We start from the raw sequence: 57671 nt of genomic DNA on the forward strand, positions 1-57671 counted from the left end.
ATGGATACCAACAACAATATTGAAAAAGAAATCTTGGCGCTAATCAAACAAGAAGTTAGCCTCATAGAGTATGAAAATTGCTTGAGCCAACTCAAATACAACCCTAACGCGAGCAAGAGCGATATCGCCTTTTTTTATGCCCCTAACATGCTCTTATGCAATTGGATTACGGCCAAACACGGCGCGTTGCTTAAAAAAATTTTAAGCCAGAATAAAGTCGGCATGCATTTAGCCCATAGCGTGGATGTGCGTATTGAAGTAGCGCCTAAAATCCAAATTAGCACCCAAGCTAATATCAATTACAAAGCCATAAAAACGAGCGTCAAAGACTCTTACACTTTTGAAAATTTTGTCGTAGGCTCATGCAATAACACCGTTTATGAAATCGCTAAAAAAGTCGCCCAAAGCGATACCCCCCCTTATAACCCGGTGCTTTTTTATGGCGGCACAGGGTTAGGCAAAACGCACATCTTAAACGCTATCGGCAACCATGCTCTAGAAAAGCGTAAAAAAGTCGTGTTAGTCACTTCAGAAGATTTTTTGACAGACTTCCTGAAACATTTAGACAACAAAGCCATGGACTCTTTTAAAAAAAAATACCGCCATTGCGACTTTTTCTTGTTAGATGACGCTCAATTTTTGCAAGGAAAACCCAAGCTAGAAGAAGAATTTTTCCACACTTTTAACGATTTGCACGCCAACAGCAAACAAATCGTATTGATTTCAGACCGATCGCCTAAAAATATCGCCGGCTTAGAAGATCGCTTAAAATCGCGCTTTGAATGGGGGATAACCGCTAAAGTCATGCCCCCTGATTTAGAAACCAAACTTTCCATTGTCAAACAAAAATGCCAACTCAATAAAATCACTTTGCCTGAAGAAGTGATGGAATACATCGCCCAACACATCAGCGACAACATCCGCCAAATGGAAGGCGCGATCATTAAAATCAGCGTGAACGCGAACTTAATGAACACTACCATTGATTTGAACCTCGCTAAAACCGTTTTAGAAGATTTGCAAAAAGATCATGCTGAAGGCTCAAGCTTGGAAAATATCTTGCTCGCTGTCGCACAAAGCTTAAATCTCAAATCCAGTGAAATCAAGGTCTCTTCGCGCCAAAAAAATGTCGCTCTAGCGAGAAAATTAGTCGTGTATTTCGCCAGGCTTTATACCCCTAACCCCACGCTCTCGCTCGCTCAATTTTTGGATTTAAAGGATCATTCAAGCATTTCTAAAATGTATTCTAGCGTTAAAAAAATGCTTGAAGAAGAAAAAAGCCCTTTTATCCTAAGCCTTAGAGAAGAAATCAAAAACCGCTTAACCGAATTGAACGACAAAAAAACCGCTTTCAATTCAAGTGAATGAAAAAAGGCTCATCAAAAAGCGTTTCATTCACTTTTTTTCAAATCCCACAACCCCCTTAAAAACGCGCGCCTCTAAAGCTTTTTAATTTTTCATTCCATCCATTCACGCCCCTACTACTGTTACTAATTATTATTAATCAAAGTGTTACCTATTTATAACTTATTGATAACTTTTACTAAACCTTTTTTTAAGATATAATCCAAAAATCCAAAATAAAAAGGAACAAGCATGAAAAAAACCCTTTGTCTGTCTTTCTTTCTGACTTTCTCTAACCCTCTTCAAGCCCTTGTGATCGAGCTTTTAGAAGAGATCAAAACTTCGCCGCATAAAGGCACTTTTAAGGCTAAAGTCCTTGATTCTAAAGAACCAAGACAAGTTTTAGGCGTTTATAATATCTCCCCACACAAAAAACTCACGCTCACTATCACCCACATGTCCACTGCAATTGTCTATCAACCCCTTGATGAAAAACTTTCTTTAGAAACGACCTTAAACCCTAACCGCCCTACTATCCCTAGAAACACCCAGATTGTTTTTTCTTCAAAAGAATTGAAAGAGTCACACCCGCACCAAATGCCTTCTTTAAACGCACCCATGCAAAAACCACAAAACAAACCCCATTCATCGCAACAACCTCCTCAAAACTTTTCTTACCCAGAGCCCAAACTAGGCTCTAAAAACTCTAAAAACAGCCTTTTACAGCCTTTAGCAACTCCTAGCAAAACAAGCCCCACTAATGAAGTTAAAACGCCAACAAACGACACTAAACCCCCTTTAAAGCATTCTTCAGAAGATCAAGAAAACAACCTCTTCATAGCACCACCCACTGAAAAAACGCTCCCTAACAACGCTCCTAACGCTAATATTAATGAACACAATGAAAGCAATAAGAATAGGGATAATGTGGAAAAACAAGCCGTTAGAGATCCTAATATCAAAGAATTTGCATGTGGGAAGTGGGTCTATGATGATGAAAATTTACAAGCCTACCGCCCAAGCATTTTAAAACGCGTTGATGAAGACAAACAGACTGCGACAGACATTACCCCTTGCGACTACAGCAACGCTGAAAATAAAAGCGGTAAAATCACTACCCCCTATTCTAAAATCTCTGTTCATAAAACAGAGCCTTTAGAAGAGCCACAAACTTTTGAAGCTAAAAACAATTTTACCATTCTCCAAGCCAGAAGCTCTACAGAAAAATGCAAAAGGGCTAGAGCAAGAAAAGACGGCACGATTAGGCAATGCTATCTGATAGAAGAGCCTTTAAAACAAGCGTGGGAGAGTGAGTATGAAATCACCACGCAATTAGTAAAAGCCATTTATGAGCGCCCCAAACAAGACAATCAAACAGAGCCAACTTTCTATGAAACCAGCGAATTGGCTTATTCTTCCACACGAAAAAGCGAAATAACGCATAATGAATTGAATTTGAATGAAAAGTTCATGGAATTTGTGGAAGTGTATGAGGGGCATTATTTAAACGATATAGTCAAAGAAAGCAGTGAATACAAAGAATGGGTTAAAAACCATGTGCGCTTTAAAGAAGGGGTGTGCATGGCTTTAGAAATAGAAGAACAACCACGAGCTAAAAGCACGCCTTTGAGTATTGAAAACTCTCGTGTTGTGTGTGTCAAAAAGGGGAATTATTTATTCAACGAAGTTTAAGATGGTGGCTTGAGGCGGAATCGAACCACCGACACGAAGATTTTCAGTCTTCTGCTCTACCGACTGAGCTATCAAGCCAAGCAAAAGACAATTATTACATAAAAAAGGTAAAATAAAGCTTAATTTTTAAAAAAATGACTAAAAAGATATAATTCACTCAAAAGGGAACAAGGATTAAAATGAAATTGATTTCATGGAATGTGAACGGGTTAAGAGCTTGCATGACTAAGGGCTTTATGGATTTTTTCAATAGCGTAAATGCGGATGTTTTTTGCATTCAAGAATCTAAAATGCAGCAAGAACAAAACACCTTTGAATTTAAGGGGTATTTTGATTTTTGGAATTGCGCGATTAAAAAGGGCTATTCTGGGGTGGTAACTTTCACTAAAAAAGAGCCTTTGAGCGTGAGCTATGGTATCAATATGGAAGAGCATGACAAAGAAGGGCGCGTAGTAACTTGCGAATTTGAGTCGTTTTATTTAGTGAATGTTTATACCCCTAATTCCCAACAAGCCCTATCCAGGCTTAGTTATCGCATGAGTTGGGAAGTGGAATTTAAGAAATTTTTAAAAACTTTAGAGTTAAAAAAACCGGTCATTGTATGCGGGGATTTGAATGTGGCTCACAATGAAATTGATTTAGAAAACCCCAAAACCAACCGAAAAAACGCGGGCTTTAGCGATGAAGAGAGAGGGAAATTCAGCGAGCTTTTGAACGCTGGCTTTATTGACACTTTCCGTTATTTTTACCCCAACAAAGAAAAGGCTTACACCTGGTGGAGTTACATGCAACAAGCAAGGGATAAAAACATTGGTTGGCGCATTGATTATTTTTTATGCTCTAACCCTTTAAAAACGCGCTTAAAAGACGCTTTAATCTATAAAGATATTTTAGGGAGCGATCATTGCCCGGTGGGGTTGGAATTAGTTTAAAGATAGAAAGTGTGCGAGATAAAGACAGAAAAAAGCCTTACAAAGGGTGAGTCGTATTCAAAAGCAAAGGGCCATTTGACTCCCACCTCAATACTAGCGTCATGGTGGAATAGCACGGTTTGGAATTTAAACCCCACTAAACCCAACATCCTGAAATTGGAAGTTTTGAGCGAAAACCCTTGAATGCTGCGCCAATCGTCAATGATAAAATTCGCGCTGTGCTTAGAAATCGTCCATGTGTTTTCAGCAACTTGCATGCCATAAAAAAGGGAAAAAACATACAAGGGGTTTTTATTGTATTCCACGATCAAATCCCCCCCAAAGCCATAAGTGAACATGTTCGCTTGAGCGCCCGTTCTTTTATTGAGTATGACATTCCCATAATCCATAAAAAAGTAATAGCGGGAATAAAACCAATAATTAGTGGGGTTAATCTCCCAGCCTAAAGAAAAGCTCGCCCCTTCAATCGTGCGTTTAAGATCGTTGTATTTTTTCATGATCATTTTCCCTACCTGATATTGAGAAGCCACATAAAAACGGCTTTTGGCTTGCATAATGGTGGGGTTTAAAAAATAAACGCTTAAAAATAAGGGGATTACTTTTTTAAATAAATCCTTTGAAAAAAATTTCACACTTTAATACTTCCTGTTGAGTGGGGAGCTGAGATTGTCTTGGTGGTTAGTGGCTCGTTGCAAAACATTGTTCGTTCTTTTTTGCGAAGGATCAGCGTTTTCTTCATTATTGATTTCATCAATTTTATTTTCGTTATTGATCAAATCATTCACTTCTTTGGTGGCTTTTTCATCTTCTTCTTCATGCTCAATTTTTCTTATATCATTATTCGCTTGATTGATTGGATTGTTTTTAGTGGTTTTGGTGTTGTTTTGGTGCGATTGAGACGATTTTTTAGGCTCGTCCTTGCATGCGCTAAACAGGCTTAAAACAAAAGAGATAGCGATAAAATGAGTGATTTTAGATTTCATCAATTAAATTTCCTTAAGTCAATGTATAATTTGACTATCTTATCATAAAAATGATTAAGGATTGGCTAGGGTAAGAACAAATTGCAAGAAACAGAGAACTTATTAAAAACATTGGATGTGAAATCGCTTTTAGAAGCCTTGCTTGTTTATACGCCCAAAGGCTATAAAGATTTGAATTTATTAGAACATTTTGAACTGGGCTTGAGCGGCGTTTTAGAAGTGGGTATTTTAGATAAAAGAAACTACGCCAAAGTTTTAAAGATTTTTGCCTATTCCAAACGATTTTACAAAAATTTAGAGCTTGTTTTTTTCAATTACAGCGCGTTCCATCACAGCCAGTTTAAAACCGGCGAGAGTTTGTTCATTTATGGTAAATTAGAGCAAAGTTCTTTTAATCAAGCTTATATCATTAACACGCCTAAAATCCTTACCGAATTTGGCAAGATTTCTTTAATTTTTAAAAAAGTTAAAAATCATAAAAAAATACAAGAAAATTTACAAAAACTCATTTCACTAGAAAATTTAAAAAAGGAAGGCGTTAAAGAGAATATCGCGCATTTATTGTTAGAAATCTTTTTCCCCACGCCGCATTTTGTCAAGGATTTTGAAACGAATAAAAATTTCCCTTCGCAACATTTAAATGCATTAAAATACATTGAAATGCTTTTTTATATGAAAAATTTAGATCGCAAGAAATTGCAATTTGGCGCTAAAATCGCATGCCCCAATAACAGCGAACGCTTGAAAGCGTTTATCGCTTCTTTACCCTTTAAACTCACGCGCGATCAACAAAACGCCATTAAAGAAATCCAAAACGATCTCACTAGCCCCATAGCGTGCAAGCGTTTGATTATAGGCGATGTGGGGTGCGGGAAAACAATGGTGATTTTAGCGAGCATGGTATTAGCTTACCCTAATAAAACCCTTTTAATGGCACCCACTTCCATTCTCGCTAAACAGCTTTATAACGAAGCCTTAAAATTTTTACCCCCTTATTTTGAAGTGGAATTGCTGCTCGGCGGAAGCCACAAGAAGCGATCCAATCATTTGTTTGAAACAATCACGCATGTTATCATCGGCACGCAAGCGTTGTTGTTTGATAAGCGCGATTTAGATGAATTCGCACTAGTAATCACTGATGAACAGCATAGATTTGGCACCAAGCAGCGCTACCAATTAGAAAAAATGGCAAGCAGTAAGGGTAATAAACCCCATTCCTTGCAATTTTCCGCTACCCCCATTCCTCGCACTCTGGCTTTAGCCAAAAGCACGTTTGTGAAAACGACCATGATTAGAGAAATCCCTTACCCTAAAGAAATTGAAACTCTAGTCTTGCATAAAAGAGATTTTAAAATAGTGATGGAAAAAATCAGCGAAGAAATCGCTAAAAACCATCAAGTCATTGTCGTTTATCCGCTAGTGAATGAAAGCGAAAAAATCCCGTATTTATCGCTCAGTGAGGGGGCGAGTTTTTGGCAAAAACGCTTTAAAAAGGTTTATACCACTTCAGGGCAAGATAAAAATAAAGAGGAAGTGATTGAAGAATTCAGAGAGTCCGGGAGCATTCTTTTAGCGACTACGCTCATTGAGGTGGGCATTTCTTTACCACGATTGAGCGTGATGGTGATCTTAGCGCCCGAAAGGTTAGGCTTAGCGACTTTACACCAGTTAAGGGGGCGCGTGTCTCGTAACGGCTTGAAAGGCTATTGTTTTTTATGCACGATCCAAGAAGAAAACGAACGATTGGAAAAATTTGCTGATGAATTGGACGGCTTTAAAATCGCTGAATTGGATTTAGAATACAGAAAAAGCGGGGATTTACTTCAGGGTGGGGAGCAGAGCGGGAATAGTTTTGAATACATTGATTTAGCCAAAGATGAAAGCATTATCGCTGAAGTGAAACAGGATTTTTTAAAGGCCGCTAGCGTTTCACATGGAACATTTGAAAATTGAAAATTAAGGTGGAATTGGGTAATTTAAATCATTTAAAATAAAGGATAGCAATGCAAAATAAAGAAGTTTGTGAAGAAAAAAGCGTTAATGAAAAAAATTTAGAAATTTTTAATCGTTATTTTCCCGGTTGCTTGAGTGTGGAAAATGATAACAAGCTCACGCTGGATGTGGGAAGATTGAAAGCGTTACTAGGGGATTTTAGCGAGATAAAAGAAGAGGGCTATGGGTTGGATTTTGTGGGTAAGAAAATCGCCTTAAATCAAGCTTTTAAGAAAAACAATAAGATTTTAAAGCCCTTAAACGAATCCACTAGCAAGCACATTCTCATCAAGGGCGATAATTTAGACGCTCTCAAAATCTTAAAACAAAGTTATAGCGAAAAAATCAAAATGATTTACATTGATCCGCCTTACAACACGAAAAACGATAACTTTATCTATAGCGATGATTTCTCGCAATCCAATGAAGAGACTTTAAAACAATTGGATTATTCTAAAGAAAAGCTGGATTATATCAAGAATCTTTTTGGGTCAAAATGCCATAGCGGGTGGCTTAGTTTCATGTATCCTAGATTGCTACTCGCTAAAGATTTGCTCAAACAAGACGGCGTGATTTTTATCAGCATTGACGATAACGAATGCGCGAATTTAAAAATCTTGTGCGATGAAATTTTTGGGGAGGATAATTTTGTTGGAGATTTTATCCGTAAAACAAAATCCACAACCAATGATGCAAAAATCGGATTAAATTACCAGCATGAGTTTTTACTTTGCTATGCTAAAGATAAAGAATTTGTCAATCTCTTGGGCGGAGAAAAGAATTTAGAAAATTACAAAAACCCTGATAACGACCCTAATGGAGCGTGGGTTGGTGCTGATCCTAGTGCAAAAAGCGGGAATGTAAAAACAGGATATTTTGGGGTTACTAACCCTTATACAAATAAAGTGGATTATCCGCCTAAAGGAATGTTTTGGCGTTTTTCTCAAAATACTTTACAAAAACACATTAACGAAGGGCGGATTTGTTTTAAAAAAGAATATAAGGAAAATGAAAGAGGCTTCATTTACAAACGCTATTTAAAGGATTTAAAAACCACAAAAAAGACTTTTGATAGTTTAATTTTTAGCGATAATTGTTACATGAACCAAACCGCAACGAAAGAGCTTTTAAGTTTGGGGATGGGAGAATATTTCACTTATCCAAAGGGTGTGGATTTTATGGTTAAGATTGTAGAACATGCTACCGAAAAAGGCGACATCATCTTAGATTTTTTTGCCGGGAGCGGGACAACCGCGCATGCCGTGCTAGAGAGTAATAAGAGCGATTATCAAAAATTAAGTGAGGGGGGGGGGGTTATTTAATGGCTTGAACGCCACATTTAAAGAAAGGCGCTTCATTCTCGTCCAGTTAGATGAAAAAATTGACCCCAAGAAAAACAAAAGCGCGCATGATTTTTGTTTAAACACCTTAAAATCACCCTCTCCAAGCATTTTTGACATTACCGAAGAAAGGATTAAAAGAGCGGGGGCTAAAATCAAAGAAGCTTGTCCGTATTTAGATGTGGGGTTTAGAGCGTTTGAAATCATTGATGATGAAACGAGCGATAAAAATCTTGGTGGAGCCACTCAAAAGGATTTATTCGCTTATTCTAACCCCAAAAAAAAAGAAACTCAAACGATTTTAATCAAGCTTTTAGGCTGCGAGGGTTTGGAACTCACTACCCCTATAACTTGCTTGGTTGAAAACGCCTTGTATCTGGCTTTAAATACGGCTTTCATTGTGGGGGATATAGAAATGAGCGGAATTTTAGAAAACTTGAAAGATAAAGGGGTGGAAAAAATTAGCATGTATATGCCAGCTATCAGTAACGATAGGCTGTGTTTGGAATTGGGCAGTAATTTGTTTGATTTGAAATTAGAGAGCGGCGATTTAAAGATTAGGGGGTAGAGGTGAAAATCAAATTCAAACGATTGGATTATCAAGAAAAATGCTTGAATCAAATTTTAGGGGTGTTTAAAGGGATTTATTTGAGAGAGCCAGAAAATGACGCTCAAAGGATTTTTAACCCTGTTTTTGAAATAGGGGAACTCAAAGATCTTTTATTAGAAAATATCCAAAACTTGCGATCGAAACAAAAAATAACCCAGGGAAGCGTGGGGATTGACAAGTCGTTAAACTGCGATATTTTAATGGAAACAGGCACAGGGAAGACCTTTTGCTTTTTGGAATGCGTTTATGCCTTGCACAAAAACTACCATTTGTCAAAATTCATCGTTTTAGTGCCAAGCAACGCTATTAAATTAGGGGTTTTAAAGAGTATTGAAATCACCAGAGAATTTTTTAAAAGCGAGTATTCTAACACGCATTTAGAAAGCTATGAAGATGTAGAAAGATTCATTCTAGCGAGCAACCATAAATGCTGCGTGTTGGTGATGACTTTTTCTGCCTTTAATAAAGAGAAAAACACTATCAATCAATCATGCTTAGAGAACACGAATCTGTTCAATGGCGCAAAAAGTTACATGCAAGCTTTAGCGAGTATGCGCCCGGTAGTGATCATGGACGAACCGCACCGATTTTTAGGCGATAAAACAAAAAAATATTTGGAACAATTAAACGCTTTAATCACGCTCAGGTTTGGAGCGACTTTTAAAGACGATTATAATAATTTGATTTACGCGCTAGACAGCAAAAAAGCGTTTGATTGCGCCCTAGTGAAAAGCATTAGCGTGGCGTCTGTGGGGGAGAGTCAAGAGTATTTTTTAGAGCTTAAAGAGGTTAGCAAAAAACAAAATGAATATGAGGCTACGATTAGCTACACGAATTTAGAAAATAAAACTAAAAGCGTCAAAGTCAAAAAGCACGATAATTTAGGTGCACTAACTCAAATTGGCGCTTTAGAAGATTATATTGTAGAAAATATCACTAAAACTGAGGTTCGTTTTCTCAATGGCTTTAATTTGTTACTGGATCAAAAAGAGCCTTTTTCTCATCTTTTAGAGGGCGAGCAAGAAATGATGCTGAAAGAAGCGATAAAAAGCCATTTTGAAAGAGAAGAAGGGCTTTTTAAAAAGGGGATTAAAGCCTTGTTCATGGTGTTTATTAGCGGGGTGAATAGCTATTTAAGCGAGAATGAAAAGCCGGCCAAATTAGCCCTTTTATTTGAAAAACTCTACCAGCAAAAGCTTGAAGAAGTCTTAAAAAAAGAAAATTTAGACGACAATTACAGAGCGTATTTAGAGCGCACCAAAGACGCTATTTACAAAGTGCATGGAGGGTATTTTGCTAAAAGCAAGAAAGAGAGCGATGAAGCCCAAGTGATCGCGCTCATTTTAAAAGAAAAAGAAAAATTGCTGAGTTTTGAATCCGATCTCAGGTTTATTTTTTCGCAATGGGCGTTGCAAGAGGGGTGGGATAACCCTAATGTGATGACGATTTGCAAATTAGCCCCTAGCCATTCCAATATCACTAAATTGCAACAAATCGGTAGGGGGTTAAGGCTCGCTGTGAATGATAAGGGCGAACGCATCACTAAAGAGCATGCCGATTTTGATTTTGTCAATGAATTGGTGGTGATCGTGCCGCAAGTTGAGGGGGATTTTGTGGGAGCGATCCAGCAAGAGATAAGCGAACATAGCTTGATTAAACAAGTATTTAGCGGTGAAGAGTTAGAAAAAAGCGGCATTGTTAAAAAAGGGTATTACGGGGCTTTATTGGAAACATTAGAGGGTTTTGGTTTTGGAGAAAAAACAGATGATGAAAACTTTAAACTCACTCTCAATCAAAACGAATTTTTAGAAAAAGAGCCAGAACTGGAAAAATTAAAAGATGAAAAATACCTGGATCTTGAAAAATTAAAAGATTTTTTAAAAAATCGTTTAGTGGGCCATTTTAGAGTGAGGAGCAAAAACGAGCGAAAGAGTGAAAAAATCAAAATCAATAAAGAAAATTTTAAGAAATTTGAAACCTTATGGGAGGGTTTGAATCATCAAGCCCGGATCGCTTATGCCATTGATAGCGAGAGCTTGATTGATGAGATTGTCAAAAAAATCGATTCTTCTTTTAATGTCAAGTCAAAAATCGTTTCGGTTACGACTCATAAAAAAGTAGAAACTATGGGAAATAACGCTAAAACAGAGATTTTTGAGCAAAAAAGCGCATGCGTGTGGAGTCTGCATGAATTTATCAGCGCCTTGTCCAATAAGGTGAAATTGAGTTTTAAAAGCGTGGCTAAAGTGTTAGAAAAAATTGATGAAAACAAGTTTGAGCTCATCAAAAAAAACGAACAAGAGAGCTTAAAGCGATTAGAAGAGCTGTTTTTGGAAATTATTTATCAAAATATTAAAGATAAAATTTCCTATCAAATGCGCGAAACGACGATTAAAAACAGAAAAAACGATGCGTTTTATGATGAAAAAGGAGAAATCAGAGAGTTTTTAGACGGGGGATTGGTGGGGGATAAATACGAGATTAAAAATTCAAGCGCTCAAGAAAAATGCCTGTATGAAAATTTCATGCAAGTGGAAAGCGAGATTGAAAAAGACACGATTGAAGAATCTAACGACACTAAAATCATTGTTTTTGGCAAGCTCCCTAGGGTTAAGATCCCGATAGGGTTCAATCAAACTTATAGCCCTGATTTTGGGTATGTGGTTGAAAACAACGATAAAAAAGTGTTGTTAGTGGTAGAAACTAAGGGGGTTGAAAATGAAAGCGAATTGCGCGAAGAAGAGTGGCGGAAAATTTCAACCGCTAAGAAATTTTTTGAAGCTTTAAAAAAGCAAGGCGTGAACATTGAATACAAAACCAAGTTGAATAAAGATCAATTAAGCACGTTGATCAATGAGGTTTTAAATCGTAAAGATTAGAGTTATTTTAATGTTTCACATGGAACAATTTTAAAGAAAAGCGTTTTATTTAAAATTCATGCCGCTTTTGTTATAATCGTCTTTATCCCATTTCAAAGCATTGAAAAGCATTACACTTATAAAAGCGTGGCATTTAAAAACGCTTTTATAAACAACGATAAACTTTTAAAGCATGTGTTTTTAAGCGATGTAAGGAATTAACATGGATTATAAAAAATTAGATTTACCCAACACAAACTACCCAAATAAAGAGCAACTGAAAGCTTTTGAAACCGCTTTTGACGCCTTTTTAGAAACCAACCCACAAGAAAATGAAAATCACCAAAACGACGCTTTTAATGATTTATTGAAAGGTGTTTTTAAATACAAGGTTAAGCCCACCAAAAGAATAGACAGCGCTATTCTTAATGAAAATAACGAAGTGGAAGTGATCATTGAATTTAAAGCCCTTAAAAACCCCAACGAATTTATTAAAAAGGGTGATTTGAATGTTAAAGCCTTGCATGAAAGCCTTTTCTATTATCTCATAGAAAGAAAAAATGGTAATAATAACCTTAAGCATCTTATCTTAGCCACTATTAAAGAGCTTTATATCATTGATGCGAACGAATTTGAGGTTTTTAATAGAGATAAAGAAATTGAAAACGCCTTTAAAGATTGCTACGATAGAAAGGGTAATGATACAAGCACAAAAGCGTTTTATGATGTTTGCCAAAAGCGCCTTAATGAACTTGATCATTCTTTGAAATACCACTATATCCCTCTCAAAAAAGAAAATTTAGCCCTAATCTATCAAGTCCTAAGCCCTAATTTTTTGCTCAAAATTCCAAAATATTCTGACGCTAACACGCTTAACAAAGATTTTTATGAAGAATTGCTTTACATTTTAGGGTTAGAAGAGCAAAATGACAAAGGGAAAATTTTAATCAAGCCTAGCCGCACCAAAAATTCCCTAAGCGATGCTTTAAGAGAGAAATACAAAAATTTAGACGATGAAGAAGTCATGGCGTTACTCATCGCTTGGAATAACCGCATCTTGTTTTTACGGCTTTTAGAAAGCCTTTTAATTTCTTTCAAGCATTTTGAAAAACCTTTCTTAACCACAGAACACTTTAACGATTTCAACGACCTAAACACCCTCTTTTTTGAAGTCCTAGCCAAGAAAAATAACGAGCGTTTCAAAGAAATTAAAGAAGACAAGATTTTAGAAAAAATCCCTTATTTGAATTCCAGTTTGTTTGATGAAACGCCTTTGGAATTAAAGGTGTATGAAATCAAACTTTTAGACAATAAAAAGCTAGAAATCTATAAAAATTCCGTTCTCAAAAAACATGAAGATTATCAAAAAGAAAAAGATTTGCCCTTGCTGGAATACCTTTTTGCATTTTTGCGCGTTTATGATTTCACCACCACCCCTAAAGACATTAAAGATAATACAAATACCAGCGAAAGCCGTTTGATCAACCCTGCCGTTTTAGGGCTTGTTTTTGAAAAACTCAACGGCTATAAAGAGGGAGCTTTTTATACCCCAAGCTTCATTACAAGCTACATGTGCAAAGAGAGTATCAGCCAAATTGTGTTGGATAAATTCAATCAAAAATACAATATAGAGTGTGAAAAATTAGAAGAATTAAAAAATTATCTCAAAAATGATAGCTATAAAGAGGATAAACGCAAAGAATATCTGCAATTCCTTCTCACTTTACGCATTTGCGATCCGGCGGTGGGGAGCGGGCATTTCTTGGTTTCTGCGCTCAATGAAATGGTGTGGATTGCTTACAAGCTAGGGCTTATTGCTTCCTTGCATCGCTACGATCTTAAATTAGAAAACGATGAAATCATCATTCACTACACGCCAACGGGTGAAATCTTTAACTACACCAAACCGCATAGCGAAAACGACCCCCACCACCAAATCCAAAAAGAACTTTTTGAGCTTAAAAAAGACATCATTGAAAACTGCCTTTTTGGCGTGGATATTAACCCCAATTCTTGCGAAATCACCAAGCTCAGGCTATGGATAGAGCTTTTAAAATACAGCTATTACATTTTTAAAGAGGGTAAGAACACTAATGCGCTTGAAACCCTCCCCAACATTGATATTAACATCAAGTGCGCTAACAGCTTGATCTCACGCTTTAATTTGAATGATGATCTCAAAAAGATCCCCAATATCAAGAAAAAAATCCAAGAATATAAAGATCTAGTCGCCCAATACAAAGACCCAAACCCTTTCTATCCCTTAAATAAGCAAGATCTTATCAACAAAATCCAAGACTTAAAAAACACTTTTTCCCTCACACTCAAAGACCCTAAAACCAAAGCAGAGCTTGAAAAGGCTATTGAAAAACACATCAAAAAATACAATTTCTTTGCCCTAGACGATAAGAGTTTGCTAGATGGGTTAAATTACTTTATCCTAAGCCTTTTTGGCACGCTTAAACTAAGCCACAAAGAAGAGGAAGAGGCTTTTGCTTCTTATGGGCGTATTAGAGCTTTAAGAAAAAAGCTTGATGATGCCTTAAGTGGTGGAGAGTATCAAAATGCGTTTGAATGGCGCTTTGAATTCCCTGAAGTTTTAAATGATGAGGGGGATTTTTTAGGCTTTGATTGCATCATTGGCAACCCGCCTTATATCCGCCAAGAACACATCAAAGACATAAAGCCTTTATTAGAAAAGCAATACCAAGATTTCTACAACAGCACCGCTGACCTTTACACCTACTTTTTTGCCCTATCTTACAATCTTTTAAAAGAAAAGGGGTTTAACGCTTTCATCACTTCCAACAAATACGCGCGCGCCAAATACGGCGCTAAATTAAGAGAATTGCTACTCAAAAAAAACCACTATTGTCAGTTACATGGAATTGAACGCCTTAAAAGTCTTTGAGAGTGCCACCGTGGATACCAGTATTGTGAGTTTCATCAAACAGCCACCCCCCAAAGAGAGCGTTTTTAAATATTACGAACCCACCCCAAACGATGGAAACGATTTGAAAAGCGCCCATTCTCTACCCATGAGACAAAACGCGCTTTCAACAGAAAGCTTTATTTTTGCCAACCCCACGCTTTTAGATTTGAGGGACAAAATAGAGAGTATCGGCACCCCGCTTAAAGACTGGGACATTCAAATCTATCGTGGCATTTTAACCGGTTGTAACGAAGCCTTTATCATTCCCACTGAAAAAAGAGACGCCATTTTGAACGCTTGCAAGACGCAAGAAGAAAGGGAGCGCACAGAAGTGCTTATTAAGCCCATTTTGAGAGGGAAAGACATTAAAAGGTATTCTTATGAGTGGGCGGATTTGTGGGTTATCAACACCCATAACGGCTACACTTCTGCCCTCAAATCTAAAATCCCTCCCATTGATATAGAAAAAACCCCCGCAACAAAAGCGCATTTAGACTCTTATTATGATATTATTGCCACACGATGCGATCAAGGAGACACCCCCTATCACTTAAGGAATTGCGCGTATTTAGAGGATTTTGAAAAAGAGAAAATTGTGTATCCAGAGACTTCACAGGGGGCGTATTTTAAATATGAAAACAGTGGAATATTTTTAGAAAAAACTGCATTTATGATTGTTAGTGATGCTCATAATCTTAAGCTTTTGACTGCTTTACTCAATTCTAAACTGATTACATTCTATTTTAAAAATTTTTGCGGAGGTTGTATTTTAGGCAAAAGTGGTTATCAATACAATAAGCATGCTTTAGAAAAAATACCCATTCCTAAAATCACGCCGCAAAACCAAGAATTAGCCCGTAAAATCACCGATGGCGCAGAGCAAATCCTAGCGCTAAAAGAAAAAGACCCTAAAGCCAACACCTTAGAATCAGAAAAAGAAATTGACGCCTTAGTCTATCAGCTCTATAATCTCACCGATGAAGAAATTAAGATCATTGAAGACGGGCAGTGAATAAAAAGCGCTTTACCTTAAAGGAAACCCCTTAAATAGGGGAAACCTTTGGCTTAATGGGTTTTTTTAACAACGATTTTAACCCTATACTTAAAAAAAGGTATTTTTAAGTATAATACAACCAAAGGCTTTTTACCATGTTTTTTGGACATAGTAATCCTTTGAAGGTAATTTACCCCCTAATCTCTAGCAAAAAAACTAGGGGGTGAGCATGATTTTATCCTAATCTTACAAAAACGATTTTGATAAAAGCTACAAACCGCTGATTTAAAATTGCATCAAAAAACTTTCTTCCAAATTTTTGAAATTTAGTTAAAAGCTTTTTAGAGATTGGATTTTAGACACCCTTAACTCTTAAACAAAGACTCTAAAGCTTCTACCCCCACTTTTGGCGTTTCTTTTTCGCTTTCATTTTCTGCGTTTTCTTTGACGCTAGGAATGGTTTCAAACTCTATGTGATAGCCTGTAAGCATGGACGCTAAACACACATTCACCCCGCCTTTACCGATAGCCTTAGATTTTTCAATGTCTAACAAGCGCACTTTAGCCTTTTGCAAATGGTTATTGACAATAAAACGCTCTTGAATGGACTCTTTTTCTTCAGTGCTCAATTCTTCTATAGGGATTTTTTTAATTTCAACGCTTAAAATTTTGGCTGGAGCGAGCGCGAGGGTGATGTAAATTTCAGGCACATTAGAATACTCTATGCAATCAATGTTTTCTTTATTCAATTCGTTACTGATCGCATTGATGCGCACGCCCTTAACCCCCACAGCCGCGCCTATGGGGTCAATCCTAGCGTTATGGGAAAAAAAGCTCACTTTCGCTCTGTTGCCTGGGATTCGCACGCAATGGATGATTTCAATTTCTTTATCTTTAATTTCAGGGACTTCTAATTCCAACAAGGCTTCAAGCATTTTAGGGGTGGTGCGGCTCAGCTCTAATAGTAAGCCTTTTTTCGTGCGTTTGACTTGCGTTAAAACCGCTTTAATGCTATCGCCCACTTTAAAACTCTCGCCCTTGATGCGATGGCGCATGGAAAGAACGCCCTGAAATTGCTGCTCAATCTCAATAAAGGTGTTTTGATTGTGATCCACTAAAATCACTTGCCCCATTAAAACGCTGTTAAGACGCTTTTGAAACGCTTCAAAGTGGCTGTCTTCTAACGCTTTTTCTAACTGGTATTGCAAATCTTTAAAAAGGCGGTTGATCGCTCCTTGCTTCATGCTCTCCAAACTCAAGCTGTAAGACAATTCGTCTTTAATCTTAACGCTTGGATCCATTTCTTTGGCTTTAGACAAGCTGATGTATTTAGAAGGGTCGTTAATCAATCTTTCATCATCATCTTCTAAAACTTCTACCAACTGGATAAGCTGGAACTGCTTGTTCTCTTCAACCACCAAGTAGCGTGCTAGGGGGTCTAACTCGTTTTGCGCCATTTTTAACAAACAGCCTTGAATCACTTTTGAAATCATCTCTTTAGGCAAATTTTTTTCATACGCAATGCATTCTATAAGATCGCTGATTTTTTCCATTCTTAAGTTCCTTTAAATTGATGTTCTATCGTTCTCTATCATTCTCTATCGTTTTGTGGGGGATATGGTGCGTTTAAAAGAAATTTTATTATAGCGAATTTTTAAGCTTTATTAAGGATTTCTTCTAAAACCAGAGCGATTTTTTCAAAATCTTTCTCATTCAAGCTAAAGACTTCAAAGCACACAAATTCGCATGAAATTCTTGTAATAACGCCTTTTTGGAAAAGCTTTAAATAAAGTTTCTCACCATTTAAAGCGTGGGTGTTTTTAGGCTGGATTTTCACGCAAAAGGATTCTAATTCCCTACCAAACAAATTCCCTATTTTAGAAAAGCTAGAGGCTATGCTCACGTTCAATTCTAAAGGCTTTAAAAGGGCGTAGAGTTTCAAGGCTTTTTGTAATAATGCGTCTTTAGTTTGGTTTAATAACGCGCAAATTGTGATTTCTTCTTGATGATTCACCCATGCTTTTAGGCTGCAAAAAAGCAAGGTGAGCGTGATCTTATCCGCTCTCAAGGCTCTATAAAGGGGGTGGTTTTTTAACATTTCAACCCGTTCTTTTTGCCCCATAATAATGCCGGCTTGAACGCTGTTAAAGCATTTATCCGTGCTAAAGCTTAAAAGCGATGGTTTTAGAGCTAAAATTTCTTCTAAAGCCGTTCTATTTAATAAATCCACATCCCCTAAATTGTAATAATCAATCAAACCATGCTCTTTAGCCAGGGCTTGCAAATCTTTAAAAGGCGTGTCTTTTTGAAAAGCGGGGTTGTGGGTTTTAAAGAGCATTTTGCTGTTTTCATTCAAGGCTAAGCGGTAATCCCTTAAATAAGCGCGATTAATATTCCCCACTAAATGCAACCTAGCCCCACTACTTAATAAAATATCTTTAAGGTTAAAATTCCCCCCCACTAATTCGCCATACGAAACAATGATTTCTTTTTCTTGCGCTAAAGTGTTGGCGATGAGGAATATCGCGCTGGTGTTGTTATTCACAATCAAAATTTCTTCAGTGTTAAAACACGCTTTAAAAAGCTTTTTTAAAGGGGTTAAGCGGTTCTTTTTTTTAGCGGTGTTTAAATCGCATTCTAAATCAATGGGATGGGTTAAAACTTCTTTTAAATAAGGTTCAATTCTTTCATAAAATGGCGCACTAAAAAATGATCGCCCATGGTTTTCATCAAAAACGCTCGCACTCGCATTGATGATTTTTTGATAAGGATTTTTCAAAAGATCCGGGGTTATTGGGAGCGTTTCTTCAGCCATAATGAGCGCGTTTGATTCCTTTTTTAAGTTAAAATAAAGCGTTATCTTAAACTAAACTCGCTAAATTTTGGATAAAACTACTTTTTTAAAATCCTTAAGAGCGTCTTAACGAGTTTATTGAGCGAGCGGAACTTTTTCCATAGAGTTTGGCGGTTTCTATAGGGCTTTTTCATGTTTGTTTCCATGTTTTAAATTCAAAAAGAAACCCTAGGATTTCTTTCATTTTAGAACTGATAGGATACCTCAAAACGCGCGTTAAATCCAGGAGCAGGGAGCGCCATGCGTTTATCTTTAGGGATCATATCGCTCGCTGGAGCGTCCGCACTCGCTTGCCACACCGAAGCTTGGCTGATATATTGCTTGTTTAAGATGTTGTTAAACACGGCTGAAATCCTTAAACCCTGCCACCTTTTAGAAGGCGGAGTCCAGTTGATAAAGACATTATGCACGCCATACCCGGGTTTATGGATTCTCATCAAGCCGTATTGCGGGTAATAGATAGAATAGCCCTCATAGAACATGTTGGTTACAAAGCGTGAGAGCCAGGTTAAAGTAAGCCCCCATCTGTGGATATTGTAATCGGCTTTTAGGATAAACACATTCCCAGTCGTTGCAGCTAAAGCGTAAGTGTCCGCTAATAAATGCCCTCTAGCCGTTGGCCAAGAGCGAGCCACTGAGAAAGTCCCTACGAAATTTTTATATTGCACATTCCCTGAAACTTCATAACCATAGATATTAATGGTTTCGGGTAAATTCCCTGACATGTTTTTTGCGGTCGCATTACCCCCTCCATTTTTAGAAGTGTCTTGCCCGTAGCTGTTGATGAAGTTATTGATGACTTGATAGAACGCTGCCCCGCGCACATTGAAATACTTGCTGTTGTAATCCACATTGAATTCCACATTTTGACCGATCGCAGGGCGCAAGTTCCTTTGATAAATCACCGTAGGATCGCGCATCAAAACGCCATCGCCAGGCAAAGCCCCTTTAGTTACATACGCATAACTCACTTTCAAGCCAATGCTTTCAATGGGGTTATAAAGCACGGTCGCAGAAGGCGAGAAACCAGAAGTTACATGCGTGCGGCCGTTTTTGTCTAGCAAGGTGTAAATATCATAACGAGTCCCCGCACCCACGATCACATTGCTTAAAATATTGTAGTTCGCTTGCATAAACCCTCCGATGATATTCCCGATCGCATGCGAATTTTGGGGCATGTTACGATAGAGCGGGTTAGGCGCGTTCAGGTTTTGAGGGTATTGAGAGCTTTGATCGGTGTAGTAATGGCGGTAAGGCAAGCCCGGCCCATTAGGGTCATTAGGGTCAATATTGTTTTTATAATAGCCGTTTTTGCCTTTATCCAATCCAGAGAAAACGCTCAGGTTTTGATAAATCATGCCGTATTCAAACACATTCCCATAATCTTCGCTAATGGGGTGGGTTACTTTAAAATTAACGCCCGAGTTGATTAAGAAAATCCTTCTGGCTAAAGTCCCCTCAGCGTCCGCATTCCCCAAAGTCCAATCGTTTGCGCTAGGGTTTTGAGCGTTAGGGGGGGTCATGTCATAATCAGGGTTTTTAGGGACAAGCCCATGATAAACATTCGCGCTTGTAGAAATAGCGTTAAGCTGCCCATACCCTGCTTGCGCCCCCCCACTAGAATCGCTAGTCCCTTGCCAATTAATAGAGTTGGGCGCGCCATAGCCTATTTGATAGCCTCCATTAGAAGGTCTGATAGCCCCTTGCGTGCACTGGCTGATATTGTCCGGGTTATTACACCACTCTCTCACTTCAGGGATATAATCCGGGTTGGCTGGCTCGTTAGAATTGTAAGCGAAAGGATTCACCACAGGGTTATAATTGCCCCCCCTTACCCCTAAAAAGGCGGTGGATTCAACGCGCGGCTGGTTAAAATTAGGGCCGCCTTCATGCTTGTATTTCAAGCTCAAATTGTGGTTGAAGTTGATCGTATGGGCTAATTCTTTCCCAAAGTCAATCACAAAGGGGGCTGGCTGGCTTCCTGGGTCATTGGCTTTGGAGAGGGCTGAAGTGGTGTTAGGGCGTAAAAGCCTTGTAGAATTATCTCGTGTGAGGTTGTAGCTCACGCTAATGCTATCGGTTTCGTTGATATAGCCATTAATTTTAGCTAAAACGCTATTGACTTCACTGGGAGTCCCTACGCTCATTTCGCTATTGCTTGGATCTTGTACATCGTAGTTAGGGTGGAAGAGATCCCTAAAAGCGTTGTTCCCGTCTCTATAGTAAAAAATATTTTGATGGTTGTAATAAGCGAGTATGTCCCAGTTTTTACCACGATAGGCTGCAGTAGCGTTCATGCGATACCCGAAGTTGGTATAAAAGGCTGCTTCCGCTTTAGCGCCATAAGTTTGATTCTTTCTTAAGAAGTCGTTAGCGTCAATCGTGGTGAAAGACAATTTACCCGCCACCGCGCCCGGACCCGCTGAAGCGTTCGCTGCCCCTTTGATCACTTCCACTTCCTTAATCATGTTAGGATCGATCACGGTGTTAGCGTCATGGTGGAAAATGTTACCATTTTGAGCGACGCCATCTATCGTTACCCTTAAGAGGCGACTTTCAATCCCCCTAACATAGATCTTTTGCGCCATTAAGCCCCCACTGGCCACATTCACATCCGCTCTAGTCCTAAAAATATCACGGATCTGGTTGCTTTGGCGTTGTTGGAGCTCTTTCCTTTCAATATACATTTTGTTGTTGTATTCAAAAGTCCTTTCACCCTTAGTGGTTACCTTACCCAAAGTGTGGGTTTTTTCTTGAGCTTGCAAACTGCTAGCGACAACACAAGAGACAAACACAATACGAAATTTATTTCTAAGCATTTCTTTTAGCCTTTCTATTTACTTTTTTCTAAAAATTTAGTCAAGTTTTAAACCTAAGGTTATTATTACATTATTCTATTTAATAATACCTTAAATTTGTTTTAGGATTAAGAAAATATCAAGAAAAATATGATTAAAAGTTTTAGCATTTTACTGAACGGCTGATTACTGAACGGCTGAATCGATCACTATCCGTGAAAAATTACTGCTCATGCCTCTTAAAAAAGTTTGAGAAGACACATTGATTTCAGCGTTTTGGCGGAAAATATCGCTTGGCTGGTTGCTTTGGCGTTCTTCTAAGTCATGGCGTTTAATGATAATGGTATTCCCCCATTGAAAGGGTCTATAAGCGCGCTTTTTTTTAACGATAAAATGAGGTTCTAAATTTAAAAATTGCGCGTAACTCGGGAAATATAACGGCTCTAATAAAGGGTTTATGGGGTGTGCTTTTAAAATAATAAGGAGGAAAAAGAGGCTAAAGATCGTTTTCATAGCGGATTTTCACGCTCGCTCCCACTTGAGAATTTGGAGAAATTTCTAACTTGCTGATTTTTAAATAAAGCTCAGTGATCTCCTTGTAGCGCGTTTTTAAAACATGGCTCAAATCTTTCAGGGCGTCTTCAATGAGAAGATATTGTTTTTCTTGCATCATCTTTTGAATAAGCTCTTGGATTTCCATATAGTCTAAATAAGCCCTATGGGGTAATTCCGTGTAGAAAAGATCCAAATCCACGCTTATTTTTTGGGGTTTTAAGCGTTCAAATTCTAAAATCCCCAAAATCGTTTCAAACACAAAGTTATGGACATGAACGCCTTGTTTAGTTTTCATAAGACTTTCTTTTCCTTGCCGGCTAATAAATTGAAAATATTGCCCAAATGCTTGATAAGGGTAAAAATAAAAATAAGCACCATAGGCGTTTGCGTGCCGACTTCTTTAAGGATATTGACGCTGTCTGGGATAGGCATATAAGGCACAAAAAAGATAAGAACAGTCGCTGTGCCTACCCCTAGAATGCTAGCGAGTGAAGAGATTTTAAGCACCTTACCCACAAAAAACCACACCACTAAACCGATCAGGCTTTCAATAGGGATGAGCAACACCACAGAGCCCATGATCGTAGAAACGCCCTTACCTCCATTGAAATTCAAAAAAGGCGAATAGCAATGCCCTAAAATGCTAGCGATAGCGACCATCCATTGCAAACTATAATCCAACCCAAACAATTTGCTTAAAAACACCGCAAACATGCCTTTGAATAGATCTAAGATTAAGACTAATAAGGCCATTTGTTTAGCGTTACTCACGCCCTTACTTTGTAAAGTGCGTAAGACATTCGTTGCGCCAATGCCACCTGATCCGATTTTAGTAATATCCATGCCGTAAAAGATTTTCATTAACGCATAGCCAAAAGGAATCCCCCCGATAAGATAGCCCAAAAGGGTGAAAATCACATTGATATTGGTCAGGAAATTTAAAACGCTTTCCATAAATACCCTTTCAAATAAAATAGCGATCATTATAACATGTTGCTTTTTAAGTGAAAGCGTTAAGTTGTTAGGGTATAGTGGCTTAAAAATTTTAGGATATTGGGAATGCTTGAATCTTCTAGCCATTTTTTAAAATCGTTCCGCTTGAAGCGTTATATAGGGTTTTTATTGATTTCTTTAGCGCTGTTAATCACACCATTCATTCGCATTGATGGGGCGCATTTGTTTTTGATCTCTTTTGAGCATAAGCAACTGCATTTTTTAGGCAAGATCTTTAGCGCTGAAGAATTGCAAGTCATGCCTTTTATGGTTATTTTGCTTTTTATAGGGATTTTTTTCATCACCACCAGCCTTGGGCGTGTGTGGTGCGGGTGGGCTTGCCCACAAACCTTTTTAAGGGTGCTTTATAGAGATGTGATTGAAACCAAGATTTTCAAACTCCATAAAAAGATCACTAACAAGCAAGAAAGCCCTAAAAACACCCCAAGCTATAAGATGCGTAAAGTGTTGAGCGTTTTATTGTTCGCTCCTGTTGTGGCAGGGCTAATGATGTTATTTTTCTTTTATTTCATCGCCCCAGAAGATTTTTTTATGTATCTTAAAAACCCTAGCGATCACCCTATTGCTATGGGTTTTTGGCTTTTTAGCACGGCTGTGGTGCTGTTTGATATAGTGGTGGTTGCGGAGCGTTTTTGCATTTATTTATGCCCTTACGCTAGGGTGCAATCGGTGTTGTATGACAATGACACCTTAAACCCCATTTATGATGAAAAACGCGGCGGAGCGCTTTATAATAATCAGGGCCGCCTATTCCCCTTACCCCCCAAAAAACGCAGCCCAGAAAACGAATGCGTGAATTGTTTGCATTGCGTTCAGGTTTGCCCCACGCATATTGACATCAGGAAGGGCTTGCAATTAGAATGCATCAATTGCTTAGAATGCGTGGACGCATGCACGATTATCATGGCTAAATTCAGTCGCCCTTCACTCATCCAATGGTCTTCAACTAACGCTATTAATACGCGCCAAAAAGTGCGCCTGGTGCGTTTAAAAACGATCGCTTATTTGGGGGTTATCGCTATTGTGATCGCTCTTTTAGCCATCACTTCGTTTAAAAAAGAACGCATGCTCTTAGACATTAACCGCAACAGCGATCTGTATGAATTGCGCTCTAGTGGGTATGTGGATAACGATTATGTGTTTTTATTCCACAACACGGACAATAAAGACCATGAGTTTTATTTCAAAATTTTAGGGCAAAAAGACATTCAAATCAAAAAGCCTTTAAACCCTATCGCCATTAAAGCCGGACAAAAGATTAAAGCGGTAGTGATTTTAAGAAAACCCCTAAAAAATAACGCCACAGCATACAAGAACGCTAAAGACGCTCTAATCCCTATTACAATACAAGCTTATAGTGCAGACGATAAGAACATTACGATAGAAAGGGAATCGGTGTTTATCGCGCCAAGTGAAGATTGAAGCCTAAAACTAGCGCTCAATCACTTCATAAGGCAAGTCTTGCCTAACCAATTCTTCCATAAAGGGATCGGTGTTTAATTCTTCTATGTTAAACACCCCGGCTCTAAAATGATCCGCACTCCAAGTGTCGTTGCAAATCATTTTAGCCGCGCACATCGCTGGCACGCCGGTGGTGTAGCTTATGGCTTGCGAACCCACTTCTTCATAGCACTTCTTGTGATCGCACACGTTGTAAATGTAGAGCGTTTTGTCTTGGTTGTTTTTAATGCCGGTCATATAGCACCCGATGTTGGTTTTACCGGTGGTGTCTTTAGCCAGAGTCGCTGGATCAGGAAGCAAGGTTTTTAAAAATTGTATCGGCACGATTTTTACGCCTTGATGCTCTATTTCTTTAATGCCTAGCATGCCGACATTTTCTAAGCATTTCATGTGGGTTAAATAATCTTGAGAGAAAGTCATAAAAAACCTCGCCCTCCTTAAGCCTTTAATGTTTTTGACTAACGATTCCAATTCCTCATGGTATAAAAGATACGAATCCATTTCGCCAATCTGCGGGTAAGCCCACACTTGCTTGATTTCTAAAGGCTTTGTTTCAATCCATTTGCCATTTTCATAATAACGCCCTTTAGAGCTGACTTCCCTCAAATTGATTTCAGGGTTAAAATTTGTCGCAAAAGGGCGTTTGTGATCCCCAGCGTTGCAATCTAAAATATCTAAAGTGTGGATAGTGTCAAAATGGTGTTTTTGAGCGTGAGCGACATAAGCGTTTGTCACGCCCGGATCAAACCCAGCCCCTAAAACCCCTAAAATCCTTGCTTCTTTATAGGCCTTATCAAACGCCCACTGCTCTTTGTATTCAAACTTCGCTAAATCCGGGTGTTCGTAATTGGCGGTATCAATGTAATGCGTTTTGGTTTCTAAACATGCTTGCATGATCGTTAAATCCTGATAGGGTAAAGCCACATTAACAACGACTTTAGGCTTGTATTTTTGGATTAAAGCGACTAAGGCTTGCGTATCATCTGCATCCACTTGCTCAACGCCAATTTCCCCCAAACCCTTTTTAAGCATGCTTTCTTTAATCGCATAGCACTTGTCTAAGCTTCTGCTCGCTAAAATGATATTTTTAAACACATCTCTGTTCATGCCCATTTTGTGTGCTACCACACTGCCTACGCCACCAGCTCCAATTTGTAATACTGTATGCAAGGAACACCTACTTTCTAACTGATCTCGTTCTTTTAGGGGGGTATTATATTATAATAAGATAAATTTGATTAATAAGGATGCAAGCTTGCAAGAAATTAAGTTGGATATTTATGCCACTTTGGTGTGCATGGTTTTAGTGCTGCTTTTGGGGCGTTATGTGATTTCTAAAGTCAAGTTTTTACGAGATTATGATATTCCAGAGCCTGTTGTGGGCGGGGTTTTAGTCGCTTTTTTTATCATGTTAGCGCGTCAGTTTTACAATTTTGGCTTGCAATTTGATTCTTCTTTAAAAGATCCTTTAATGCTGACTTTTTTTATCACCATTGGTTTGAGTGCGGATTTCAAATCTTTACAAAAAGGCGGGAGAATGCTTGCGGTCTTTTTGCTGGCTGTGGCGGGGTTTGTGGTGTGTCAAAATGTCGTGGGGATTTCTATCGCTAGCCTTTTAGGGGTCAATCCTTTAATGGGGCTTTTAGGGGGGTCTATCGCTTTAGTGGGAGGGCATGGCACTAGCGCGGCATGGGCTAATTTTTTCACCCAACCACCTTATAATTTTAGCTCCAGCTTAGAAGTGGGCATGGTGTGCGCGACTTTTGGCTTGGTGAGTGGGGGGATTATTGGAGGGCCTGTCGCTAAATATTTGATCTCAAAATACAAACTAGAACCTAAAGACACTAAAGAAAAAGACACTTTAGAGGGCGTGGTGTCTAAAGGCTTTGAAACCCCTAAAGAGCAGCGCCTAATCACTGCATCCAGTTTTGTAGAAACTTTAGCTTTAATTGCGATCGCTTTATTGGTGGGGACTTTTTTATCGCATTTGATGCCTAAAAGCTTCACCTTGCCGACTTTTGTGTGGTGCTTGTTTGTAGGGGTTATTTTAAGAAACGCTCTGTCGTTTTTTAAAATCCATAGCGTGTTTGACAGAGAGGTTTCAGTCATAGGGAATGTGAGTTTGAGTCTGTTTTTAGCCTACGCTTTAATGAGCGTGAATTTATTGGAATTGTTAAAACTCGCTGTGCCTCTAGCGGTTATTTTGAGCGTTCAAGTAGCGGTTATGATCCTTTATGTGGTGCTTGTAACCTTTAGGGTATGCGGGAAGGATTACGATGCGGCGGTGTTGTGCGCGGGGCATTGCGGTTTTGGGCTTGGAGCGACCCCAACGGCTATGGTGAATATGCAAACCATCACCAACCACTATGGGCCATCGCATGTAGCGTTTATCGTCGTGCCTTTAGTGGGAGCGTTTTTTGTTGATATTATTAACGCTTTAGCGATTAAAGGCTTTTTGCTCTTGCCTTTTTTCCCGTCATGAGACTTTATGAGAGTTTATTAGAAATTTGCTTGAATAAGGCGTGGGAGTGTCAAACCCTAGCCCTAGAAAACCCAAGCGTGGCTTGCATGGTGTTAGATAAAAACCATGAGATCTTGAGTTTAGAAACCCACAAAAAAGCCAAAACCCCGCATGCAGAAGTCTTAGCCGCCCAATCAGCGTTAAAGATTTTACGCCCCAGTTTAAAAAACGATTTAGAAAAATTAGAAGACCCTAAAACTTTAAGCGATTTTTTAAAAACGCACCACGATAACGCTTTTACAGACTGCGTTTTTTTAATCACCCTAGAGCCATGCAATTCTTATGGCAAAACCCCGGCATGCAGCGGATTGTTAGAAATTTTAAAACCTAAAAGAGTGGTCATTGCCGCAGAAGAAAACGAAGCTAAAAAAGGGGGTTTAGCAAGGCTACAAAAGGCTCGTATTGAAACAATAATTTGTCGCAATTTAGAAAACAAGGCTAAGGACTTGCTCTTGCCTTTTAGGGTAATGGAACAAAAGGGGCGTTTTAATTTGTTCAAACTCGCTTTAAGGATGAATGGAGATTATTATCATGGCAAGATCACCGGGCAAAAAAGCGTTATTTTCACGCACAACCAGCGAGCAATATGCGACACGCTCATCATTTCTGGGAAAACCATAAGAACGGACAACCCCTTATTAGACTCTCGCTTTTGCGACAGCTTTTATCAAAATAAAAACCCCAATATCGCTATTTTATCCAAGCGTCCAATCAACCCCCATTCAAAAGTTTTTTCTGCGCCTAATCGTTTGGTTAACACTTTCCATGACCCCAAAGATTTACCCCTAGAGAAGGGGTTTAATTTCATTGAAGGGGGGTGGGAATTGTTTGAGAGCTTGAGGGATAAAATAGACGCGTTGCTTTTGCATTCGCATGCGTCTATGATTGGCGAAGCGTTTAGCACGCTCGCTCTAAAAACCCCTTTTAAAGGGCGGTTGTTGCATGCGCAAATCTTAGAAAATGAAGCCCTTTTATGGATAGAAAACTCTTAAGATTATACCAGCCTTTAAACGCTTATTCTTACAATAGCGATTCGCTTTTTTTATACGATTTTTCACGCCCTTTTATTAAAAATAGCGGCGCGATTTTAGACATAGGATCAGGGTGTGGAATCTTAGGCTTACTCTGTGCCAGAGACAACCCACTAGCGAGCGTTCATTTAGTGGAAAAGGATAGTAAAATGGCGTTTTGTTCCCAAAAAAACGCCCTTAAATTCCCTAACGCTCAAGTGTTTGAGGGCGATTTTTTAGATTTCAACCCTCCGATTTTGTATGATATAATTGTGTGCAACCCTCCTTTTTACGCCTTAGGCTCTATCAAATCTAAAATTAAAGGGCATGCGAGGCACCAGAGCGAATTAGATTTCGCTTCTTTAGCGGCTAAAGTGAAAAAATGCCTAAAACCTAAAGGGTATTTTATTTTTTGCTATGAAGCCTTGTCGCTTTGCTTGGTCATAGAGAGTTTAAAAAGCGTTAAACTCACGCTAGAAACTTTAAGGTTTGTCCAAAGTTTTAAAGACAAAAACGCCCATTTGATGCTTGGAGCGGCTAGGAATAATTCCAAAAGCGCTCTAAAAGTTTTGCCCCCTTTAATCACGCACCATTCCAAAAACCAAAGCGACAACACCAAAGAAGTTCTAACCATCTATCAAATTTGTAACACTTATTCTATCAAAGCGCTTTTGAATTAGCGCCTCATCAATTAAGGATTAAAAATGAAATGTTCGCATTGCCAGTTGGAATTTAAAGAAAGTGAGCTTTTTAAAGAGGTGATCCATCATAAAGAATTGCATTTTTGCTGTGCAGGGTGCGCTAGGGTGTATGCGTTATTGTTGGATTTGAATTTAGAGAGCTTTTATGACAAATTAAATGATTCCACTTTAGCCCCTGTAACGCCCCAAGATTCAATGAGCGCTTTGGAATTAGAACAGGCCCTTGAAGAAAATAATAAGGGCGAATTAATTCTTAATCTTTTGTTAGAAAAAACGCATTGTAACGCTTGCTTGTGGCTCAATCAAAAGGTTTTAGAGCGCTTAAAGGGGGTTAAAAAAGTGAGCGTGAATTTCACTACCCACCATTTACAAATCGTGTTTGACAAGTCTTTAAACCCTAAAGAGATCGTTCAAAAAATTGAGAGTTTGGGCTATGGGGCTAAAATTTATAACGCAAAAAATTACGCTCTAAAAGCCCAAAAAGAGCAGCGCTCCTATTTACTCACTTTAAGCGTGGGGTTTTTTGCCACCATGAATTTGATGTTTATTGCAATTGCCAAATACGCGAGTTATGGTAGCGCGAGTTATGGCATTGGCATGGATAGGCTTATGCAAAGGAATTTGGATCTCGTATCGCTTTTTTTAAGCTTGTTGGTGCTAGTGGTTGTGGGGCGTTTTTTCATTAAAGGGGCGTTTTATGGGCTAAAAAATGGCGTTTTGGGCATGGATTTGAGCGTGTCTTTTGGCGCGTTATCGGCGTTTGTTTATTCTATTTATGCCATGTTGGTGTCCCAAGAGACTTATTTTGAAGCGAGCAGCACGATTTTAACGCTTGTTTTTGGCTCTAAGTTTTTGGAATTAAAGGCTAGGCTGTTTGCGAATGAAAAATGTCTGTCTCTAGAATCGCATGAAATCCATAGCGTGATCGTTGTAGAAAATGGCAAGCAGATAGAAAAACACCCTAAAGATGTGGCGATAGGCTCTGTTGTTTGGGTGCCAAGCGGGGCTAAAATCGCTTTAGATGGCACGCTTTTAAATCATGCGAGCGTGGATGCGTCTTTGATCAGTGGGGAGTTTAAGCCTTTGGAATTGGGGGTTAATGATCCAATTTTAGGGGGTTATGTGAATGCGGGCGTGCCTTTTAGCTATCAAGTGAGCGCTAATTTCCAAAACTCACGCCTTTCTGGTTTGTTAGAAACTTTAAAAAAGAGTTTTTTAGAAAAGCCCTTAATTGAGAGTAGCGCGAATAAAATTGCGGATATTTTTTCTAAAGCGGTGTTGTTTTTAGCCTTTATAAGCTTTTTGTTATGGCAATTTGGTTTGGGGGGTGATTTTGAAAAAGCCTTAATGGTGTGTATTAGCGTGTTAGTCATCAGCTGCCCTTGCGCGTTCGCCTTGGCTACGCCCATTGCGTTAGTGATAGGGGTGTTTAAAAACCCTTTGATCGTGTTTAAAGAAGCGTTGTTTTTAGAAACTCTGGCTAAAGTGAAAAAAATCTTTATAGACAAAACCGGCACGCTCACGCAAAAAGAAGTCCTTTTAAAAGAAAAAATCATTTATGAAGAATTTGATGAAAGGCTTTTAAAGAGCCTTTTAAAAACCAGAGAGCATTTAGCCCATAGCGCAATCCTTAAATCTCTAAATAGCGATGAGGTTAATTTAGAAAAGATAGAGTTTTTCGCTCATGGCCTGAAAGCGAGCTATTGCAATGAAACTTTGCTAGTGGGGAGTTTGAAATTTTTAAACGCTATGGGGGTTAATATAAGGGCTAAAGAGAGCGCTAATATCATGGTAGGCTTTGCGAAAAATAAGACTTTATGCGCGTTATTCATTTTAGAAGAGCGTTTGAAAAATAACGCTAAAGAAGTTATTCAGGCTTTACAAAATCAAGGCTTAGAATTAGAGATTTTAAGCGGGGATAATGAAAGCTCGGTTAAGGAGTGTGCGAAAAAATTAGGGATTTCTAAATATCATGCCCATTTAACCCCTGAAGATAAGGCTCAAACCATCAGCTCTTATAAGGGCGTTTGCGCGATGGTAGGCGATGGCAATAATGACGCGCTAGCCTTAAAACAAGCGAGCGTTTCTTTAGGGTTTGAAAAAAGCGCTTTGAGTAAAAGCGCATGCGATATTTTACTTTTAGAAGAGGATTTGAGCTTGCTGAAAAAAGCGTTTTGTAACGCTCAAAAAGTCTATCAAGTGGTGTTGCAAAACATTGTTTTGAGCTTGATTTATAACGCTATTTTAATCCCAGTCGCTATGCTAGGATACATTAACCCTTTAATAGCGAGTTTGAGTATGAGCGCGAGTTCGCTCTTAGTGGTCTTAAATTCTTTGAGGTTGAAACGCTCTTAAACAAACCACATCGTTTTGGCTAAAATGGCAATTAAAAAACCAAAAGTGAGAGCGATAGGGTGGATATATTTACCAATAGGGTTTTTCTTACCCAAAAACTTACACGATAAAGAAAAAAGCACCAAAAGAAAAATGCTTAACGCTAAGATCACTTTAAGCATGAGTATCTTTTGAAAAGGGGTTTCACACCAGCCTTTATCGCCCCCCATGTATTGACTAAGCATCATGCCCCCTGTTAAAACAAGCCCTAAAACGCATAAGGGCATGATTTTGATCGCTCTTTGAGCGATTCCTGTATTCGCTTTATTGGCAAACTCTTCGCCAAACATTTTCTTCACATTAGGGAAAATGACCCCATCAAAAAACAAGTAGCCAATAAAAATAATGGCGCACAATAAATGAACAACCAACACATAAGGATAAATCGCATCCATTTAAAATCCTTTATTCATGGGAAAATTAAAGAGTTTTTAATCTACTATAAAAGGATTTTATTGTCAAGTATCCCACTATTATGGGAATTTTAGGGGTGGTTTTTGTTTGACTTTTAAGATTACAATTAGCTATAATAAAATAATTAAAAAAGTAACACTTAAGTGGAGACCCTAGAGGGTGGTGTTCAATTTTATGACAAAGAAGAAAAATAGAATGCAAGATTGCAAAATGGTTTGTAAAAATTTTAATCGTAAGGAATCTGTTTTGATAGCTCAATCTTTAGATATTTCTAAAAAAGGTTCGGTAATTTTAGGCGCTCTTTTGAGTTCGTTATGGCTGACAAACCCCTTAAATGCCCATGAAAAGAATGGCGCGTTTGTGGGGATTAGCTTGGAAGTGGGTAGGGCTGATCAAAAGACAAACGCTTATAAAAACGGCGAGTTGTTTCAAGTGCCTTTTGGAGACGTTTCGGCTAATGATGATGGCAAAGTTCCTGACGGGCAGACCGGTGGCTGTCAGCCAGCTTCAGGGACGCCAGGAACGCCAGGCTACACTAAAGCTAACTGCGTGGTCAATTGGACTTCGCGCACCATGCTAAGCACCAATAAAAACATTCCTGGCCGTAACCAGCCGATGTATGGGCTAGGCGTGATGACAGGCTATAAGCATTTTATCGGCAAAAAGAGGTGGTTTGGGTTGCGTTATTACGGCTTTTTTGATTATGGGCATACCAATTTCTCTAACTCCAGGGCCGCTAACGCTATATCGCCTTTCTATTTGAGCGATCAAAAAGCAGACATGTATACTTATGGTTTTGGCACAGACATGCTTTTTAACATTATAGATAAGCCTAAAGCCACGGCCGGGTTTTTTGTGGGCGTGAATTTTGCGGGTAACACTTGGACTAATAATCGTGTGGGGTATTTTAAGGACGGGTATGTTTATGGCGTCAATACGGACGCTAACGCTTACATGACTAACGCTGATGGCACGATCACATGCGGGGACACGACGCCGGCGAGTTGTAATGTGGGGATTAACCCTAATAGCGTCTATACCACAGGAAAATTGAACGCTAAGGTGAATCACACGATTTTCCAATTTTTAGTGAATGTGGGCATTAGGACTAATATTTTTGAACACCATGGCATTGAATTTGGTATCAAAATCCCCACGCTCCCTAACCACTTTTTTAAAGGCTCTACTACCATAAGAGCGAAAAAACAAGGCCCGCTAGAGAATGGCCAACCAACCACTATCACCGGAGCAGAAACCAATTTCAGTTTAACCCAAACCTTACGCCGTCAGTATTCTATGTATTTGCGTTATGTTTATACTTTTTAAGTTTGGTAGGGTTTTTAGGCAAGGCTTAGATTTGAAAGCTTGATGCTTTAAGCTTTCAAATGGTCATTGATCTGCAGCCATTCTGTGCTATTTTCTACTTTTTTGATAAAATCATTAATAGTATAACAGCATATATTAATATTGTCTTTGAATTGAGCAAATTTTGCATATTCTTTGGCATCATCATGGATATTTGGAGCTACAAAAACACTAAATTTTTCTCTAATATCAGTGCTATTTTTAATCAATTCTTTTAAATGTCTGGCAATAGGTATCATTTCCAAGGCGCTTTGACTTCTATCTCTAATCAAGCTCACTTCTATATAACTTTGGGCTTTTGTGTCCATAGCTACAATATCAGGTTTATTACCGCTTGCTGTGTATACGGGCAAGCCTTCATCATCGCTTTTATAATTGGGTATCACGCTTAAATTTTTAAAATGTTGTTTCAAGAAAATAGCGCTTAAAAATTCCAAGCGTAAAGGTCTATCAATGAGTCTTAAAAAACTATCTTTTGATTCTTGCTTGTTGCAAGTAATGAGCAATTCTTGCTTGATAAAATCTTTAGTATAAGCGTTTGCTAGTTCATTCAATTTGCTTGATTTAACGCTCTCATCAGCGCTGATTGGAGCAGCGCTAACAAGAAAGCTATCCACGATCGCCATGTAGTTAAAAAAGGCGAGTTTGTTAGCTTGAGTGTCGTTTAAACAATCCCCTTTAAAAGCCTTATGAGTTTGTAAAATGTAATCTATTTTATTATTTTCATTAGTATTAATATCAATAAACCTACCATTACCACGCAATGAAATAAGTCCTGTAATACGCATTTTTCTAATGTATTCATCAACGGCTTCGTTAATGATTTGGCTCATTTTAAATCGTATTTTATTAACACTTTCTAAAAGTTTTAGGCATTTTTCATAGATAAATTCATCTGAGTAACTGAATTCTGTCTGATTGATAGTAACAATTTCTTCTCTTAAACGAATAATGTAGTCATAAAGCCCATTGGCGTTATCGTCTTTCCAACAAAGTAAAATAGGGATTTCTTTGACAGATAGGGGAGTTAGATTGGCAGAGTTGTTTTAAAAGCGAGAGTAATAGTTTGAAGGGGTTGTTATGGTTTAAGTTCTTTTTATAAGGGTTTCCTACTTCATATTTAGACAGAGCGTTTAAAAATATAGCCCCAACTACGCTTTCATCAACGCTTTCTTTAAAAGCATCGTTTTCTTTATCATAATAAGCAAGAATAAGCATCTTAGCGCTATCGCTGATGAGTATTTTCTCATATTTTGCATAGTAGCAAAAACCAAACTCACACATAAGCTTATACCAAGTGTCAAACCGACTTTCCCATCCATGCTCAAAGCCCATTTCTTTATGTTGTTGTGGGGATATTTCTATAATGCGTTCTAATTCTTTATCGCTAAAGATATATTCATTGGAGTCAAATTTTTCTTTCAATTCTTTATTTTGATTTAGAGAAGTAGGTCTATAAAGCCTATGAGCCAAAACGGATTTGACAATTTGCATGATCGTTGAAGATTGAAGAATTTGATTTTCAAACTTTCCTAAAACAGCTAAAAATTGTCCTATTCTTTTAGGGTTTCGCATGGTGGTTGAAAAGCTTAAAATTTTTCGTGCCGGTTTTTTAGTCATAATTAATCACCTATAATTAGTTACAAAGATTTCTTGACTATATTCCTTAATAGTATTATCATTATAACTAATATAATTACTTTTGATATTAAAAATATAATATTTTTTAGCCCATTCTTTTAAAATAAAATTAGTCTCTCCCTTGTGATAAACAAGATTAGTTATACCAAATAAAACTCCCTTTTTATCTAGGCTATCTAAAACACCATATAAGGCTATCTCATTATTGCTATCCCATAACTTGTTGTATTCACTATTTGAGATTAAATAAGGGGGGTCAAAATAAACATAATCATCTTTTAAATAAGTGGTGTGGTTAAGGAAATCAATATAATCATCATTATGAAAAATAATGGTGTTTTGCTGTATAAAATCTATGTAGTTTTTTAGGGCATTATAAACATTTTCATTAAAATCTACATTACCTACAGGTAAATTAAAAAGCCCTTTAGAATTAAATCTAATCATGTGATTAAACCCATAAATTAAAAGTAAATACAAATAGAGCATGTTGCTTTGATTGGAGTTAAAATCAGCCCTTAGTTTTTCATAAGCTATTTTATTGTATTTGGCGTAGTAAGTTTTTATATATTGTTTTTTTAATTCATCAGGGGCTGTAATCCCCTTAAAAGAGAAAGACAAGCCATAATGAATGATGATTTTAGACAATTCATCAAAAAGCTCACAAGTATTGAACTTGCTTAAAGTTTTATGTAAATTGATAATATTAGTATCTATGTCGTTAGCTAAGTATCTTTTAGCCTTAGTGTTTAAAAACACGCTACCCCCACCCACAAAAGGCTCAATAAATTGATTAATGTTATTTGGGAATAGCTTATTGAGTTGTGGCATAAGTTTATATTTATCCCCCACATAGAAAAAGGGAGAACGAATACCTTTTTTCAAGGTTTCACTTCCACTATAAATAAAAATTCTTTATGCTCTTTAAAATCAGTTTTTCCTGAATTAAAAAAACCATGAGCCTTTTCTTTAACGCTTAATTTTCCTTTTTGACTCAAAATTTCCACTAAATCTTTAAAGCCTATTTTATTTTGCGAAGAGCTAGACTTAGAATTATAGGTATTATTATAGGTTAAAGCAATCCTTTTACAATCTAGTTTTTCAATCAAATCGCTTAATTCTTTCTTGGCATTAGAGCGACAATATTCGCTCATGTTCTCGCATAATGGTTTTAAAGCTGTTCCATAGAGTTTGGGTTTTTTCCACTGCACTAGGTTTTCATAGAGATGATAAAACCGGCTGTATTGCCTTGAATTGTATGGAGGGTCAATAAAGACTAAGTCCATTTTTAAGGTTTTAGCCAATTCGTTAGCGTTTTTTCTCTCTATCATGATATTTTTATCATGCTTTATAGGGTTAATAAGCTCAAAAATAAATCTATCTTGCAAAATCTCTTTTTTCCTATAAGCTTCATAATGCCCCACCGTGTTAGCTATCTTATCCATTGAATAAATCAGGCTTGTTAATAAAATATCTTTGTTTAATTTATCTAAATTCAAGCTTTCTATATGCTCTCTAATGCTACCGATTTTGACACAATCTTTATAGCTGAAAAATTTGCCGCTAAAATGTTGGCTAAAATAATTTTCTTCTGGCTTTAAAGCTTGAGTATAATATTCTCTCAGCTCTTCAAGCGCCTTAAAATCAGCGTTTTGCCCCATAAAAAAAGCATGATAAATGATTTCATTAGAAAATAAAATATCATTTATAATAATGTTTTTAATGTTAGGAATAGTGGCAAATTGACCAGACACTACCCCACTTCCGGCAAAAATATCGCACACGCTTTTGATATTATTTAATTTTAAATTCCCAAATACCCACTCTATAAGCTTGGTTTTTGAGCCGATATACCGGCGGTTTTTTAGATTAAATTTTTCCACTAGCCACCTTTAAACTAAGAGAATAAAACCACTTAGTAACATATAAGATTTAAAAATCACAATCTCTTATTAAGCTTTTTAAAATACCAAAGACTAAGAGATAAGAATACAAAAAAGGGCGATAGCACGCCTATTTCAGGAATGAGTATCCCTGAAATGCTGAACTTCCCTAAAGCAAAGAATAGCCCCCAAACAACGAGCGTGATAATGATAAATTTTAGCCCTAAAAGAGCCAGGTTTTCATAGCGGGCGAGACTGGGCGAAAAATAAGCGATTAAAACGCTTAAAAACGGCACAAAAAAGGGCAAAATCGCAAACACATACAAAAACGAGCGCACTTTTTTCGTGTCTGCGTTTTGGCGCACTAAAGCATGCAAGGATAAAAGAGCGTCTGTGATAGAAACCGAGGGCTTGTTTTGATAAATGGTGTCTAAAACTTTAGGGCGGAAATTTTTGAGCGTTTTAAAGGTTTCTAAACGAGTGGTGTTTAAAGCGTTGTTGCCCAGTTCAAAACTTAAGGGCATCTCATAGATAGTGGTGTCATGCAAGATCCAATACTTGTCTTCAAAAAAAGCTTCTTTAGCTTCAGCGTAAGATTCTAAAGTCTTGTCTTTTAGGCGAAAAACCTTGATATTTTGGGCTTTTTGTAACAAGGGGTTAATCTTATCAAAATACACGTAATCATCGTTATATTTCACTAACAAATGCTCTGAGACGCTCAAAGAATTGTCTTTATAAATCAAATTTTGCGTTTTTTCCTCCATATACACAAAAGGAGTCGCGTTCAACCCCACATAAACGGCTGTGAAAAACAAGCTAATCAAAAAAATAGGGCTTAAAATCTGGCATTTGGAAAAGCCAATGGAGAGCAGGGCGGTGTATTGGTTGGATTTAATGAATGCGATATAAAATAAAACCATCGCCAAAAGCAAGGAAATGGGCAAGGTGTAATTGAGAGCGAATAAGATGTCATAGGTGAAAAATAAAATAATCATGTTCGCAGAATCAGGCATTTTATCGGCGTATTTTAGGCTGTCAATGCCTACAAAAAACAATTCTAAAGCTAAAAGCACGATTAAAAAGTATTTGAAATAATACCACCCCACAAATCTAAACAAACGCACTTTAAACCCTTATTCAAACCACGATAAAAACTTAAAATTTTTGATAGAGCGCATTTAACTTTCTATTTTTAAAGGTTTTTTAAGCGTGAAACGATTTTGCGTAGCGTTAAAATCATGGCTTTCTATAAAAAATTTTAAGGCGTTTTTGGCATGTTCAAACACAGCGTTTTTTAAAGGCTCTTCGTTTTTGTGGAATTTTGAAAGCACATGCTCAATTACGCCAATTCCTTTAGAAATCCCCACCCTCAAGCGGTAATAAGAATTAGAACACAATAAATCAATGGATTTTAGGCCGTTATGCCCTCCATTCCCCCCACCCTTTTTAAACCTCACAACGCCTAAAGGTAAATCCAAGTCGTCATGGACAATTAAAAGCTCTTCAGTTTTGTAAAAATTTTTAGCGCTTAAAACACTCTCGCCGCTTAAATTCATGTAAGTTTGGGGCTTGAGTAAGATAAAATCCTTATAAACGCACAAACAAGCGTTGTGTTTGGAAGAAAAAGCGAAAGAAAGATCCAATTCGCTAACGAGCGAATCTAAAATATCAAAACCAGCGTTGTGTCTGGTGTGAGCGTAACGCAAAGTAGGGTTACCTAAACCCACTAAAAGCGTCATAGCCTGAAATCACTTCGCTTTAATCACACCGATCACAGCGATAGAATCATGATCTAAAATCTTAACATTCTCGTGTTTTTCTAAATCGCGCACCAAAATAGACTCATTCACGTCTAAAGGGGCCACATCCACTAAATAGTGATCGGGCAAATGCTCTGGAGCGCATTCCACGCTGATACGCTTTTTAGAGAGCATTAAAATCCCTTTGTTTTTCAAGCCCACTGGAGTGCCTTGGTGTTTAACCGGGACTTTAAACTTAGACTTCACGCCCTTAGTAACAGCGAGTAAATCCACATGGATAAGCTCGTTAGTAACAGGGTTTTTTTGGTATTCTTGAACCACGACTTCAAAAGTCTTATCCCCTAATTTCACCGGAAAAATCAAATGCTTTTTTTCCTTAAGGTATTTAATGAAAGGGTTTAATTTGAACGCACCATTCACATTTTCAATGCCCTTTCCATAAACATTTGCGATTAGATAGCCATCTTTTTTTAAAGCTTTAGCGTTAGCTTTAGTAATACTCTCTCTAATAACGCCTTCTAACATGTCAATCCTTTAAAATAAAATAGGGGCTTATTCTATCCAAAAAACCCTTAAAAATCAAAAACTGCTTAAAAGCTTTTCAAAGGATTGTTTGAACGCTATCAAGCCTTCTTTAAGGAGTTTTTGAGCGGTGTTTTCTAAATCAATGTTGTGTGCTTTTAATTCTTTTTTAAACGCTTCAATTTCTGTAATCTTTAAAGGGGTTTGATACTCGGTGTTGGGGTCAAGCAAATAAGCGTTTAAAGCCTCTAGGGGGGCTGTATTGATAGAGTTTTTAAAACACAGCGCTTTAATGTAATAATCTTTAGCTAAAGAATTGGATTTAACGCCCGTGGATGCAAAAAGGGTGCTTATTAGCTTGTTAGCATGCTGATTAATTTGGTAATAGCACTCGGTAGCGTTAATGATCCCGCTTTTAGCTTGCAAATTTTTTGGCACTAAATGGTCTATTTCTTTGTCAAATCGTGAGACAAACACGCTAATGACCGCTCTTTTTTGCGCTTCTTTGGCTAAGATTTGAGCGGTTTCACCGGCGATTTTAGGCGAAAAGACTAAAGTGGCATTAACGGGAATAGAGGCTTTAGCTAAAGCGCTAATGACTTCAAGAGCGCTTTCGCTCGCCGGGACTTTAATCATCACATTAGGGCGGTTTAATGTTTTGAATAACCGCTTGGCTTCATCAATGCTTTTAATAGCATCATCTTCTAAAAAAGGGTCAATTTCTAGGCTAATGTAGCCATTGTTAGGGTCTTTTTCATATAAAGGCATCAACGCGCTAGAGGCTTGTAAAATATCCTTTAACGCCAAAGTTTCATAAATTTCTTTAGCTTTTTTGCCTTTGAGTTTAGCGATTTCATCTTTATAAAACACGCTTTTGGTGATCGCTTCACAAAACAAACTAGGGTTACTCGTCGCCCCGCAAATAACCCCCTTATTAATGAGCTTTAAAAAGTCGTTTTCTAAAAAATCCCTTTCTATAAAATCGCACCACAAACTGAATTCTTGCATGTTTTATCCTTGTTTTAAATGTTGGTAATAGCTTTTAACGATCTCTTGGTCGCTAAAAAAAATCGTTTTGTCTTTAAAGATTTGAGTGTTTTCATCGCCCTTGCCTAAAATCAATAACACCTCATCGTCTTTTAAATTTTCTAAAGCGTTTAAAATGGCTTTCTTTCGGTCTTTTTCTATAACCACTTTAGAAGAATTATTGATGCCCTTTAAAATATCTTTAATAATGTCTTCTTCATTCTCGCTTCTGGGGTTGTCTGAAGTTAAGATGATTTTATGAGCGTAATAACTCGCTACCTCTCCCATTTTAGGGCGCTTGGTTTTATCCCTATCGCCCCCTGCTCCAAAAAGAGCGGTGATTTTTTGGTTTTTAAAGCTTTCAAAGACTTGTTGCATGCCGTCTGTGGTGTGGGCAAAATCCACGATCACTAAAGGTTTGGCATGCACCACTTCCAAACGCCCCTTAACCCCATAAAAGTTTTCTAATAACGGCACGATTGCTTCTAGCGGTAATTGAGTGAGCAGTTTGACCCCTAAAACGCCCGCTAAGATATTATAAAGGTTGTAACGCCCTAAAAGGGGGGAATGGATTAGAGCTGTCTCTTTATTGTTAGGATCTCTTAAATCTTGTTGGTAGCATAAAGACGCACTAATGGAGGGGTTGAGCGAAAAGGCTTGAATGTTTAAATGCGCTTTTTTATCCAGCGCGTAAGTGTGTGCGTTAATGGGGTTAAAAAGGGCGTTTGTTTCATCTCTGTTAATCGCTTTCAAGCCCTCATCTTTAAAAAAGCTGTTTTTGGCGTCTCTGTAATTTTCTATGCTTTTGTGGAAATCTAAATGATCGCTTGTGATATTAGTGAGAATTTTAAGGGCAAAATCAAGCCCGGCAATGCGCTTTTGGACAATCGCATGGGAGCTCACTTCCATGATAAAGTATTCACACCCCAAACGCACCGCTTCTTCTAAATCGCTATAAAGCTCTAAAAGAGTGGGCGTGGTCAAGCCCTTTTCTTTGATTTGTGTGTCGTTGATAAAAAACCCTCTTGTGCCTAAAAGAGCGGTCTTTTTATTCAAATCTAAGAGCAAGGAATACATCAGGCTCGCTGTGGTCGTTTTACCATTAGTGCCAGTAATCCCTACAATTTTAATCTTAAAATCAAAGTAGTTTTTAAGCTCGTTAGAATCTAAAATAGCCAGGTTTTTTTCTGCAATTAAAGGAGAGTATTTTTCATTTAAAGGCGTTTTGACAAAAAGGATTTCTTTGGGGTTTTCTAAAACTTCATGCGTGTTATCGCTTAAAAAAGAATAGGCGCGGTTGCGATAAGTCAGGGTTTTTTTAAGCTTCATTCTTTAAGCCTTATTGGATTTGAGAGCGTCTTCTAAAAGAGAACGCAAAAATTTATCGTAAATAAAAGAATCTTCATGCATGTTTTCAATGTAATTTATCGCTAATTCATAATAGCCATAGTGGTTCAATTCTTTCAAGAATTCATAAAAATCCTCTTTATTGTCAAAAATCACCCTAGAGCTGAACATCAAATCTTCAAACGCTTCCTTAAAGCCGCGCTCCATGCTCAAGCGTTTGAAATCCGCATACAAAATGCCGTTCAACTCCTCGCCTTTTTGAGAAATTTGCGCATCAATCTTTTCAGTCATTTGGTTCAATCCCTCATCAAAAGAAGCGATCAAATTGATGATTTGCTCTTCAGCTTGGTTTTTTAAGCTTCGTTTTTGCATAGCGATCAAGCTTTGATACAATTCATAAAAGCTATGGGCTTCTTTAGGGAAATCCTTAGCGATGTCGCTTAATAACGCCCCCACTTTGGCTTTTTGGTTGTCTTTATCCAAAAACAACACTTCAGAAAAAAGGCGTAACGCTTCAGCGTAATGGGCTTGCTTGAACGCTAAAAACCCCTCTTTAATCAACGCGCGCTTTTTAAATTCATAATCAAACTTTTGCATGCCTATAATCCTTAAAGCTTATCAAACTCCTTGGCGTTTTCTAAGCACACCACTTCTAAATTGGGGTGGATATCCATTTTAAGCTGCCTTTCAATGACATTTTTTAAAGTGATTTTACTGCTAGAGCAAGTCTTGCACGCTCCCTCTAAAGCCACATAAATTTTCATGCTCTTCACCCCTAGCACTTCAATATTACCGCCATCTTTGAGCAAGTAAGGGCGGATTTTTTCTATCACAATACGCACCGGTTTTTGTAAATCTTCATCGCTAAATTCTATCATTTTTAAAAACCTTATTTTTAAAATTTTACTTTAAGATACCATATAATGAGCCATTTTTATCAAACAACGCTTTTTAAGAGTGGCTCAAGGGCTAATTGGATAGGATAAAACCACTATTAGGATAAGGTATTTATGACGATATGGAAATCAAAAACATCAAGGAGTTTGAAAAAGCTTCTAAAAAACTCCAAAAAGACACTTTAAAGATCGCTCTCGCTCTTTTGTTTCTCATTGGTGCTGCTTTGCTCGCTCTTATTTTTGGGCAGGCTAATTCTAAGGGATTGTTACTCATCTTTGCGGCGGTGATTGGGGGGTATATGGCGATGAATATTGGCGCGAATGATGTGTCTAATAATGTCGGTCCTGCCGTGGGCTCTAAAGCCATTAGCATGGGTGGGGCGATTTTGATTGCTGGGATTTGTGAAATGCTTGGAGCGATCATTGCTGGGGGGGAAGTGGTTTCTACGATTAAGGGCCGTATCGTTTCGCCTGAATCTATTAATGATGCGCATGTTTTCATTAATGTCATGTTGGCTAGCCTTTTGAGTGGGGCGTTGTGGTTGCATGTAGCGACTTTAATTGGCGCTCCCGTTTCCACTTCACACTCTGTGGTGGGGGGGATTATGGGGGCTGGAATGGCGGCAGCTGGAATGTCTGCTGTCAATTGGCATTTTTTATCAGGTATTGTGGCCAGTTGGGTGGTTTCGCCTTTAATGGGGGCTTTGATAGCCATGTTTTTTTTAATGCTCATTAAAAAGACTATCGCTTATAAAGAAGATAAAAAGAGCGCGGCTTTAAAGGTCGTGCCTTACTTGGTAGCGTTGATGAGCTTAACGTTTAGTTGGTATTTGATTATTAAGGTTTTAAAACGCCTCTATGCGCTGAATTTTGAAATCCAACTGGCTTGCGGCTGTATCCTTGCGCTTTTAATCTTTATCCTTTTTAAAAGATTTGTGTTAAAAAAAGCCCCGCAATTAGAAAACAGCCATGAAAGCATTAATGAGCTTTTTAATGTCCCTTTGATTTTTGCCGCCGCGCTTTTAAGCTTTGCGCATGGGGCTAATGATGTGGCTAACGCTATAGGCCCACTAGCGGCAATCAGTCAAACTTTAGAAGATGCGAGCAGTCCTATGGGGAATACTTTAAGCTCTGTGCCGTTGTGGATTATGGTAGTAGGGGCAGCTGGGATCGCTTTAGGTTTGAGTTTGTATGGGCCAAAGCTCATTAAAACGGTGGGGTCTGAAATCACAGAATTAGACAAAATGCAAGCCTTTTGCATCGCGCTTTCTGCAGTCATTACCGTGCTTTTAGCCTCTCAATTAGGCTTGCCCGTAAGCTCTACGCATATTGTGGTGGGCGCGGTGTTTGGGGTGGGCTTTTTAAGGGAGCGCTTAAGGGAGCAATCAAGAAGGCGTTTTGCTAGAATCAGAGATAACATTGTAGCAGCGCACTTTGGGGAAGATTTAGAAGAAATTGAAGGCTTTTTAGAGCGCTTTGATAAAGCCAACTTGAAAGAAAAATCGCTCATGCTAGAGAGCTTGAAAAAAAGCAAGAACACCGCCATCGCTTTGGAATTGAAAAAGAAAGAAAAAAAGTCGCTCAAAAAAGTGTATAAAGAAGAGGTGATCAAACGCTCCATTTTAAAAAAGATTGTTACCGCTTGGTTGGTAACCGTGCCGGTTTCTGTGCTTTTGGGGGCGCTTCTTTTTGTGGCTCTTGGTTTTATAGAAAAGTATTTCTAGGGTTTTTAAAGGCTTGATTTTTTAAAGTTAGGCTTAATCTTTTATGTTAAAATTCCAAGATTTTATATTTATTTTATATTTATCGTTAGGTTTAAAGTCATGGGGAGGAATCAAGGAGCTTATTTGGATCCGTCTGAATCAATTTTGATGTTGATGGTTGCTTTTTTATTGGTGCTGTTGAACGCTTTTTTCGTACTTTCAGAGTTTGCTCTTGTGAAAGTGCGTAAAACCCGCTTAGAAGAGCTGGTTAAAATCGGTAATTCCAACGCTAAACTCGCTTTAAAGATGAGTCAAAAACTAGACACTTATTTGAGTGCCACGCAGTTAGGCATCACCCTTTCTTCATTAGCTTTAGGCTGGGTGGGTGAGCCCGCTATCGCAAAATTGTTAGCCGCGCTGTTTGAGTCTATGAATTTGAGAGAAAATCCTATTTTTATCCATTCAATGAGCGTGGTTATAGCGTTTTTAAGCATCACTTTTTTGCATGTTGTGTTAGGCGAGATCGTGCCTAAATCTTTAGCGATCGCTAAATCTGAAAAAGCCGCTCTTTTTGCCGCGCGCCCTTTGCATGTGTTTTGGGTCGTGTTTTACCCAGTGGTGCGCTTGTTTGATGTGATCGCTCATTTCTTTTTAAAAAAAGTGGGCATCAATCCTAAAGAGCATGATGGCACGCATTCTGAAGAAGAGTTAAAAATCATTGTGGGCGAGAGTTTGAGAGAGGGCATTATTGATTCGGTGGAGGGCGAAATCATTAAAAATGCGGTGGATTTTTCTGACACGAGCGCTAAAGAAATCATGACCCCACGAAAAGACATGGTGTGTTTGGACGAAGAAAACAGCTATGAAGAAAATATAGACATTGTTTTGAAAAGCCGCTTCACGCGCTACCCTTATTGTAAGGGTTCTAAGGATAACATTATCGGTATGGTGCATATTAGAGACTTGCTTTCTCGCTCTATTTTCACCCCTAAAATGCATGATTTCAAGCAAATCGTTAGGAAAATGATCATCGTCCCCGAAAGCGCTTCCATTTCTCAAATCCTTATTAAAATGAAAAAAGAGCAAATCCATACCGCTTTGGTGATTGATGAATACGGCGGCACAGCCGGGTTGCTCACTATGGAAGACATTATTGAAGAGATCATGGGTGAGATTAGCGATGAATACGACTTGAAACAAGAGGGCGTGAACAAGCTCGAAGAGGGCGTGTTTGAATTAGAGGGCATGCTAGATTTAGAGAGCGTAGAAGAAGTGCTTCACATTGAATTTGATAAAGAATGCGAGCAGGTAACGCTTGGGGGCTATGTTTTTAGCTTGTTAGAACGCATGCCTATGGAGGGGGATACCATCATTTCGCATGGGTATTTGTTTGAGGTCTTGAGCGTGGATGGGGCTAGGATAAAACGCTTAAAAGCGAGTAAAAAAGATCAGGGAGAAAGCAAAGCATGAAAAAAACAACCCTCTTTGTATTGAGCTTGTTATTCAATAGCTCTTTAAACGCTGTCGATGGAGTTTCTAAAACCGATCTTTCTTCTTTGAGCATGGTTGAAGACAGCGCGCCTTTGAACCATTCTAACGCTCAAAAACTCTCTTTAAAAAACGCATGGACTAGGGTATTGTCTAGCCATGAAGGCTTGCATGCACAAGAATACGCCATTAAGCGAGCGAGTAAAATGAAATTAGCGGCTAAGCTTTCTTTTTTGCCTCAAATTGATTTGAGTGCTTTTTACGTGTATCTCTCTAACCCTATTAAAATGGATTTTGCCAGCCAAAAACAACCGGGCGTGCAAAAAGCCACCAACCAGATCCATCAAGGCTTGCAAAACATTCAACAAAATATCCCCCCTCAAGTATTAACCCCTCAAATCCAGGCAGGCATACAAGGGGTGATGCAAGGTTTTGGGGCTTTGAGCAGTACTTTAGAATCCCCCTTATTGTTTTCTAAGCAAAATGTCGTGCTTGGGGCTTTGAGCATTATTTATCCTCTTTATATGGGCGGGGCAAGATTCACGATGGTGCGCATTGCGGATTTGATGCAAAAAGACGCTAATGAAGTGTATCGTTTGAAAAAGCTTTCCACTTTTCAAGAGCTTGTGAGCGTGTATTATGGCATGGTGTTAAACACAGAAGTGGCTGAAACTTTAGAAGAAGTGGAAAAAGGCCATTATAAGCATTTCCAAAACGCTTTGAAAATGCAAAAAGTAGGGCAAATCGCTAGGGTAGAAACCTTAGGCGCTCAAGTGGCTTATGATAAGGCCCATATCGCTAGCGTTAAGGCTAAAGATGTGTTAGAAGTTTCGCAGCTCTCGTTCAATTCTATTTTGTCTAGCAAAGACGATCTAGCACCTTCAAGCAAATTAGAGATCCACACAGAGAAAAATCTGCCCGATTTGAGCTTTTTTGTTGCTTCCACGCTCAATTCTTACCCGGCTTTAAAGACTTTAGAAAATCAGATTCAAATTTCTAAAGAAAACACAAAACTGCAGATCGCTAAATTCTTGCCCCAAGTGAGTTTTTTTGGCTCTTACCTCATGAAACAAAACAATTCGGTGTTTGAAGACATGATCCCTAGTTGGTTTGTGGGTGTGGCCGGACGCATGCCCATACTCTCCCCCACAGGGCGTATCCAAAAATACCAAGCGAGCAAATTAGCGGAGTTGCAAGCTAGTAGCGAACAAATCCAGGCTAAAAAAAACATGGAATTGTTAGTGAATAAGACTTATAAAGAGACGCTTTCTTATTTGAAAGAATACAAAAGTTTGCTTTCTAGCGTGGAATTAGCCAAGGAAAATCTAAAACTCCAAGAGCAGGCTTTTTTACAAGGCTTAAGCACGAACGCTCAAGTCATTGATGCGAGAAACACGCTTTCTTCTATCATCGTGGAGCAAAAAAGCGTGGCTTATAAATACATTGTTTCATTAGCGAATTTAATGGCGTTAAGCGATCATATTGATTTATTTTATGAATTTGTTTATTAAAGGAAAAATCATGTCAAATAGCATGTTGGATAAAAATAAAGCGATTCTTACAGGGGGTGGGGCTTTATTATTGGGGCTAATCGTGCTTTTTTATTTAGCCTATCGCCCTAAGGCTGAAGTGCTGCAAGGGTTTTTGGAGGCCAGAGAATACAGCGTGAGCTCCAAAGTCCCTGGCCGCATTGAAAAGGTGTTTGTCAAAAAAGGCGATCACATTAAAAAGGGCGATTTGGTTTTTAGCATTTCTAGCCCTGAATTAGAAGCCAAGCTCGCTCAAGCTGAAGCCGGGCATAAAGCCGCTAAAGCGCTTAGCGATGAAGTCAAAAGAGGCTCAAGAGATGAAACGATCAATTCTGCAAGAGACATTTGGCAAGCGGCAAAATCTCAAGCGACTTTAGCCAAAGAGACTTATAAGCGCGTTCAAGATTTGTATGATAACGGCGTGGCGAGTTTGCAAAAGCGCGATGAAGCCTATGCGGCTTATGAAAGCACTAAATACAACGAGAGCGCGGCTTACCAAAAGTATAAAATGGCTTTAGGGGGGGCGAGCTCTGAAAGCAAGATTGCCGCTAAGGCTAAAGAGAGCGCGGCTTTAGGGCAAGTGAATGAAGTGGAGTCTTATTTAAAAGACGTCAAAGCGACAGCCCCAATTGATGGGGAAGTGAGTAATGTGCTTTTAAGCGGTGGCGAGCTTAGCCCTAAGGGCTTTCCTGTGGTTTTAATGATAGATTTAAAGGATAGTTGGTTAAAAATCAGCGTGCCTGAAAAGTATTTGAACGAGTTTAAGGTGGGCAAGGAATTTGAAGGTTATATCCCGGCGTTGAAAAAAAGCGCGAAATTCAGGGTCAAATATTTGAGCGTGATGGGGGATTTTGCGACCTGGAAAGCGACGAATAATTCCAACACTTACGACATGAAAAGCTATGAAGTGGAGGCCATACCCTTAGAAAAGCTGGAAAATTTTAGGGTAGGGATGAGCGTGTTAGTTACCATTAAACCTTAGAAAGGATTGTTTTGTTCAGATTGATAAGCGCATGGGTTTTGCAAGACAAGTTCTTGTTTATCGTGTGTTTTATATTGCCTTTTTGTTTAGGGGTTTTAGGCACGCAAATCTTTAAACAAGAAATCCCAAGACAGCTCCCTATTGTGGTGGTGGATTTGGATAAAACCACGACAAGCCATCAGGTAGCGTTTGAATTAGGCGCAACGAGCGCGCTTCAAATCAAACACCAAGTGGCTAGCCTTTTAGAAGCCAAACGCTTTTTAAATTCCGCTGAAGCGTATGGGGCGTTAGTTTTGCCTAGAGATTTAGAGAAAAAAATCAAAATGGGGCGGAAAGTGGATTTGCCCTTTTATTATAATGCGGAATATGTTTTAGTGGGGAAAACGCTCAAAAACGCTTTTTTGCAAACCGCTTTGACTTTAGACGCTAAAACTTTAGCCACCAAAGCTTTAGTGCGCGATTCCAATTTGATTTCTGCTAAAGCCCAAGCGGTGCCTATTGTTTTGCAATTGCATGCGCTATACAATGAAGAAAACAATTACACGCAATACCTTTTAAGCGTGATGCTGCCTTGCATGTGGCTTATTCTTATTGCGATTGGCATGCTCAATTTCATTCAAAAAGCCTCTAACATGCACGAGCTTTTAATCAGTATTGTAGCGAATGTGTGTGTGTTTAGCTTTTGGGGGATGGGCATGGCGTTTTATTTTAATTTCATTGGCATGCAGGGGAATTATGCACATTTGTTGTTGGTCTTTTTGGCTGTAGTTTTAATGGCGCTCATTATGAGCGGGTTTGTGGTGCTAGTTTATGGCGTTTCAAAAAGCGTTATTGAAACTGCGGGCGCGATTGGGGTCTATACCGCTCCAAGCTTTGCGTTTGCTGGGGTTACTTACCCGCAAAACAACATGGAAATTTTTGGGAGTTTTTGGAGTCATTGCTTGCCTATTAGCCATTTTATGAAGTTCTTTTTGCAAGAGGCCTATTATAAGACGGATTTTACAGAGTCTTTACATTCTCTGATGCCGCTTGTGTTCTTTTTAATCTTTCTGGCTTTAGGGCTTTTGATTTTTTATTTTTCCTTTAAAAAAGGCAAGGCTAGTGCATGAATTTTTTTAAAATCCTTTTAATGGAGTTAAGGGCTATTGTTTCTCATAAGGGCGTTTTGCTAATTCTTATAGGCGCTCCTTTAATCTATGGCTTATTATACCCTTTGCCCTATTTAAGAGACATCGTAACGCAGCAAAAAATCGCCCTTGTAGATGAAGACAATTCCTTTCTTTCCAGGCAACTAGCCTTCATGGCGCAAAGCTCCAACGAGTTAGAAATCGCTTTTTTTAGCCCTTCTATGCTGGAAGCCAAAAAGCTTTTAAAAGAAGAAAAAATTTATGGGATCTTGCATATCCCTTCGCATTTTGAAGCCAATATCCATAAGCAAGTGCCTGTAACGATAGATTTTTATGCGAATTCCAATTACTTTTTGATTTATGGCGCGTTAGCGAATGCGGTGGTGGAGAGCATCAACGCTTTAAATGATGAGATAAGATTCAAACGCAACGCCCAAATAGAAGAAGCTGAATTAGGGACAGACGGGATCAAAATCAGGCCTATCGCTTTGTATAACCCTAGTGAGGGGTATTTGAATTACGCACTCTCTAGCGTGTTTATTTTCATTTTGCACCAGGTGATGCTCATTGCAAGCAGCATGTTTGTCAGCTCCAGGCGTTTGGAATTAGCCTTTTTAGACAAGAAACAAATCGCTTTAAGGCTGTGCGCAAGACTCTTGGTGTTTATGGGAGCGTTTAGTGTTTTTGTTTTGTTGTATTTTGGGGCGCTGTTTTCTTTTTATGGGATCGAACGGCATGGAAGCGCTTTAATGGTGTTTTTGAATAGCTCCATCTTCATGCTTGCAACCTTGAGTTTGGGGTCGTTTTTAGGCGCATGGATCAAAAATGAAGCCCACACCACTCAAATCGTTTTAATTTCTTCTTTGCCCTTGATTTTTATGATGGGTTTTGTGTGGCCTTTTGAATCCTTGCCCTCTTATTTACAAGTTTTTGTTCAAATAGTGCCAGCTTATCATGGGATCAGTTTGCTAGGGCGATTGAATCAAATGCATGCGGAATTTATAGATGTTTCTGTGCATTTTTACGCGCTTATTGCGATTTTTATCGTGAGTTTTATAGGGAGTGTGTTCAAACTCAGCTCTTTAAAGAAAGCTTGTGAAAACGCTTAAAAACCTCATCGCTTCCAAGCACCAGATTAAAGCGTCTCGCTTTTTAGGGTATCTTATGCCTTTTAGCGATTTTGAAAAAACCCTTTTACAATTAAAAAAAGAGCATTTTAAAGCCGCGCATTTTGTAACGGCGTTCCGCTATTCTTTAGAGGGCAAAATCACGGAGGGTTTTAGCGATGATGGCGAGCCTAAAGGGAGTTCAGGAATGCCTGTGCTTAGCGTTTTGAGGCGAAAGGATTTGATCAATATAGGATTAGTGAGCGTGCGTTATTTTGGAGGCACGCTTTTAGGGGTGGGGGGCTTGATGAAAGCTTATGCCACTAGCGCGTTATTGTGCGTAGAAAACGCTCAAAAAGAAAACGCTTTGAAGGATTTTGTGGAGTTGGAAACTTTAAGCGCTCATTATTCTTACAAAGAATTAGACGCTCTTCAGCGTGAAATTAAGAAATTTAGCTTACAATTAAGCAAAAAGAATTTTTCAAACCAAAGCGTGGAAGTGGAAATCAGCGGTGCAAGAGAAAATTTGCAAGCGTTTTTAAAGCAAAACAATATTTGATTAGGGAGAGTGAATGGAATTTTTGAGTGGGTATTTTTTATGGGTTAAGGCTTTCCATGTGATAGCGGTCATTTCGTGGATGGCAGCGTTATTTTATTTGCCGCGCCTTTTTGTCTATCATGCAGAAAACGCGTATAAAAAAGAGTTTGTAGGCGTGGTTCAAATCCAAGAAAAAAAGCTTTATTCCTTTATCGCTTCACCGGCTATGGGTTTTACGCTGATTACAGGGATTTTAATGCTGTTGATAGAGCCTACACTCTTTAAAAGCGGGGGTTGGTTGCATGCTAAATTGGTTTTAGTGGCTTTGCTTTTAGCCTATCATTTTTATTGCAAAAAATGCATGCGCGAGCTAGAAAAAGACCCTACAAGAAGAAACGCAAGGTTTTATCGTGTGTTTAATGAGGCGCCAACGATTTTAATGATTCTCATTGTGATTTTAGTGGTTGTCAAGCCTTTTTAAAGACAAGCCACGAAGAAAGACAAGTCATAAAGAAAGAAAAGTCATGAAGAAAGAAAAGCACCTCAAGCAAGAAAAAATCATCAACATGTTTGATGGTATAGCCAGCTCTTACGATCAAGCCAACCGCTTGATGAGTTTTGGCTTAGATGTTAAATGGCGAGAAAGGGCTTGCGAGCATGCGTTTTTGTTTTTGGAAAACAAGAAAGCGTTAAGGCTTGTGGATGTGGCATGCGGGACGGGGGATATGCTTGTGGCTTGGCAAAAAAGCGCTCTCAATTGCGGCATAGAGTTTAAGGAATGCTTGGGGATTGACCCCTCTAATAACATGCTTGAATTGGCTATCAAAAAATGTGAAGAGCTTGAAAACAAAGCTTCTTTCATTCAGGCTCAAGCCAAAGATTTAAAAGGCGTTGAAAACAACAGCGTGGATATCCTTTCCATTGCGTATGGCTTGCGTAATGTCGTGGAAAGACAAGAGGCTTTAAAAGAGTTTTTTAGGGTGTTAAAGCCTAGGGGCGTTTTAGTGATTTTAGAATTTTTAAAAAAAGACAACCCCACATGGCTGGATAAAATCTCAGGGTTTTACACGAATAAGGTTTTGCCTTTAGTGGGAGGGGCTATCAGTAAGAATTATGGCGCTTATTCTTATTTACCGCAATCCATTGAGGGGTTTTTGAGTTTAGAGGGTTTGAAGCATGAATTAAAAAACGCAGGGTTTGAGATTTTAAGGACTGAAGATTCTATCGCTCAAATTTCAACGACCATGCTTGTTAAAAAAAGCTAAAGGAATGTTATGCAAGATGAATTATTTGAAACCGAAAAAGCCCCCCAAAAAAACACTAAAAACACTAAAAACACTAAAAACGCTAAAAACGCCCCTAAAAAAAGCTTTGAAGAGCATGTTCATTCCCTAGAGCGAGCCATAGATCGCTTGAATGATCCTAACTTGTCCTTAAAAGACGGGATGGATTTGTATAAAACGGCCATGCAAGAGTTGGTTTTGGCTCAAAAGCTTTTAGAAAACGCTTATTTGGAGTATGAAAAACTCCAAACGCCAGACAAAAAGGCTTAAAGGATGCGAGTGTTTGCTTTACAGCTAGAGTCTTTTAAAGAAACCCTCATGCAATCCTTATTCAACTCCATACCCGAGCGGAGCGTAATCGTGCTGCCTGAATACGTGATCAACCCCTTTTTCCACCATAACATGGGATTGGATGTGAATGAAATCAGCGCGCAGTCTGCGCGAGCGGTTGAGTTTTTGTCTCAAAAATGCGAAGAACTAGACTTGATCGTCTCAGCCCCAGTGCTTTTAGAAGAGCGTTCTAAAATCTATAAAAAAATCGCCATCATTTCTAAAGAAAGCGTGAAGTATTACACGCAACAACGCTTAATCCCCTATCCTCACTGGGACGAAGAGAGCTTTTTTGACAATGAAAAAAGCGCTTTTAAAGAGTTACTCGTCTTTGAAAGAGACGGCTTAAGAATCGCCCCTTTGTTTGGCTTTGAGGCACATTTTGATGAAATATGGGTTCAGGCTAAAAATCAGGGCGTGGATGTGGTGCTTTTAAGCAGCGTGGCCACCTTTGAATCCAATGAAAGGTGGCGGCTTTTGTGCCAGATGCGCGCTTTTTGCGCTTCTTGCGTGGTGGTTAGGACCAATAGAATTGGAGCGTACCGCCAAATCATTGTAGAAGAAAATCAAAAAAACGAATTTTTGTGGAAATTTTATGGGGATAGTTTTGTGGCTTTGCCTAATGGCACTATTGAAGATTCTTTAGAGGGTAAAATGGGGGCTTTGAGCGCTCAAGTGGATAAAAGCGATATAGATGAATGGGCTAAATTGTGGCATTTTAGAACGATTAAAGAGGGTTGAATGATTGATAAAAAACTTTTATTGCAAGATTTTGAGATGGTGGCTCTTTCTTTAAAAAAGCGTAACCATGCGATGGATGATGGATTGGAGTGTTTGCGCAAAGTCATCACGCGTTATAAAAAGCGGCTCATTGAATTAGAAGGCTTGCAAGCCTTTCAAAACAAGGTTTCTAAAGAATTTGGTATCAAAATGGCTCAAAAAGTGGACACAAGCGATCTCAAAAAAGAGCTAGAAAACAATAAAATCAAATTGAATGAGCTTTCCAAAAGCGTGGGCGAATTGGAGCAACAAATAGATTTAAAGCTTTCCATAATCCCTAATTTAGTGGATGAAAAAACCCCTTTAGGCGTAAGCGAAGAAGACAACATAGAGATTAAAAAAATCTTAACCCCCAGGAATTTCACTTTCAAACCCAAAGAGCATTTTGAACTCGCTCAACAAAATGGCTGGATTGATTTTGAAAGCGGCGTGAAACTCGCCAAAAGCCGTTTTTCTGTCATCAGGGGTTTTGGGGCTAAAATTTATCGCGCGCTCATTCATTTGATGTTGGATTTTAATGAAAAGAATGGCTTTGAAATCATCTACACGCCGGCGTTAGTGAATGAAAAAATGCTTTTTGGGACCGGGCAATTACCCAAATTCAAAGAAGATGTTTTCAAAATAGAAGATGAAAATCTGTATCTGATCCCCACCGCTGAAGTAACGCTCACTAATCTATACAACGACACCATTATTAGCGTTGAAAAACTCCCTATTAAAATGACCGCGCACACGCCTTGTTTTAGGAGCGAAGCAGGGAGCGCAGGCAAGGACACAAGGGGGATGATAAGACAGCACCAGTTTGATAAAGTGGAGCTAGTGGCTATCACGCACCCTAAAGAAAGCGATGCCATGCAAGAGCATATGCTAGAGAGTGCGAGCACGATTTTAAAGGCTTTGGAATTACCGCACCGGTTTGTGCAATTGTGCAGCGCGGATTTAGGCTTTAGCGCGAGCAACACAATAGATATTGAAGTGTGGCTGCCTGGGCAAAATTGCTACAGAGAAATCAGCTCCGTGTCTAACACGAGGGACTTTCAAGCTAGGCGCGCGAAAATCCGCTTCAAAGAAAATCAAAAAAACCAATTAGTGCACACCTTAAACGGCTCTTCTTTAGCGGTAGGCAGGACGATGGTCGCTTTAATGGAAAACCACCAGCAAGCGGATGGGAGCATTCATATTCCTAAGGCGTTAGAAAAATACCTTTAAGGCTAGTTTGTGCTGAATGAAGAGCAAAATTCTAAAGGGTTAGAAGAAAAAGGGGGCGAAAACAGAAATGAAAAAGAAGCCCCTTTAAAGGGCATTCATTCTAAAATCCCCTCTTTTAAGCAGGCTTTAGAGCAGACGCTCAATAAAATCAAAAGCTCTAAAGAGTTTTTTAAGCAATTCTTACACAATAAAAAAAAGCTTTATATTGCGCTTGGAATATTGCTTTTTCTCATCGCGCTCATTGTGGCTTTGAGTTTGTTACTAGGGCATAAAAAAGAAAATAAACAAACTTCTTTACAAACTAATAGCGCTACCACTAATAACGAAACGCCTAATAACACCAACAACGCTAACAGCACAGAAGCCGAGGGGCAAATAGAGAATTTAGATTTGCCTGATTTAATCGGCAAGGACTCCCTCAAACGAAGCGGTGAGAATCAAGTGGATGCGATGATGAAAAAAGCGAGCCTTTTGTATGAGCAAGGGCAAAAAGATGAAGCCTTACACCTGTTTGACAAAGCCGCTTCTTTTTCGCAAGGGATTGCGAGCCATAATTTAGGGGTGATTAAGTTTAAGGAAAAGGATTTTAACGGGGCGTTGGATTTGTTTGATTCTAGCATCGCTTCTAAAGAAAACGCGAGCGTGAGCGCGATTGATGCGTTAGTGAGCGCTTATCATTTGCAAGATGAGGATTTGTATTATCATTATCTAAAAATTGTGAGAGACACTTTGTATAAAGACTATAAAAAGTCTTTTTATTCCTACGCTTACGCGCTCAAATCCTATTACGCTGGAGAGTATTTTGAAGCCCTTTCGCCTTTAATGCACCCTAATTCCAACGCCTTTTTAAAGCCTAACGCACGCTTAGCGTCTAAATTGTTTTTGATGTTTAAAGATGAAACGAACGCTTACAAGCAATTACAAAAAAGCGCGAACGCCCAAGATGAGCTTGCTTTAGGGCTTTTGCAAGCCCGTTTAGGCCATTACAAGCAGGCTTTGGAGCATTTGCAGCATTATTTGCACAACTACCCTAAAGATTTAAACGCTTTGATGGCTTTGGAATTGGTGAGTTTGAAAAAAGGCGACACCCTTAAAGCGAGCGAAGCCTTAAAATTAGCCAGCCACACAAAAGAAGATAGTGCGCTAGCCAACTCTTTTTACCCCATCAAGCCCACTATCAACCCTGTTTTTTTGGACAAAGAAAGAGCCAAAGAGCGTTTTTGGAACACGCGATATTTTGAAGGCAAAAGGGATTTTATTTACCGCTTGCTATTTTATTACGCTCCTTTTAAGGTTTTAGACTCTAAAGAAACCTTAGGCGTGATTGAAGAGGGGCTGTTTCTTTTGGATTCTGAAGCGCAAAAGGATTTAGAGGGGGCAAGCCTTGCTTTTAAAAGGGGGCGTTTGATGGCGATAGCGGATAAAAACGTGCTTAAAGGGTTGAAAGCGTTAGAAAACAAGCAGTTAAAAAAAGCCCTTTCTTTTTTTGATTTGTCTTTAAAAAATAGCCCCAATAACGCGCTCCTCCATTATAATACGGGCTTGATTTATGCGCAATTAGAAAATTACCACAAAGCCTATTTCCATTTTTTAAGGGCTTTTCATTTGAACTCTGCGGATTATTTGAGCGCAGTTTTTGCGATTTTAGCCTCGCATTTCACCCATGAAGACACCACGGAGTTTTTAAGAGAAATCACCGAGAATTTTTATAGTCATGATTTTTCTAGCCCCACGCAAAAAGCTTTACTCTCTTCGCTCATCGCTTATTTGAATTACCGCACCAATTGGGATATGGACTGGCTTAAAAACGCCCCTAAAAAGCTCCCCTTTTATTACGCGCTAGAAGCGGTGTTCGCTAAAGAGAGCAAGGATAAAAAATTGATGGTGCAATCTTTTGGGAATTTAAAAAAAATGCTCCCTAAAGATCTCATCTCTAATATTTTTTATGAAATCGTCTCGTATTACGATGCGAGCATCCGGCACACTTTAAGCATTTACACCCTTTTAGATTCGCATAAAATCAGTTGGGATCAAACCATGCAAGGGCCCATTTTAGGGCGTCATTTCTACACCTACATGGGATTTATGGTCAATGATTTGGATCATCAAGAAAGATTATTAGAGCAAAAAATCGCCAGTTTAGAAGAAGGCGAAGCCCCTAACGATTGGTTAGAAAATTTGGCGCTAGTGAGTTTGTTTCAAGGCCAGTATGAAAAAGCAAGCGCGTTGTATCAAAACTTAATTAGCGGGCTTAAGGATAATGAGGTGCGTTTAAAAATCCTAGCGGGTTTAACCTACATCGCGCAAAGTAATTACAATAACGCCGCTTTATGGCTAGAGCTTGGGAAATTAGACGATCCGAATAATGAAAATATCCGTTACGCTTTAGGGTTGTTATATCAAAGAAAAGGGGACTTGAAATCAGCGCTAAATCATTTTTTAGCCATTAAAACCTCTGATTTTTTGTCGCCTTATTTTGATTTTGAAATCGATACCAACCTTTTAAAAGAGCGTTTAAACCAAGAAAAAAAGGGCGAGTTTTTAGAATAATGGATTTTGAAAAAAGCATTTTAGACAATTTGAACGGAGTGCAAAAAATCGCTGCAAGCCACATTCAAGGGCCTTTATTGATTTTAGCGGGAGCTGGGAGCGGCAAGACTAAGACTTTAACGAGCCGTTTGGCGTATTTGATTGGTGCTTGTGGCGTGCCTAGCGAGAACACTCTAACGCTCACTTTCACCAATAAAGCGAGCAAAGAAATGCAAGAAAGGGCTTTGAAATTATTAAAAAACCAAGCCCTTATCCCCCCCTTGCTTTGCACTTTCCATCGTTTTGGTTTGCTGTTTTTAAGGCAACACATGAGCCTTTTAAAACGAGCGTGCGATTTTTCGGTGCTAGATAGCGATGAGGTGAAAACGCTGTGCAAACAGCTCAAAATTTCAAGCTTTAGAGCCAGTATTTCTCAAATCAAAAACGGCATGATTGATTTGAGCATGCAAGATAGCGAATGTTATAAAGCGTATGAACTTTATCAAAACGCGCTTCAAAAAGACAATTTAGTGGATTTTGACGATTTGCTTTTGTTAAGCCTTAAGATTTTACAAGATAATGAAAAACTCGCCAAAGAGATTAGCGAACGCTATTATTACATTATGGTAGATGAGTATCAAGACACGAACGCCCTGCAATTGGAGTTTTTAAAAAAATTGAGTTTCACGCACCATAATTTGTGCGTGGTGGGCGATGACGATCAGAGCATTTATGGGTTTAGGGGGGCTGATATTTCTAACATTTTAAATTTTTCCAAGCATTTTAAAGGGGCTAAGGTGGTGAAATTAGAGACCAACTACCGCTCTAGTGCTGAAATTTTAGCGTGCGCTAACTCCCTTATTAGCCATAACCAACACCGCCACAAAAAAACGCTTCAAAGTTTCAAAGGATCGCATAAAAGCGTGGTTTGTAAAGAATATTTGACGCAAAAAGAAGAGAGCCTGGATGTGGCTTATCAAATCAAAGCCCTTTTAAAGAAGGGCGAAAATTTAGAAAATATCGCTATTTTGTACCGCTTAAACGGGCTTAGCCGCAGCATTGAAGAGAGCTTGAACGCTTTGAATATCCCCTATAGGCTTATTGGGGCGCTGAGTTTTTATGAAAGAGCCGAGGTTAAAGACGCTTTGGCGTTCATGCATTTAGTGGCGAAAAAAGACGATCGCTTTTTTATTAAGCGCGTTTTAAACAAGCCTCCAAGAGGCCTTGG

At 38.7% G+C, this 57671-nt stretch carries 48 protein-coding genes, 1 tRNA gene and 1 pseudogene (1 of these 50 running past the window's edge); 29 read left to right on the top strand and 21 right to left on the bottom strand.

What is annotated here, in order from left to right:
- Together dnaA and QAP06_RS00010 are read left to right on the top strand one after the other, a co-directional pair.
- Positions 1-1368: a chromosomal replication initiator protein DnaA gene (gene dnaA, locus QAP06_RS00005; protein WP_286465711.1), complete on the top strand. Its 1368-nt coding sequence runs from the start codon at positions 1-3 to the stop codon at positions 1366-1368.
- Between the two features lie 228 nt (positions 1369-1596).
- A complete protein-coding gene (locus QAP06_RS00010; protein WP_286465712.1) occupies positions 1597-3036 on the top strand; it encodes a competence protein in 1440 nt (479 codons plus the stop codon).
- A 2-nt stretch (positions 3037-3038) separates the two neighbouring features.
- Here QAP06_RS00010 and QAP06_RS00015 read toward each other — a convergent pair.
- Positions 3039-3114, bottom strand: a tRNA-Phe gene (locus QAP06_RS00015).
- Between the two features lie 101 nt (positions 3115-3215).
- Here QAP06_RS00015 and QAP06_RS00020 point away from each other — a divergent pair.
- The gene (locus QAP06_RS00020) at positions 3216-3968 is read left to right on the top strand and encodes an exodeoxyribonuclease III (protein WP_108335067.1); all 753 of its coding nucleotides are present in this window, start codon (positions 3216-3218) and stop codon (positions 3966-3968) included.
- On the opposite strand, the gene QAP06_RS00025 is transcribed toward QAP06_RS00020, so the two are convergent.
- Both QAP06_RS00025 and QAP06_RS00030 read right to left on the bottom strand, forming a co-directional pair.
- Positions 3965-4600 (bottom strand): outer membrane protein, encoded by a 636-nt coding sequence (locus tag QAP06_RS00025; RefSeq protein WP_050829552.1) that lies wholly within the window; start codon positions 4598-4600, stop codon positions 3965-3967. The genes QAP06_RS00020 and QAP06_RS00025 overlap by 4 nt on opposite strands.
- Before the next feature lie 3 nt (positions 4601-4603).
- A complete protein-coding gene (locus QAP06_RS00030; protein ID WP_000837034.1) occupies positions 4604-4951 on the bottom strand; it encodes a hypothetical protein in 348 nt (115 codons plus the stop codon).
- A gap of 81 nt (positions 4952-5032) precedes the next feature.
- Between QAP06_RS00030 and recG the strand changes: the two genes are divergently transcribed.
- The 6 genes from recG (at position 5033) to QAP06_RS07770 (ending at position 15695) form a co-directional block, all read left to right on the top strand.
- Positions 5033-6904, top strand: coding sequence for an ATP-dependent DNA helicase RecG (gene recG / locus QAP06_RS00035; protein WP_286465715.1), 1872 nt, complete (start codon positions 5033-5035; stop codon positions 6902-6904).
- 50 nt (positions 6905-6954) lie between these two features.
- Positions 6955-8265, top strand: a complete 1311-nt coding sequence (locus QAP06_RS00040) for a site-specific DNA-methyltransferase (protein WP_286465716.1) — start codon at positions 6955-6957, stop codon at positions 8263-8265.
- A 4-nt stretch (positions 8266-8269) separates the two neighbouring features.
- Positions 8270-8851 (top strand): site-specific DNA-methyltransferase, encoded by a 582-nt coding sequence (locus QAP06_RS00045; protein ID WP_286465717.1) that lies wholly within the window; start codon positions 8270-8272, stop codon positions 8849-8851.
- Positions 8852-8853: 2 nt separating this feature from the next.
- Entirely contained in the window at positions 8854-11772 is a 2919-nt protein-coding gene (locus QAP06_RS00050) for a type III restriction-modification system endonuclease (protein ID WP_286465719.1), read from the top strand.
- Positions 11773-11974: 202 nt separating this feature from the next.
- A complete protein-coding gene (locus tag QAP06_RS00055) occupies positions 11975-14662 on the top strand; it encodes a type IIG restriction enzyme/methyltransferase (protein ID WP_434059342.1) in 2688 nt (895 codons plus the stop codon).
- A gap of 127 nt (positions 14663-14789) precedes the next feature.
- On the top strand, positions 14790-15695 hold the full coding sequence (locus QAP06_RS07770) for a TaqI-like C-terminal specificity domain-containing protein (protein WP_434059345.1): 906 nt from the start codon (positions 14790-14792) through the stop codon (positions 15693-15695).
- A gap of 347 nt (positions 15696-16042) precedes the next feature.
- Here the strand turns inward: QAP06_RS07770 and nusA are convergent, their stop codons facing one another.
- The 6 genes from nusA to plsY all read right to left on the bottom strand — a co-directional run bounded on the left by nusA (position 16043) and on the right by plsY (position 22838).
- Entirely contained in the window at positions 16043-17230 is a 1188-nt protein-coding gene (gene nusA, locus QAP06_RS00060; protein WP_286465720.1) for a transcription termination factor NusA, read from the bottom strand.
- Between the two features lie 101 nt (positions 17231-17331).
- Entirely contained in the window at positions 17332-18492 is a 1161-nt protein-coding gene (locus tag QAP06_RS00065; protein WP_286465721.1) for an aminotransferase class V-fold PLP-dependent enzyme, read from the bottom strand.
- 224 nt (positions 18493-18716) lie between these two features.
- Positions 18717-21350, bottom strand: a complete 2634-nt coding sequence (locus tag QAP06_RS00070) for a TonB-dependent receptor (RefSeq protein ID WP_286465722.1) — start codon at positions 21348-21350, stop codon at positions 18717-18719.
- A gap of 165 nt (positions 21351-21515) precedes the next feature.
- The gene (locus QAP06_RS00075; RefSeq protein WP_286465724.1) at positions 21516-21842 is read right to left on the bottom strand and encodes a Plug domain-containing protein; all 327 of its coding nucleotides are present in this window, start codon (positions 21840-21842) and stop codon (positions 21516-21518) included.
- Positions 21826-22179 carry a dihydroneopterin aldolase gene (locus QAP06_RS00080; protein ID WP_286465725.1) on the bottom strand — a complete coding sequence of 118 codons (354 nt, stop codon included), beginning with the start codon at positions 22177-22179 and terminating at the stop codon, positions 21826-21828. The genes QAP06_RS00075 and QAP06_RS00080 overlap by 17 nt, the downstream gene beginning before the upstream one ends.
- Complete coding sequence (plsY, locus tag QAP06_RS00085; RefSeq protein ID WP_286465726.1) at positions 22176-22838, bottom strand: glycerol-3-phosphate 1-O-acyltransferase PlsY; 663 nt, start codon at positions 22836-22838, stop codon at positions 22176-22178. Before plsY ends, QAP06_RS00080 begins: the two co-directional genes overlap by 4 nt.
- Before the next feature lie 105 nt (positions 22839-22943).
- On the opposite strand from plsY, the gene ccoG reads away from it, so the two are divergent.
- Complete coding sequence (ccoG, locus tag QAP06_RS00090; RefSeq protein WP_286465727.1) at positions 22944-24320, top strand: cytochrome c oxidase accessory protein CcoG; 1377 nt, start codon at positions 22944-22946, stop codon at positions 24318-24320.
- A gap of 9 nt (positions 24321-24329) precedes the next feature.
- Here ccoG and QAP06_RS00095 read toward each other — a convergent pair whose 3' ends face one another.
- Positions 24330-25529: a saccharopine dehydrogenase family protein gene (locus QAP06_RS00095; protein WP_286465728.1), complete on the bottom strand. Its 1200-nt coding sequence runs from the start codon at positions 25527-25529 to the stop codon at positions 24330-24332.
- An 85-nt stretch (positions 25530-25614) separates the two neighbouring features.
- On the opposite strand from QAP06_RS00095, the gene gltS reads away from it, so the two are divergent.
- The 4 genes from gltS to QAP06_RS00115 are packed head-to-tail and all read left to right on the top strand — an operon-like array spanning position 25615 to position 30946.
- Positions 25615-26841 carry a sodium/glutamate symporter gene (gene gltS / locus QAP06_RS00100; protein WP_286465729.1) on the top strand — a complete coding sequence of 409 codons (1227 nt, stop codon included), beginning with the start codon at positions 25615-25617 and terminating at the stop codon, positions 26839-26841.
- Positions 26838-27872 carry a bifunctional diaminohydroxyphosphoribosylaminopyrimidine deaminase/5-amino-6-(5-phosphoribosylamino)uracil reductase gene (locus QAP06_RS00105; RefSeq protein WP_286465730.1) on the top strand — a complete coding sequence of 345 codons (1035 nt, stop codon included), beginning with the start codon at positions 26838-26840 and terminating at the stop codon, positions 27870-27872. Before gltS ends, QAP06_RS00105 begins: the two co-directional genes overlap by 4 nt.
- Positions 27854-28570, top strand: coding sequence for a tRNA1(Val) (adenine(37)-N6)-methyltransferase (locus QAP06_RS00110; RefSeq protein WP_286465731.1), 717 nt, complete (start codon positions 27854-27856; stop codon positions 28568-28570). Before QAP06_RS00105 ends, QAP06_RS00110 begins: the two co-directional genes overlap by 19 nt.
- A gap of 24 nt (positions 28571-28594) precedes the next feature.
- The gene (locus tag QAP06_RS00115) at positions 28595-30946 is read left to right on the top strand and encodes a heavy metal translocating P-type ATPase (protein ID WP_286465732.1); all 2352 of its coding nucleotides are present in this window, start codon (positions 28595-28597) and stop codon (positions 30944-30946) included.
- Here QAP06_RS00115 and QAP06_RS00120 read toward each other — a convergent pair.
- Positions 30943-31380 (bottom strand): CopD family copper resistance protein, encoded by a 438-nt coding sequence (locus QAP06_RS00120; RefSeq protein ID WP_000338864.1) that lies wholly within the window; start codon positions 31378-31380, stop codon positions 30943-30945. The two genes, QAP06_RS00115 and QAP06_RS00120, sit on opposite strands and share 4 nt — an antisense overlap.
- A 178-nt stretch (positions 31381-31558) precedes the next feature.
- Between QAP06_RS00120 and QAP06_RS00125 the strand changes: the two genes are divergently transcribed.
- On the top strand, positions 31559-32725 hold the full coding sequence (locus QAP06_RS00125) for an outer membrane protein (protein ID WP_286465733.1): 1167 nt from the start codon (positions 31559-31561) through the stop codon (positions 32723-32725).
- A 47-nt stretch (positions 32726-32772) separates the two neighbouring features.
- On the opposite strand, the pseudogene QAP06_RS00130 reads toward QAP06_RS00125, so the two are convergent.
- The 10 genes and pseudogenes from QAP06_RS00130 to QAP06_RS00175 all read right to left on the bottom strand — a co-directional run bounded on the left by QAP06_RS00130 (position 32773) and on the right by QAP06_RS00175 (position 41821).
- Positions 32773-34384, bottom strand: a pseudogene (locus QAP06_RS00130) (AlwI family type II restriction endonuclease).
- A 6-nt stretch (positions 34385-34390) separates the two neighbouring features.
- Entirely contained in the window at positions 34391-35290 is a 900-nt protein-coding gene (locus QAP06_RS00135) for a Dam family site-specific DNA-(adenine-N6)-methyltransferase (RefSeq protein ID WP_286465734.1), read from the bottom strand.
- Positions 35287-36288: a DNA adenine methylase gene (locus QAP06_RS00140; RefSeq protein WP_286465736.1), complete on the bottom strand. Its 1002-nt coding sequence runs from the start codon at positions 36286-36288 to the stop codon at positions 35287-35289. The genes QAP06_RS00135 and QAP06_RS00140 overlap by 4 nt, the downstream gene beginning before the upstream one ends.
- A 56-nt stretch (positions 36289-36344) precedes the next feature.
- Positions 36345-37412, bottom strand: coding sequence for an LptF/LptG family permease (locus tag QAP06_RS00145; RefSeq protein WP_286465737.1), 1068 nt, complete (start codon positions 37410-37412; stop codon positions 36345-36347).
- Between the two features lie 54 nt (positions 37413-37466).
- Positions 37467-38027: an aminoacyl-tRNA hydrolase gene (pth, locus tag QAP06_RS00150; protein ID WP_286465738.1), complete on the bottom strand. Its 561-nt coding sequence runs from the start codon at positions 38025-38027 to the stop codon at positions 37467-37469.
- Positions 38028-38036: 9 nt separating this feature from the next.
- Entirely contained in the window at positions 38037-38573 is a 537-nt protein-coding gene (locus QAP06_RS00155) for a 50S ribosomal protein L25/general stress protein Ctc (RefSeq protein WP_000889333.1), read from the bottom strand.
- Positions 38574-38627: 54 nt separating this feature from the next.
- Entirely contained in the window at positions 38628-39578 is a 951-nt protein-coding gene (gene tal / locus QAP06_RS00160) for a transaldolase (protein WP_286465740.1), read from the bottom strand.
- Between the two features lie 3 nt (positions 39579-39581).
- Entirely contained in the window at positions 39582-40925 is a 1344-nt protein-coding gene (locus tag QAP06_RS00165; RefSeq protein WP_286465742.1) for a UDP-N-acetylmuramoyl-L-alanyl-D-glutamate--2,6-diaminopimelate ligase, read from the bottom strand.
- Positions 40926-40928: 3 nt separating this feature from the next.
- A complete protein-coding gene (locus tag QAP06_RS00170) occupies positions 40929-41540 on the bottom strand; it encodes a histidine kinase (protein WP_077232523.1) in 612 nt (203 codons plus the stop codon).
- A gap of 11 nt (positions 41541-41551) precedes the next feature.
- Complete coding sequence (locus QAP06_RS00175) at positions 41552-41821, bottom strand: NifU family protein (protein ID WP_000569296.1); 270 nt, start codon at positions 41819-41821, stop codon at positions 41552-41554.
- Positions 41822-41961: 140 nt separating this feature from the next.
- On the opposite strand from QAP06_RS00175, the gene QAP06_RS00180 reads away from it, so the two are divergent.
- The 14 genes from QAP06_RS00180 to uvrD form a co-directional block, all read left to right on the top strand.
- Positions 41962-43563 carry an inorganic phosphate transporter gene (locus tag QAP06_RS00180; RefSeq protein WP_286465743.1) on the top strand — a complete coding sequence of 534 codons (1602 nt, stop codon included), beginning with the start codon at positions 41962-41964 and terminating at the stop codon, positions 43561-43563.
- A gap of 99 nt (positions 43564-43662) precedes the next feature.
- Positions 43663-45012, top strand: a complete 1350-nt coding sequence (locus QAP06_RS00185; RefSeq protein WP_286465744.1) for a hemolysin family protein — start codon at positions 43663-43665, stop codon at positions 45010-45012.
- The gene (locus QAP06_RS00190; RefSeq protein ID WP_140472141.1) at positions 45009-46541 is read left to right on the top strand and encodes a TolC family protein; all 1533 of its coding nucleotides are present in this window, start codon (positions 45009-45011) and stop codon (positions 46539-46541) included. The genes QAP06_RS00185 and QAP06_RS00190 overlap by 4 nt, the downstream gene beginning before the upstream one ends.
- 10 nt (positions 46542-46551) lie before the next feature.
- On the top strand, positions 46552-47541 hold the full coding sequence (locus tag QAP06_RS00195; protein ID WP_000071803.1) for an HlyD family secretion protein: 990 nt from the start codon (positions 46552-46554) through the stop codon (positions 47539-47541).
- 11 nt (positions 47542-47552) lie between these two features.
- A complete protein-coding gene (locus tag QAP06_RS00200) occupies positions 47553-48650 on the top strand; it encodes an ABC transporter permease (RefSeq protein ID WP_286465747.1) in 1098 nt (365 codons plus the stop codon).
- Positions 48647-49777, top strand: a complete 1131-nt coding sequence (locus QAP06_RS00205) for an ABC transporter permease (RefSeq protein ID WP_140489479.1) — start codon at positions 48647-48649, stop codon at positions 49775-49777. The genes QAP06_RS00200 and QAP06_RS00205 overlap by 4 nt, the downstream gene beginning before the upstream one ends.
- Entirely contained in the window at positions 49764-50333 is a 570-nt protein-coding gene (locus tag QAP06_RS00210) for a YigZ family protein (protein WP_286465750.1), read from the top strand. Before QAP06_RS00205 ends, QAP06_RS00210 begins: the two co-directional genes overlap by 14 nt.
- A 13-nt stretch (positions 50334-50346) precedes the next feature.
- The gene (gene hemJ, locus QAP06_RS00215; RefSeq protein WP_286465751.1) at positions 50347-50793 is read left to right on the top strand and encodes a protoporphyrinogen oxidase HemJ; all 447 of its coding nucleotides are present in this window, start codon (positions 50347-50349) and stop codon (positions 50791-50793) included.
- Between the two features lie 43 nt (positions 50794-50836).
- Positions 50837-51577 (top strand): bifunctional demethylmenaquinone methyltransferase/2-methoxy-6-polyprenyl-1,4-benzoquinol methylase UbiE, encoded by a 741-nt coding sequence (ubiE, locus tag QAP06_RS00220; protein ID WP_286465752.1) that lies wholly within the window; start codon positions 50837-50839, stop codon positions 51575-51577.
- Between the two features lie 9 nt (positions 51578-51586).
- A complete protein-coding gene (locus QAP06_RS00225; RefSeq protein ID WP_140489471.1) occupies positions 51587-51865 on the top strand; it encodes an exodeoxyribonuclease VII small subunit in 279 nt (92 codons plus the stop codon).
- 3 nt (positions 51866-51868) lie between these two features.
- Positions 51869-52666, top strand: coding sequence for a carbon-nitrogen hydrolase family protein (locus QAP06_RS00230; RefSeq protein ID WP_286465753.1), 798 nt, complete (start codon positions 51869-51871; stop codon positions 52664-52666).
- Positions 52667-53914 carry a serine--tRNA ligase gene (gene serS, locus QAP06_RS00235; RefSeq protein ID WP_286465754.1) on the top strand — a complete coding sequence of 416 codons (1248 nt, stop codon included), beginning with the start codon at positions 52667-52669 and terminating at the stop codon, positions 53912-53914. It abuts the gene before it with no gap.
- A gap of 9 nt (positions 53915-53923) precedes the next feature.
- A complete protein-coding gene (locus QAP06_RS00240; RefSeq protein ID WP_286465755.1) occupies positions 53924-56464 on the top strand; it encodes a tetratricopeptide repeat protein in 2541 nt (846 codons plus the stop codon).
- Positions 56464-57671 carry the 5' portion of a DNA helicase UvrD gene (uvrD, locus tag QAP06_RS00245; protein ID WP_286465756.1) on the top strand. The gene runs 838 nt beyond the window's last position, so only the first 1208 of its 2046 coding nucleotides appear in the window; its start codon is at positions 56464-56466; its stop codon lies beyond the right edge, outside the window. Before QAP06_RS00240 ends, uvrD begins: the two co-directional genes overlap by 1 nt.

Origin of the sequence: Helicobacter pylori (assembly GCF_030323545.1) — a bacterium.
GTDB classification, from domain to species: domain Bacteria; phylum Campylobacterota; class Campylobacteria; order Campylobacterales; family Helicobacteraceae; genus Helicobacter; species Helicobacter pylori_CO.

Coding starts and splice junctions, on each gene's coding strand:
- dnaA (WP_286465711.1), top strand. CDS start 1: ATGGATACCAACAACAATATTGAAAAAGAAATCTTGGCGCTAATCAAA.
- QAP06_RS00010 (WP_286465712.1), top strand. CDS start 1,597: ATGAAAAAAACCCTTTGTCTGTCTTTCTTTCTGACTTTCTCTAACCCT.
- QAP06_RS00020 (WP_108335067.1), top strand. CDS start 3,216: ATGAAATTGATTTCATGGAATGTGAACGGGTTAAGAGCTTGCATGACT.
- QAP06_RS00030 (WP_000837034.1), bottom strand. CDS start 4,951: ATGAAATCTAAAATCACTCATTTTATCGCTATCTCTTTTGTTTTAAGC.
- QAP06_RS00040 (WP_286465716.1), top strand. CDS start 6,955: ATGCAAAATAAAGAAGTTTGTGAAGAAAAAAGCGTTAATGAAAAAAAT.
- QAP06_RS00055 (WP_434059342.1), top strand. CDS start 11,975: ATGGATTATAAAAAATTAGATTTACCCAACACAAACTACCCAAATAAA.
- QAP06_RS07770 (WP_434059345.1), top strand. CDS start 14,790: ATGAGACAAAACGCGCTTTCAACAGAAAGCTTTATTTTTGCCAACCCC.
- nusA (WP_286465720.1), bottom strand. CDS start 17,230: ATGGAAAAAATCAGCGATCTTATAGAATGCATTGCGTATGAAAAAAAT.
- QAP06_RS00065 (WP_286465721.1), bottom strand. CDS start 18,492: ATGGCTGAAGAAACGCTCCCAATAACCCCGGATCTTTTGAAAAATCCT.
- QAP06_RS00070 (WP_286465722.1), bottom strand. CDS start 21,350: ATGCTTAGAAATAAATTTCGTATTGTGTTTGTCTCTTGTGTTGTCGCT.
- QAP06_RS00075 (WP_286465724.1), bottom strand. CDS start 21,842: ATGAAAACGATCTTTAGCCTCTTTTTCCTCCTTATTATTTTAAAAGCA.
- QAP06_RS00080 (WP_286465725.1), bottom strand. CDS start 22,179: ATGAAAACTAAACAAGGCGTTCATGTCCATAACTTTGTGTTTGAAACG.
- plsY (WP_286465726.1), bottom strand. CDS start 22,838: ATGGAAAGCGTTTTAAATTTCCTGACCAATATCAATGTGATTTTCACC.
- ccoG (WP_286465727.1), top strand. CDS start 22,944: ATGCTTGAATCTTCTAGCCATTTTTTAAAATCGTTCCGCTTGAAGCGT.
- QAP06_RS00105 (WP_286465730.1), top strand. CDS start 26,838: ATGAGACTTTATGAGAGTTTATTAGAAATTTGCTTGAATAAGGCGTGG.
- QAP06_RS00110 (WP_286465731.1), top strand. CDS start 27,854: ATGGATAGAAAACTCTTAAGATTATACCAGCCTTTAAACGCTTATTCT.
- QAP06_RS00115 (WP_286465732.1), top strand. CDS start 28,595: ATGAAATGTTCGCATTGCCAGTTGGAATTTAAAGAAAGTGAGCTTTTT.
- QAP06_RS00120 (WP_000338864.1), bottom strand. CDS start 31,380: ATGGATGCGATTTATCCTTATGTGTTGGTTGTTCATTTATTGTGCGCC.
- pth (WP_286465738.1), bottom strand. CDS start 38,027: ATGACGCTTTTAGTGGGTTTAGGTAACCCTACTTTGCGTTACGCTCAC.
- QAP06_RS00155 (WP_000889333.1), bottom strand. CDS start 38,573: ATGTTAGAAGGCGTTATTAGAGAGAGTATTACTAAAGCTAACGCTAAA.
- tal (WP_286465740.1), bottom strand. CDS start 39,578: ATGCAAGAATTCAGTTTGTGGTGCGATTTTATAGAAAGGGATTTTTTA.
- QAP06_RS00165 (WP_286465742.1), bottom strand. CDS start 40,925: ATGAAGCTTAAAAAAACCCTGACTTATCGCAACCGCGCCTATTCTTTT.
- QAP06_RS00170 (WP_077232523.1), bottom strand. CDS start 41,540: ATGCAAAAGTTTGATTATGAATTTAAAAAGCGCGCGTTGATTAAAGAG.
- QAP06_RS00175 (WP_000569296.1), bottom strand. CDS start 41,821: ATGATAGAATTTAGCGATGAAGATTTACAAAAACCGGTGCGTATTGTG.
- QAP06_RS00180 (WP_286465743.1), top strand. CDS start 41,962: ATGGAAATCAAAAACATCAAGGAGTTTGAAAAAGCTTCTAAAAAACTC.
- QAP06_RS00185 (WP_286465744.1), top strand. CDS start 43,663: ATGGGGAGGAATCAAGGAGCTTATTTGGATCCGTCTGAATCAATTTTG.
- QAP06_RS00190 (WP_140472141.1), top strand. CDS start 45,009: ATGAAAAAAACAACCCTCTTTGTATTGAGCTTGTTATTCAATAGCTCT.
- QAP06_RS00195 (WP_000071803.1), top strand. CDS start 46,552: ATGTCAAATAGCATGTTGGATAAAAATAAAGCGATTCTTACAGGGGGT.
- QAP06_RS00205 (WP_140489479.1), top strand. CDS start 48,647: ATGAATTTTTTTAAAATCCTTTTAATGGAGTTAAGGGCTATTGTTTCT.
- hemJ (WP_286465751.1), top strand. CDS start 50,347: ATGGAATTTTTGAGTGGGTATTTTTTATGGGTTAAGGCTTTCCATGTG.
- ubiE (WP_286465752.1), top strand. CDS start 50,837: ATGAAGAAAGAAAAGCACCTCAAGCAAGAAAAAATCATCAACATGTTT.
- QAP06_RS00225 (WP_140489471.1), top strand. CDS start 51,587: ATGCAAGATGAATTATTTGAAACCGAAAAAGCCCCCCAAAAAAACACT.
- QAP06_RS00230 (WP_286465753.1), top strand. CDS start 51,869: ATGCGAGTGTTTGCTTTACAGCTAGAGTCTTTTAAAGAAACCCTCATG.
- serS (WP_286465754.1), top strand. CDS start 52,667: ATGATTGATAAAAAACTTTTATTGCAAGATTTTGAGATGGTGGCTCTT.